The sequence below is a fragment of the Bacillus sp. ok061 genome (assembly GCF_900108285.1).
Lineage (GTDB): Bacteria > Bacillota > Bacilli > Bacillales > Bacillaceae_G > Bacillus_A > Bacillus_A thuringiensis_S.
Map to the genome: position 1 here is coordinate 173014 of NZ_FNUW01000007.1, position 56954 is coordinate 229967.

The window sequence follows — 56954 nt, forward strand, 5'->3', positions numbered from 1 at the left end:
GAGGATTTTAATTGATTAAAGGAATATACGAAGCGCATTTACCAGTGAGTAATTTACAACAATCTATCGAATTTTATGAAAAACTAGGATTGAAGTTAGCCTGGAGCGATGAATCAACAGCATTCTTTTGGATTGAGGAAGGGAAAAGTTGGCTAGGATTATGGGCGGGCTCTGAATACGAAACAAAATATCATCCTTCTTTACGTCATATTGCATTTAGAGTTTCATATGAGGATTTAAAAGAATCATTACATTGGTTACACTCACTTCAAATTAAAGCTGTTCCGTTTGGGAGTAATGAATCTATTGAACCCTTTGTCCGTCCACATCAAGGTAATGCATCTGTTTATTTTATTGATCCAGATGGTAATAGCTTAGAACTTATTTGTCATATTGTTGTACCTAACGCACTAAAACATATAACTGATAACTTATCCTTTAAAAATTGGGAGACACTATTAGCTGAAACATTTGAATGAATATTAGTTATAAATCATAATGGCTCGCCTTTATTTTTATAACATGTATAACAATCTTGAATAATAATGTCCTATCAATTTATCATTAAATAAATGTAAAAAATGACCCTATTTATTCATTTTTAATGCGTATGTATGTACATTTGTTAATTTATTCGATATATTATGGGTATTGAATGATTACGTAAAGTGTATAGGTCGCTTATATAACACCTTATATTTTTATATCCGTGAAAACTACAAAGTGTATGAAAATCCATTTGTCAAATGAATTTAGTGCGGAAGGAGGTTTGTGGTTACTTCATAGGGTATAATAATCAGTTTTTTACTGATAAAAATATAGGAGGCGACATAATGTTTCGTACGATTTCAAATTTCATGAGAGTAGCTGAGATAAGAAGGAAAATCCTTTTTACACTAGCGATGTTAATCGTTTTTCGAATTGGCACGTTTATTCCAGTTCCTCATACTAACGCAGAGGTATTAAAAGTACAAGATCAAGCTAACGTTCTAGGTATGTTAAACGTATTTGGTGGAGGAGCACTGCAACACTTCTCAATCTTTGCTGTAGGTATTACACCATATATTACAGCTTCCATCATAGTACAATTACTACAAATGGATGTTATACCTAAGTTTTCGGAATGGGCAAAGCAAGGAGAAATGGGCCGTAAGAAATCAGCTCAATTCACTCGATACTTTACAATCATTCTCGCATTCATACAGGCCATCGGAATGTCTTATGGCTTTAATAATATAGCAGGTGGACAATTAATAACAGATCAAAGCTGGACTACATACTTATTTATTGCGACAGTTTTAACTGCAGGTACTGCATTTTTACTCTGGTTAGGCGAACAAATTACCGCTAACGGAGTTGGTAATGGTATTTCGATGATTATCTTCGCAGGTCTCGTTGCTGCGATTCCAAATGTTGCAAATCAAATTTATTTACAACAATTCCAAAATGCAGGCGATCAGCTATTCATGCACATAATAAAAATTGTTTTAATTGGACTCGTAATTTTAGCGATAGTTGTTGGTGTTATTTACATTCAACAAGCTGTACGTAAAATACCGATCCAATATGCAAAAGCTGTTTCAGGAAACAATCAATATCAAGGAGCAAAAAACACTCATTTACCGCTTAAAGTAAATAGTGCTGGTGTTATACCAGTTATCTTTGCTTCTGCATTTTTAATGACGCCGCGTACAATTGCGCAGCTCTTCCCTGATTCAAGCGTATCAAAATGGGTAGTTGCAAATCTTGATTTCGCACATCCAGTTGGAATGACACTTTATGTCGGTCTTATCGTTGCTTTCACATACTTCTACGCATTTATTCAAGTAAATCCTGAACAAATGGCTGAGAATTTGAAAAAGCAAAATGGATATGTTCCTGGTATTCGTCCTGGTAAAGCAACTGAACAATATGTAACTAAAATTCTATACCGTTTAACATTTATCGGTGCAATTTTCTTAGGTGCTATTTCTATATTACCGCTCGTATTCACGAAAATTGCTACGTTACCACCTTCTGCTCAAATTGGTGGTACAAGCTTACTTATCATTGTTGGTGTAGCACTAGAAACTATGAAGACGTTAGAAAGCCAGCTTGTAAAACGTCATTATAAAGGCTTTATTAAAAAAGTGAATTAATTATAAAAAACACAGTTGGTTATTTTTCCAACTGTGTTTTTTATTTTATCAGTCCTGTAATATACAGGGCTGTTGCTTTATTAAACTACATCTCCTTCTCTAATAACCGCCCTTTTTTGAAATAAGTCCGTAGTGTTGAACGATTGGCCAAAAATACACCAATCAATATAAGACAAGCCCCCATTCCCATTGTAGGATTTAAAGGTTCTCCTAAAATGATATATCCCACAATTATTGCAATTAATGGTGATACATATAACCACGTCGATGGAAATACTGGATTTGTTTTTGATAAGAGCCAGTAATATAATCCGTGTCCACCAATCGATCCGATAAATATGAGATATAAAATAGGCCATTGTACACTCCATGAAGTTAATACAGTTACATTTGGTTGTTCTACAATAATAGATGCGATTAGTAGTAAAATCCCTCCATAAAACATTTGAATACCGTTAATAAGAAATGGTGATACATTTGATAAATCTGAAAGTATTTCTTTTGAGCGAATAGAGCCTATTCCGTAAAACAACTCTCCTATAACTAAAACAATACAAGCAATACTCCATATGAAACTTACTTGTTGATGCATTCCTGGTAAAGAAACAAATATAACACCTATTAGTGCAATAACTAAAGCAACGAGTTGTTCCTTTTGTAGTTTCTCCCTATTCCTCTTTGCTTGTATTAATAAAATCATCATTGGTCCCGTAGCAGAAAGAACAGCAGCTAATCCTGAAGAAATATATTGTTCTGACCAATATAAACTTGCGAATGTCATAAATGTTAAACAAAATCCAGCATACATAATGCGTTTTGAAAATATATGTGGCATAATTTCTTTTCGCTTTAATTTAAAAATAATCATAAGGATTATGCCCGCTAAAAAGAAGCGAATTCCTGCTGAAAACAACGGTGGCGCCCCTGCTTCAATTCCCATTTTTATCGTTAAAAATGTTGTCCCGAAAATAATACATACTAAAATGTAATTAAAAATGACCATTTTTCTTCCTCCTTTTTACTCTTAAAATGAGTATAGAGGGTATGGTGTATAACAGTGTATCGGTACATATAACAGTTACTTCAAGTTGTAGTTGATTCCCTATATATTTTTCGCTTTAATTAAATTAAAAAGAAAAATAGGTGAAACTATGAAGATTGTATTGCGTAAAGAATCAAACATACCGTATTACAAGCAAATATATATGCAAATTGTTGAAAGAGTACAAAGTGGTATGCTTTCACATGGTGAATCCCTTCCTTCTTTACGTTGTATGGCCACAGATTTACAAATCAATGTATTAACTGTTCGTAAAGCTTATAAACAGTTAGAAACGAAAGGGTATATACGCATCGAACAAGGAAAAGGTGCTTACATATATAAACGTGTAAAGAAAGATTTTAAACCTATACCGTATAAATGGCAACAATCAAGATCTATTAATGTTATGCGTTCTCAATATGCAATGAATAAACATCGTAAATATTATGATTTTTCACAAGCAATTCTGTATCCTCGTCTGTTACCAAATCCATTTTTGGCAGACGAAATGCATAAATTGCTGGATAAAAATCCGATGTTGTTAGCAACTTATGGGCCAGTTCAAGGCGATTATGAACTGCGAGTTGAAATAGCAAATTACTTAAATGAACACCAGAAATTAGTGACGGACCCATCTCAATTATTAATTACAAGCGGAGCACAACAAGGAATTGATTTAATTGCTCAAACATTATTAAAACCTGGAGATATCGTATTAGTAGAAAGTCCATGTTACAGTGCTGCGCTTGACGTTTTCATCAATAAAGGTGTTCAAATCATTACTATTTCTCTTGATAATCATGGAGTTCGTTCCGACTTAATTGATGATATTTGTCAAAGTAAAAATCCCGTTTTATTGTATACAAATCCCACCTTCCAGAACCCGACTGGTACAGTAATGAGTAAAGAACGAAGAATGGAACTTATAGAACTAGCGGAGCTATATCAATTTTTTATCATTGAAGATGATTCTTTCGGAGAAATATATTTTGAAGGTGCTATAGTCCCACCACCAATCAAAAGTTTTGATAAGGATGGCCACGTGATATATATAAAAGGATTTAGTAAAACGTTAGCACCAGGACTGCGTATCGCAGCACTTATTGCCGATGGTCCTATTTTTGAATGGCTATATGCAGTGAAAGGTTCCATGGATATCGGTAGTCCTTTATTAACACAGAAGGCACTTCTACCTTTCTTACGTGCGGAACGTATGAAAAATCATTTAGAAAAATTACGTACAGCTTTACAAATGAGACGTGATTTAACAATTGATATATTATCGCCATTAAAAGGACTAAACTTTGAGATACCAAATGGCGGTTTTAATTTATGGGTGACACTGCCTGATTCGATAGATCCCTTTACCTTATTACAAAAAGCAAATGAAGTAGATGTCTCTTTTTTACCAGGAACAGCTTGTCTATTAAACTACGAAACAAATGATAACCAATTAAGAATTAGCTATTCAATGTTAAACGAAAAAGATATGGCAATTGGATTAGAGAAATTACATGATACAATACGAAACAATATTTGCTAGAAGTAATAACACAATAGCCAACAATAAATAATGCCCGAAAATGACAAAGTGTAGTATGGGATATTATTTATTGTTGAGCTTTTTCGTTATTCAAATCTAGTTACTCTATAAGCTGTAATCTTCATTATCATTCCACTTTAATTACAATCTTTCCTCTAACATGTTGTCCTTCACTCAAAATATGAGCTTCTCGAACTCCTGCTTCATTAAATGGCACCACTTTACTTATGATTGGTTTGATTTTTCCGTGTACAATTAAAGCTGATAATTCTTCTAATTGTTTTCCGTTTGGTTTTAGCCATAAAAATCCTGATTTTATTCCTTCTACTTTTTGTAGTGGTTCATGAACAATGGAAACTAGAACACCACCAGGTTTAATAATTCGAAAACTTTTTTCTTGCACTTCGCCACCTATTGTATCTAACACAATATCAAAATCTGATACTAGTTCTTCAAATTTATCTTTTTTATAATCAATAACGAGATCGGCTCCTAAAGACTGTAAAAATTCTTTATTTTTACTACTAGCAGTCGTTGCAACAAAAGCTCCAAATGATTTTGCGATTTGGATTGCCAAACTTCCAACTCCACCAGCTCCAGCATGAATGAATACACGGTCATTTTCTTTTATTTTTGCGTAATCTATAAGACTTTGCCACGCTGTAAGTCCTGCAAGAGGAATAGAAGCCGCTTCTTCGTAACTAATATTATTAGGCATATGTGATACTAAATCTGATTGTACTGCAATGAATTCAGCATAAGAGCCCTTTCCTATATTTTCAGGTTTTGTAAACACTTTATCTCCTATATTGAAACACTCTACATCTTTTCCAACTTCTTCAATAACTCCAGCTACATCTAATCCTAAAGTGATTGGAAATGAAAAGCGTAACTGTTCTTGTAAGTCACCTTTTCTTATTTTCCAATCAACTGGATTAACAGATGTTGCGTGAATGCGTATTAATACCTCGTTATTCTGAACAACCGGTTTTAAAACTTGTCTTTCTTTTAATTCTTCAACAATACCATATTGATCAATAACAATTGCTTTCATTTCCTCTCCTCCTTGCTATTTATTTTAATAACATACAATTATTTCTCAAAATTTTTTGTCTTGAATTACCATATAATTATTTTTGGGGGTAATTATGCAAGAAGCATTATAAAGTGAAACTTTAATCAGCCCTCACCAATCGTGATTTTTCGGGCAGTTGATCCCCCTCCCAACTTCTTTGCTTTCCCTGAATTTTGAGATGGGACTCCTACTGCCCGTGAATGCGGGATGAATTCCAAAACGAATCTTACACACATCTTAGAATCATTCAAAACTGTATTATTAATTAAATTCAAAAGAAATGAGGCTAACTATATGAGTGAAAAGATATTTAAAATAAACGGAATTGATATATGTACAGAAAGCTTTGGGAACCCTAAGAACCCAGCTGTTTTATTAATTATGGGCGCTACATGTTCCATGGTTTATTGGGACGAAGAGTTTTGTGAACTGTTGGCTAGTACGGGGAAATTTGTTATTCGCTTTGATAACCGTGATGTTGGACGCTCTGTTGCCTATGAACCTAGAACTTCCAATTATACAGTAACAGATATGGCTGAAGATGCAATTGGAGTACTAGATGCTTATCATATTGATAAAGCTCACCTATTTGGTATGTCATTAGGTGGTATGATTGCTCAAATTGCCGCTGTAAAACATCCTGAAAGAATTTTGACGCTAACTTTACTAGCGACTAGTGTAATAGGATCTGATGACAATACTCGCAATTTACCTCCAATGGATGAAAGGATTTTAACACATCATGTAAATGGCACAAGTATAGATTGGACAAATAAAAATGATGTGGCAGAGTATTTAGTTTCAGGATCTAGTCTATTATGTGGATCAGAACGAAAATTTGATGAAAATAGAGTTTATAAACAAGTAAAACAAGAAATAGAACGCGCAAACAATTTATTAAGTATGTTTAATCATGCTTTACTTCAAGGTGATGATGCATATGAAGGTTTACTTCACTCCATACAAGCACCTACATTGGTTATTCACGGAACAGATGATACAGCACTCCCATTCGAACATGGCCTCGCACTAATTGATGAAATTCCAAACTCAGTACTAGTAACTCTTAAAGGGGCAGGCCATGAAAACCATCCAGATGACTGGGAAAGCATAATTAATGCTGTTTCTAAACATACATCTAAAATTTAGATAAAGTGAAACTTTAATTAGCCCTCACCAATCGGGCCTTTACGGGCAATTGATCCCCCACCTAACTTCTTTACTTTCGCTGAATTTTGAGGTGGAGGTCTTACTGCCCGGCAAATAGCGGGATAAATAACTAATGGAAGGGGCACAAATTGTATTGTGCCCCTTCCATTTACAAACAAAACCCCATCACTGTATTCGTATGTATAGTGATGGGACTTCTTATATTTTTCTATGTTTAAAAAAATGGACAATCTAATTGATCAACAGATTCCCATAATTTTTTTTTTGCATTTTCGGTGGGTGTATTTGTTTCTAGTGGCATGTTTTTAAAAGGGTTTACTTCGACTTTTAATAAGGATGAAGGCTCCACATATAACGAGAAAACATGGCTGCTTGGTAAAGCTTTTGAAACGTCAATATCTCCTACTTGTTTAAATAGTTGCTGCGCAGCAAAGAAGAAGAAATTAGTTGGATTGGATTGTTTATTCAGCCATGCAAGCATTTCAGGTGATACCGATTTATGAATATTGATTTTTACTCGATCACCACGTTTATATCGCCTAGATCGCATACTTCCACCAACTAACTTATCGTTAAGTTTGTAAATCCTAACTCTTTTTGCTTATGCTCTCTATATTTTGGCGAACAAGTATAAACTAATAATCCTCGTGCATTTGTAAATAACGGATTATCTACAAAGATTACATTTTTGAGTCGTCCTTTTTGCTTTAAAATCATTTTTAAACTGTTTTTAATAATTACTGCACCCCCGCCATAAATAAACACGTATGGATCATCTTTCATATCATCAATTTTATTTATAATATCTGTTGCAACACGGGCCGCTAAACCTAATAGTGCTGGCTGTGATTCCTCAACTAATAAGGTATTTCTCGGATGCTTATCATTTAAATAAATTTGATTGAATTCTGTAATACTATCAATCGTCTTAGTTGGATACTTCCGGTTCCATCTCGTAATGATTTGTAGTAACGTCTCTTTTACACCATAAGATAAACCTTTACTTAGTTGCGGACGGAAATTCACCCCTAATGAAACAACTTCTTCTGTCGTCCCTGCGCCAATATCAAAAGAGAGTAGAGTTTTATCTACAAAATCAATTTCAGAAACTTGATTTTGCTCACATTCTATTTTATGTTTCACAACATTTCCTTCTTCATCGTATACAATGCCCCACGTCCCAGAAGCACCCTCAGGCAGGCATTTACAATACTCAATTGAAACATTAATTGTCACATCGCGTCCGTTCGGATAATGGAAAATAACCTTATGATTTCCCATATAACGTTTTGCATTTTCAGCAGCTATTTCTTGTGTAATAAGCTGCATAGGAAGAGCGACAGATAAATCATAACGAATATTAATATGGCTAGAAGTTGGACTTTGACGCATAGCGCTTACCGCCAAACCTGATAGTATTGTAATAACCATTAACTCATCCGTTGACTTATTTGATTTCTTCTCTACCTCAGTACCTTTTAATTGATCTTGAATGACTTTTTCTCCAACGATGTATCGTACATTATTTAGCATTAACGATGGCGAACTTATAGTCACATCAATGTGGTTTTCTAATTCAGATAATGAAACATCTACCTCATCTAAGAGTCCTGTAGGCTCACCTATATATAAAGAATAAATACTCGGAATAAAAATAGGGTCTTGCCCTTTCACCATTAACTTCAAACCGTTGTTTCCTGCATCTGCACCAGCTTTTAAAAGTATAGACATAACTACCCCCTAAATTAATCTGACATCCCTTCCAAATATATGCGAGCCCATTCTTTTACATTCAAATGTATTGTAATTTTTTATTTATCATAAAACCAAAATATTGCATACTTATATATTTCGTGTAAAAAGTATTTGACATGATACTTTTCCAATTTTATACTTATATTTGTAAAGAGTTTTTTACAATCGAGGGGGCAATTATTTATTGAATACTAAAAAAACTATTTTTATAATCATTGTTTTAGCATTAATTGCAATACTAGTACATGGCACATATAAATACATAACTGAAGGTTCTATTTTGGGTGGTACGATTTTTGCTATTTCGTTAATACTTAGTAATTTAATTAATTACATTACTTGGGGAGATCCCCACGGTGTATCAGAAGAAAGTCAAGATGAAATGGGACAACAAATTACATATAAAAGCTTTAAAATTGCATATTTTGTGCTTGTAGTTGTAATGTTCCTTATATTAATCTTCTCTGAAGGATTTTCTATGGGGGCTAATTTAGATGGAGTAAAAAACCTCCCTCTGTTCATCGCAATTTGCTCTTCATTCTTTATTTATCCTATTGTCGAACTCGTAGTTGCAAAACAATATAAATAAAAAGATGAGGTTTTCTATATGTAGAAAACCTCATCTTTTTATATTTACATACTCTCTACAATTGCTTTTAATTTATTCACAGTCCGCCAATTCCTAACTGTAGCTGGTGTATGTAACTTCTGAAACTGGTTCATTAATTTAGAATTTCGAATGCTATTTTTGAAAAACAAATAAACGACCTTCTCATCTATATAGCAATCTTCAAGTTCACTTTTAAATGTAAGCAATTGACTACTCTCTTCTTCAGAAAGTACATTAGCTAAAAAAGCAACATGAACACTTTCTCCTTCTAACAATGAATGAACTTCATACGGACATTGTTTAATAATATTTATAAATTCATCATGTGTTCTTAGCATGACTGGAACATCGAAATCAAATTCTTTTTTTATTTCAGATTGTATTCGGTCCTTTAGAAAGTTTATACCTTCCTCAGATTCGAACACAATATTACCACTTTGTATATATGTTTTCACTTGTTTTAAGCCTATTGATTCAAACACTCGTTTTAAATCAGCCATTTTGATTACTTTATGGCCACCGACATTGATTCCTCTTAGTAATGCAATATAAAGTGTCATATTATTCCCCCCACAGTAAAATGAACTTATCAATTGAATCGATTTTCCCACTCATATTTCTCGGATATTTGTTTTAATTCTTCTAACATATCATGAATAGATAATACCTCAAATAAAATAATAGATTCACTTGAAAAATGATGATGATAATGATTTGGTTTATAATCTTTCAAATCATTTTTATAACTCCAAAATTGCTTGTCTAATTCAGCAATAAGTTTAAAATGTTCCTCATCAATTTCATTACAACGGTTTCTTAATATAGCAATTATAGAATGAATTGTCCGTTGTAATATTTCTCTTTCACTTTGTGACCAGTCACAAGTCTCAATTGACACTCGAGCTAAATTATCTATATGGTAAATGATTTGCTGTAATATATGAAGTCGCTTCTGCATCGTTAAAAAGCTTCTCATTTCCTTTTTTGTATGTTGATGATATTTCCAATCTTTCTGCTCATATTGAACAAATTGTATTGCCTTATGCAATAATAAAGTCAATTTAGATAGATCCTGAGCTGTCTCCTTTTTCATACCTTTTCCTGTAAGTAATGCAGTAATCCATTCTTCCATAATATTTGCTGTTTTAGCAAATAGATCCTCTGTACATCCAAAAATCGTTTTAGTGTAGTGTGGTGGGAAAATGAAAAAATTCACTAAAGTAGATACTATAATACCAGTAGATGTAGTAGCTAAACGAATTAAAAATGCAGTAAAATAATGATCTGCCGTAATTGGAATCATAGCTACAGCAGTTAAAGTTGCTACTAATGTTCCCGCATGTAACCTTAGTTTTTGACATGTAACAATCGTAAACATCGCAGCTAATGCATAAGAAATTGCTTGATGGCCTAGGAAAAATGTGAAAGTCATGGCATATGCCGATCCAATTGTTGAGGCCGGAAAGCGAATAAGCCCTTTTTTTATTGAGTCTGTTGCAGTTGGTTCAATTGTAACAATTGCTGTTATTACAGCAAAAATAGTTGGGATGTTAAAAAATTCACAAACTAACACTGTAAGAAAAACTGCAATCCCAGTTTTAATCACTCTTCCCCCAACAATATTCCATTGTCTATCTTGATTCATTTTTTATATCCTTCATTTCTGTTTCATTTTATATACATATATTATATATTGTTAAAATAAAAAAACCTACTACATGAATATTCAAGAGTAAGTTTTCTATCTCATTATTTCATTATAGGTAAATGCATTATTATTTGTTGGCCCATTGGTCCCATTCTTCTAAAACCTTTATCTTGGAAGCTGACTTTTGCATACAAATTTTGTGCAGGAATATTTCTTTCATTCACAGCAAGTACAACTTCATTTTTTATTGGAAAATAACATTTTACAAACTCTTCTAATAATAACAATAACTTTTTAGCGTATCCCCTTTTTTGTCTATTGTGATTAATAGAAAATGATGTTAAAAGTAAAGCATTCTCATTATCCGTGAACTCCTTTACTCTATCTCCCGTTTGCAATGCGAAAAGACCCACCGGTACCCCATTGTAATCTAAAATAACAATCACATTTTTTGTACGATCACTTTTTGCTTTCTCCAGTAATGCGCTTGGATCTGATGTAAACTGAACTTGTTCACTTGGTAAAGTAAATGTTTGTATAACTTCTTTATATTTCTCCTTATACGGAACTAATTGAATTTCCCCTGTGTGTATGTTCATGCTAAACTCTCCCATTTTTTTACTTATTAACTTATACCTTGCTGTGCTTTTGAATGCACTCTTCCATCTAAAAAGGTAATTTCAACAAATGAATTTGGAGCGTTTCCTTTCCAAGCAAAAATTTGTTTAATTTGTGTAGAATGCTCTACCCCTTCTTCTATAAGTAAATCCCCTTCAAAACCAATTAAATCTTTTACTTCTGTATAAGTCATTCCTTCATTTATGTTCGAGAAATGATTTATATTGATAGACGCTTTCTGTTGCTTTTCCATCACAGTAGAAGAAGTTGCTGTTTGATTTTTCACTTCTTTTCTTTGTTCACACGCTGTCATACTGAAACCTAAGCAAAAACTAAACAATATACATGCGCTTTTTTTCATCATAACAGTTGTCCCTCCCATCATAATTAAACCATATATTCCCTTGAAAATAAACTGAATATTTAATATTATATTCAAAAACCTCGTACAATTAAGTACGAGGCTAATTTCATTTATTCAAATGATTATTTGATTGATCATCCTGTTCTTTTCTTAGCTTTTGTTCTTCATCTTTTGGTAATTGTTTATCATTATCTTTAATTGGATTCGTTTCTCTATTTTCAATCATATCATTTGGAACTTGTGGCATTACTCGGCCCACAATAGCCGCTAATTCATCTAGTATACCTTCACCTGTTTTTCCTTTTTTAATTTGCTTTCCAATTTGTTTGAGGCGTTCATACGTATCAACATCTGCTACAACGACTGCATTAGCACCGTAAGGATCATTTTTTAAACTTTCTGCAACAGAGTATTTAATTGATTCAACTCGAGTTCGATCAAGTTTTGCTTTTACGTCTATACCTACAATTGCATATTTGCCGACTACTACGGCTGTCGCATCATTCACACCTGGCACACTTGCAGCTAAAGATGCTAAATGATCTGCTGCTTTTTCATTTGGCTTATTTGATTTATTCGTATAATTAACATTTTTCATTGAAACATTTTTTTGTTCCGGCTTTTCGTTTGGATTGTCTTTTTTTCCAATACTGCATCCAGTTATAACGAAGCAAAGCATCAATATATATATTAGAGTTTTCATCATTTTCACCACTTCACTATTAAGGTTTAATCATAAATTTTTTCAACAGCTTGCATTTTCTTTACCTTTTCCTCGGCCCCGCTATTAGCATTAATGAATATTTGGTACGTATCTTTTCCTAAAGTGCCTACAAATTCATAGCAAAGTACTTCATTATGCAAATCATTGACTACTACAGCTTTACGTTCTTCCATGACTTTTACATCCGGATTGATTTTCTTTCTTGCTTCTGCTGCAGTTAGCTTTGCCGATGGAACTGTTCGCTTTTGATGTGACGCTAAATATTCTTTTGCGGAGAACCCAACGATAGAACCATCATCTAAAGCAATTTTCATTTGAATTGCTTCTGGATAAATTCGTACTCCATTTTCATTTACTACATACGTAAATACACCAACATTATCATATTGAGAACTATCATAAAGCTCCATATTATTAAACTTATGGTCCTTTAAAAATTTCAAACCTTTACTACCTGCATCGTTTAAACTAACTTTCTGTTCTTTAATTTCGCGGTTATTCATAACCCAAATCGGATATCCGCCTTTTCCGGTAATATCCATATAGAACTCATTGTTCGTTGCTTCATCTTTAATTTTCACACTATAGAAGGATTCTTTCGCACCTTTTCCGCTTTTCTCAACATCTACTTTTTCATTTCCTTTTAAATTCAAAAACGATTTTGCAATTTTCGCCGCTTCATCTTTAGAAATTGCCTTTCCTTTCGCTTCAAATCCACCTTTTTTATTTTTTTGCGCACTTGTAAAGGTCGGTCCGAAGTTTGTAGAAGAATATGATGTTACGTTTTTCTCTACAGTTTTCAATCCATCAATAATTGTGTTATCTGCTGGATCGCGATTTGATGCAAGTGCCATTTCTACATCCATCCAGCGTAAATTATTTTTCAAAACAAGATGTTGTACTTTTCTTAGTTCATCTTGTATATTTCCTGCATTTGAATATAAAGTTTGCAACGTTTTATATTCTTGCTCATTTAACGGCTCTTTTTCTAAATCACGAATGGCTGCACGGTAACTAAAATCACCGATATTCGCTAAAAATTCTTCCGTTTTATTAAATGGCATTAATGTTAAAGGAAGTTGCCCTACATCTGAGCGAGCTTCAGATGTTAAACGCCATACATCCGCTAATGCAGGTGATAAAGATGATCGTGAATTCATCGCAAGTGTTGTGCCAATTTTATCGTGTAATAAATCGACTTCGTATGCTAAATCATGGAATGCACGTTGATAGCTATTTTCCGCTCGAATTAAAACCGCATTTTTCTCTTGGTGCTCTTTATAGCCCCAGTATCCTGTTCCTACTACGCCAACTGTTAATAATACAATGATAATACCTCGTAACATTGTCCCACCTCCGCTCTATTTACAGAAAATATGTTTACCGATTTTTTTAATTTGTGGACGAGTCCATATCCATTTACTAGTCGCAGTATCTGGATTGAAATAATATAAAGCATTTCCTGTTGGATCCCATCCGTTAATCGCATCTAAAACTGCTTTTTTTGCTGTTTCATTTGGCGTTAAATATATTTGTCCATCGGCTACCGCTGTAAATGCTCTAGGCTCAAAGATTACACCTGAAACGGTATTTGGAAATGATGCACTTGTAACACGATTTAAAATAACAGCAGCTACTGCAACTTGTCCTAAATACGGTTCACCACGTGATTCCCCGTATACTGCGTTTGCCATGAGTTGAATGTCATTTTGCGAATAACCATTCGGAACATTTGTCCCTTTATTTTGAGATGGTTTATTTTTTTGTGCAGTACTACCACTATTTCCTTTATTGGCAGTGGACTTGTCATACTTCGTTGCCTTCACGAGCATTTGCTTCGTTTTAGCTCCAGCTAAACCATCAACGGGTAATCCGAATTTCTCTTGAAAATTCCGAAGTGCCCAATATGTACCCCATCCGAAAACACCATCCACTTTTCCCGTATAAAATCCGTTATATTTCAAACGAGATTGCAGTTCAATGACATCTTCGCCAGATGCTCCTCTTTGAATGACTTGATTAGAAAAAGCTTCTACATTCTTTAGTTGTATACTACTGACCATTAAAGACAGTCCTATGAACGCAAGTAAAACTGCTATTTTAAAAATAGCTTTTTGGCGCATAATTTTCCCTCCTTAATTACGGAAATGATTTCTTGGTTATGTTTTGTAAAAGCCTCGCTTTTATGTAAAGAAGACAAAAAAATCCAAACTAATATCGTTGAAAAAATATGTAAACAATATAAAAAAAGGATAAAAGGAGTTCATCATGAAGAAATTGTTAAAACGTGTCGCACTCGTCATTCTGTTCCTAACAACATGTTCAAATATATATACAGGCTCATCAATTGTTCATGCGCAGCCGCCGTATGCCAAATGGGGTAAACTTGCCGTAGAAAAGACGAAAGAACAATACCCAAAAGCAGAAATTATTGACTATCTACATATAGGTAGAAAACCCAAAACAGTTCAAATAACTGTTGAAAAATTTAAATTGTGGTTACGTGAAGATGGAAAAGAATATGGTGTTTTTGTTGATGTAGAATTTGAAACGAAGACGGAGAAATTTATAAAGTTGTCGTTTCAGAAGACGAGTAGATAAAGTGAAACTTTAATCAGTGGGGGTTTTGTTCATCTCCCACTGATTATTAGTCCTCACCAATCGGACTTTTACGGGATAAAGTGAACCCCCACTGTTAAAAACAGAAACAGTGGGGGTTCTTGCATTTCTAAAATTCTTTCCTAAAATTTCGATTCCCTAAAAATCTTACCAATATACAAATAGCGCCAATTACAACAGCTATCCCTATACTATATAAAAGGACTCTACCATATCCTCCTATTCTCGGATCTAAAAAAGGATATGGATACCAATTTACGATTGGACCACGTAATAAGCTATATACAACGTAAAAAAACGGGAATAAGAGCCAACTTGCAGCTTGTTTCCAGGTGATTTTCTTATTTGGTGGATTTAAAATCCAATCTAAAAGCATGGTAATTGGCATGATATAATGCAGCACCGTATTTACCCATGGTATTGCAGTTTGAAGTGATTCTTCTAATCCTCTTAATAGTAAAAAATAAATCAGTCCTGTCGTAAGTATATATACCGTTGCCGCACCACGAAGTATACTAAACTGCTCTGATCGACCAAATGTAGCTGTTCCGATACTGCTTAAAAGGAGAATACATGCAACTAAAATGTTACTTTCGATCGTAAAGAAACTAAAAAAGTTAACTGGATTGAACGGTTTCGCTTGTGCCCTGATTATGAATTGCGTAATAATGGCGCTACATGCTAGAAGACTTAAACATAATCTAAATAAAGATAAAGTTTTTTCATCCCTCATACATTCCCTCCTTTTCTTATATATAATTGGAATTTCCCTGTACATGCTCAATAAATAATTTTAATGGAACGAGCCCACGTTTTGGCATATGACTACTTATAACAGCTATTACTTCTAACTGAGGAATGATAACGATGTATTGCCCGCCGTATCCCATAGCGAAATATATACAATACGGTATGTGAAATCTTTCGTTATGTAATACCCACCAGTGATATCCATATGCGCCGACATGTTCATATGTTTCAAATTGCACCCTGCTTGACTCTTCTAACCATTTCGCTGATACAATTTCTTCCCCATTCCAATATCCATTTTGTAAACATAATTTTCCTAATTTTAATAAATCGGTAGATTTCATTTTCATACCGAAGCCACCGACATATACACCCTGCGGATCTTGTTGCCATTCGTATTCGTTAATTTCTAATGGATCAAATAAATATTTCTTTGCAAACCGCTCTGTCGACATTCCAGTAGCTTCTTGAATAATATAGCTCAGTAAATGAGAAGAACCTGAATTATAATTCATTTTTGTAGCAGGTTTTTCAATTATTGGCTTTTCTAATATGTACTGTACCCAGTTCTCTGATTCTACAAATACATTTGGGAATACTACTCCATTCCCAAACTCTTTCCAATCCTCACCAGTAGTCATTGTTAATAAGTGATAAAGCGTCAAATCATGTTTTTCCCCAGGTACATTTTCAATCCACTCTGTAATCGGTGTATGTATATCATTTATATAGCCCTTATCAATTGCAATACCAATTAATAAAGATACGATACTTTTTGTAATCGAATTTATTTTATATAAGTTATTTGCACATTTAGGTGTTTTATAATACTCAGTTGTTAATTCCCCTTTTTGATAAACAAGAAATGTATTCACTTTTTTCTTTTCGAATTTATTTTCTAGTTGCTTGAAATCCAAAAACTTTACCTCCATTTAAATAGTTACTCCATTTATTATATCTTGTTACTTCATTTTAAACATAATTGTGCTCAAATAAAAATAAACCTGTCAGCCATAATGAACTGACAGGTTTATTTTTATAATTTCGTACGAATATTCCAAAGCTCTGGGAAGAATTGTTGATCAAGTACTCGTTTTAAATAAGAAACACCGGAGGATCCACCTGTCCCCATTTTATGTCCAATAATTCTTTCTACTGTTTTCATATGACGGAAACGCCATTGTTGTAGCCAGTCTTCAATATCAATCAATTTTTCAGCAAGCTGATATAAATTCCAATATTTTTTCACATCCGCATACACTTCTAACCACGCCGCTTCTACTGTTGCATCTTCTTCATAAGGCTGCGTAATATCACGGTTTAACACATCTTTATGAATAGGGAATCCTTCTTTTACTAATGCTTGAATCGCGACATCATATAGACTTGGTGCATGTAGCGCTTTATGAAGCCGTGCATGTAATTCTGGATCCTTTTCATAAATTTTTAATGCGTGCGGCGTTTTATAGCCAAGTGCATACTCAATCATACGATATTGATACGATTGAAAACCTGAAGCTTGACCGAGTGAATCACGAAACTCAATATATTCTGATGGTGTTAATGTCGCAAGAATATCCCAAGATTGAATAATTTGAGACTGAATTTTTGATACACGTGCTAACATTTTAAAAGCTGGTTGTAATTTATCTTGTTTAATAGATTCAATCGCCGCATTTAGCTCATGTAAAATGAGCTTCATCCAAAGCTCACTTGCTTGGTGGATAACGATAAATAACATTTCATCATGATGGTCCGATAATCTTTTTTGAGAAGACAGTAAACTATCTAATTGTAAATACTCCCCATACGTCATATTCTCTTTAAAATCCGTATGAATCCCTTTTTCCATAATTACTTTTTCATTTTCTTTCATATTAGCCAAACGCCCCTTTTATATAATTCTACTTATATTGGTCTAATAACGGCTCGAACTGGACTTCCATCTGCATCAGTTAATGCAAGTGGTAATGCAATAAGTTCATAATCACCGTCTGCTACATGATCTAGTACGACATTTTCTAAAATATGAATTCCATGTTTAAATAATTGATGATGCGCTGCTAATTCTTTATCATCTAGCGGATCAACTGATGGTACATCTACTCCGATTAAACAAATACCTTTCTCTGAAAGAAACGACGCTATGTCTGCACGTAAATGAGGGATCACCTCTGGAAATTCTTCAGCTTTTCCATGTGAAGATGTACGTAATAATAATCGTTCTACACCTTCTAAATGAAAGCTTTCTAATTCCTTTTTCCCGATGCTTTCAAGATTAGAAACGTCAATAATCCGTGCTGGGCCAACATAAACTTGAACATCTAAATCCAATACTTTCTTTCCATCATTATCAAAATGAAATGGTGCATCAATATGAGTGCCTGTATGAATACTCATCGTTAACTTTCCGACATTTACTGAGCCACTTTCTTCTTTTGACCATGAAACTTCATACGAGAACGGTGTGTCTCCTGGCCACGTTGCAATATTATTATTTAGCGGTTGTGAAATATCAATCCACTCTGATGTTTTCATATCTATGCCACAACCTCTCGCTTATTTTCAAACTGCTTATACTCTTCATTTTTCATAATTTTCTTTAATATTTGTACAGATTTCCACACTTCTTCGTATGTGTTATATAAAGCGACCGGCGCAAGTCTCACCCCATTTGGCGCTCTAAAATCTGGAATTACTCCATTTGCTTTTAGTGCTTTACATATACGTGCTGCTTCTGCATGCTCTAAATAAATGTGCCCGCCTCGTTTTTCATCCTCTAATGGATTTCCAATTGTAAATTCGAAATCTTTTAATTCATGTCCAATTAAATTCAGCATGTATCTCGTAATATGTAAAGATTTCTCACGTAAACGTTCAATACCAGCATCTTTGAAAATTTCAAGTGAACCAATTAATGGTGCTGTACTTAATACGTGCGGTGTACCAATTTGATAAGCACCTGCATGATCAGCAGCTGTTAATGTATGCTCCATATCAAACTGTTTATCTTTTCTAGAACTAAACCATCCAGACAATCCTGGCAGTCTATTAAAATGTTTACTATTTACATAAAGGCCTGCAACACTACCCGGTCCTGCATTTAAATATTTATAATTGCACCAAACAGCAAAATCGACATCCCAATCTTTGAAATGATGCGGAATAGATCCTATTGAATGGCATAAATCAAATCCAATGTGAATGCCGCGTTTATGAGCTTCCGTTGTTAAAAGTTTCATATCAAGAATTTGACCACTTCTATATAAAACAGAAGGTAATAAAATTAAAGCAATATCATCTTCCATCGCATAAATAATATCTTCTTCAGAAAGTGTTCTACCATCTCGGCTTTTCACTCTTACTAAATGCTCCTCTGGATCTAATCCTTTTAAACGAATTTGACTTTGAAGTGCATAAATATCTGACGGGAAAGTTAATTCATCCGCAAGTATTTTTGTACGTATTCCTTTTGGTTCGTAAAACGTCGCAATAACTTGGTGTATATTTGTAGTTGTAGAACCGGTTACAATAGTTTCTTCCGGTAAAGCACCAATAAGAGGGGCTGTAAGTTTACCTAATTTCTCTGAAAGGAAAAACCACGGGTGCTCACCTTCTGTCCAGCCGTCAATGCCATACTCTTTCCACGAATCTAGCAACGTAAGTAATGATTTCTCTGCTCTTTTTGAAAGTAGTCCTAATGAGTTTCCATCTAAATATATCGTTCCTTCTTTTTTATAGAATTCAGTTTGAAAATCTTTCAGTTCATCATGTTTATCACATTCAAGCGCATATTCATAATTCGGTTGAAATGGTTCTTTATACATGGTGTCACCTTCTCTTAATTTTCTTTTTATTCTAACTAATTGAAATATATCACCTCAATTGATACGACGTCAATGATATTATGTCAGTTGACTTTATATATGAATTTCTTTTACAATACAGTTATATTTTCAGATATTTCAGTATAAAGAGGTGATTCTTTGAAAAACAGTACCCTTTCATCAAGAAAACACCGCTCCTTAGAAACGAAGAAAAAACTATTACACTCTGGTTACACTATTTTTATAAATAACGGATTTCAAAAAACGACAATTACACAAATTATTAAACATGCAGAAACCGGTTACGGAACAGCATATGTATACTTTAAAAACAAAGATGATCTCCTCACCGTTTTAATGGAAGATGTTATGAATCAATTTTATGATATTGCCAAGCGCTCCTTTTTGCCTCAAACGAAGGAAGAAGCACATAAAATGATTCAAAATCAAGTTAGAGCATTTCTACAACTAGCAAAGAAAGAACGAGCTATTTTACAAGTTGTAGAAGAAGCAACCGGATTATCAAAAGAGATACGTCAAAAATGGGACGAGATACGGGAACGCTTCATAAACAATATTACGCAGGATATTACATACTCTCAAGAAAGTGGATTAGCACAGCCTGAATTAAATAAAGAAATTGTAGCACGTGCTTGGTTCGCAATGAATGAGATGTTTCTTTGGGCAATTGTGAAAAATGATAAAAAATTTGAGTTAGAAGAGATAGTACATACATTGACGGAGATGTATACGACGGGGTTATATAAATAGCACACCTGCAATAAATACGGTGTGCTATTTTACAACTATAAAAATATTTTATCTGGGTATGGCAATGCTAAAAGAGGCTTTTCAGATAAAGGGAAATATTTTAGTTTTAACGATTCATCATCTATCGATTTCAACTCGCCACCGCTAATTTCACACTCAAATACAATAACAATATATTCTACTTTATCGCCATTTGCATATGTATAACGAAACTCTTCCCCTCCAAATACGCCTTTTTGTTTTTTCACTTGTACTTTCAATCCTGTTTCTTCCCATACTTCCCGAATTACTGCTTCTTCTGGAGTTTCCCCAAGTTCAATTGCTCCAGCTGGCAAACTCCAGTATTCTCCACCAGGATATTGAAATAAGATTTTCCCTTGCTCATTTTTAATAACAGCAGCTACACTCGGTATTAGAATTAGTTCATGGCCTAATTGCTCACGGATTTTTTTATAATATAGCGACATCGACATATAATTCTCTCCCACTCCAATAATAAACAACTGTATTTTCTGACACCTATTGTATAATAATACCAATAACAATTTCTATATAGAAAGGATAAGAAAATGACCCAAGTACAACTAGTAAATAGCTTTCTATCATTTTTAGGTACGACAAAACAGCCTACTAGCTTAAAGTTTTTAAATGAGCTTATTAAAGCTCATCAAGAAAAAATAAAATGGGAAACCCTTACTAAAATAATTGACTGGGAAAAGGGTAATGAAACAGGTAATTATTTTCCTTCCATTGAGACATACATAAACCGTATTACAACAAAAGGTCTCGGGGGTACTTGTTGGACGCACTCAATTGGATTTCATTGGTTATTATCAAATCTTGGTTTTAATGTTCATTATATGTATATGGATCCCGGACATTTATGCTTACGAGTTAACTTAGACCAACCTTATTATGTTGATGTTGGTTATTGTGCACCTTTATTTCAAGTTTATCCACTTTACGAATCATTTCAAGTAAGTAACGTAAGAGAAACTTTTACTTATCAAGTATCAAATAAGGAAATTCATATTACTAGAGATCCTGGTCCAACAAAAACCTTAATTACAGAACCGATACAATTAACAAGTATGAAAAAACAAATTATAAAATCTAATGATTGGCGTACATCTCCTGTATTAAAAAAGATTCAGATTTTCGGTTATGTTGACAGTGTCCCAACTTCCATTAATGGGAATGTATTAAAGCAATATTTCGCAGATGAGAAAATGGAACATATCCTTAGCACTTCTGAACTTACTTATTGGATAACAAAAAAGTTTTGTATTGATAAAGAAATATATGAAAGAGCTATTGAGATTTTCACTAAAAAATCTTCAAATATTGAAAGTGGTACCCAATAGATTGAGTACCACTTTTACTTTACATGCTTTTCATTAGCGTACTTTTTCTTCAGTCATCCTACTCACAATTCCAACAATAAATTTATATTCAACCCTTCTCTTCTTATCTTTCTTAAAACCCTCTTTCGTATCAAAAATAAAACAAGTTTTCCGAAACCAAATACGTACGTATAAAGACTCAAAATAAATAGGTTTTATAATACCTCGTTCTTCAAATTCAGTCCCATCTTTATTTTCAGTTTCCGTTCGAACAAACCACCTATTCCCGATTCCAATTTCAATGTACTTCACACACTAACCTCCATTAGGAAATTTCCCTTCTAACAATTCTATTATTTCCCCGGTAAGCGCACATTCCGACAGAACATGAGCCCACAAAGAAAAAGTAGATTGCAAAAATCTACTTTATAACTTATATTTTTGCATTCGTTTATAAAATGTACTACGGGGTACATTTAATAGTTTTGCAGCTAACGAAACATTTCCATTTGTCTTTTGTAATGCTTCAATCATGCTATCACGCTGTATTTTTTTACGAAAATTCAATGTATGTTCTGTTTTATTTTCAACTTGTAACTCAAGTTGTTGTTGATTTCCCCTCATTGTTTGCAGCAAAAAAGCGACTTGTTTTTCGCATATTTCCCGTCCTTGCGACAAAATGTAAATGCGTTCTAATACATTTACTAGTTCCCGAATATTTCCGGGCCATGTATGTTGTAAAAATTGATTGTATATACTCTTTGGAAATACAACATTCCAATTCTTCCGTTCGTAAAAGTGTTGTATAAAATATGGGATATCCTCTTTTCTTTCTATTAACGATGGAACATATAACGGATAAACGTGCAAACGATAATATAAATCTTGACGGAATTTCCCTTCTTCTACTAACCGTAGTAAATCTTTATGTGTGGCAGTAATAATACGAATATTTACTGGTACCAATTTTGAACTCCCAATTGGAGTTATTGTGCGTTCTTGTAAAACACGCAATAATGCTACTTGCATCTCTGGTGGTACTTCACCAATTTCATCTAAAAATAATGTTCCTCCGTTTGCTTGTTCAAATTTCCCTTTATATCCTTGACGTCGCGCACCTGTAAATGCACCTTCAGCATAACCGAACAATTCACTTTCCATTAATTCTTTAGGCAAAGAACCGCAGTTAACAGCTATAAAGGGCCCGTCTTTTCTTGGACTATTTTCATGAATCGCTCTCGCGACATATTCCTTTCCTACTCCTGTCTCACCACATACATACACACTAGCATCAGTCGGTGAAACAATCTTAATTTCTTCTAGTGTGTGTTGAAATGCTCTGCTTGTCCCGGTAACTCCTGGAAAAGTAATCCCTTTTATAAATGTGAGAGCAGAATATGTATTCATTTGTTTGTTTTCCTTTAAATACATACATTTCCCGATCATTCTTTCATTACTATATACTGGTATTTCTAATTTAGTTTCCAATCCATGGTGCATTAACTCTTCAAGTTTCATTCTTGACCAATTATTTATTCGTTCACGAACGCTCTTACTCGCAGAAACGATAACATCACGATGATTACAAATAACTACTTGTTCATCACTATCAATGACATCTAAAAAACGATGGATTAAGTGTAATTCATTTTGATGAACTCTTATGCTACATTCACGTTCAATCGCATGTGCCATTGAAGTTACCATACCGAGCATATATGGATGCGAAAATTCAATTGGACATGAGAAATTTAGAACACCAATTAATTTCCCGTCATCGTTATGAATGGGAGCGGCCGCACAACTCCAGCTATGAGATACCACGGAATAATGTTCAGTACCACTTATCATAATAGCTTCTTCAATTTCTAGCGCTGTTCCAATTGCATTTGTGCCAACAGCTGATTCCGTCCATTTTACACCTTCAATAAAATTAATATGTTTCGCTCGCTTTAACGTTTGTTTATTTCCACTTAACGATAGAACATAACCATCTGGATCGATTAATAATGCCATCATTTGTAGTTCATCAATGGTTTTTCTCATATTTTGTATTTGAGGTAATGCTATATCAAGAAAAATTTCACTCTTTTTCTTTTGTTCTTGAAAAACATTAGAAGACAAAATTTTCTGACCTTTATTCATATAAGGATTCACATTTGCTTGTCTACATCGATGCCATGACTCTGAAATTCTTTCGTTTATACGGTTCGAATCAAAGACTCCTTCATCAATAAACTTTTTCCATGTATGTAAGTAAAACAGTGAAGCTAACATTGTATCATCTCCCTTTTAATTGTTTTGGAGATTTATAAAACATACTTCTATTATAAAACTGAATAAAAGCGTTTTCAATACAACTAGAAAGATGACACAAATATGTTAATAATTTGAATATATTAATGCGCGTCTTTATTCTTTTTTAGTAGCACCATATTTTGTATAATGGACGCAAAGAAAATACATAACCAAAACCACTTTTGTGGATTACCATTTATAAAGAAAACAATCACGGCTATTGCAAATAAAATAGCCGCTGATAAACTAATATATAATTTCGTTCTGACCTGCATTAGTCTTCGCTCCTATTATTTTACAGTACATACTAACTCTTCATTTTTCATCTCTACTATGTACTTCTGTAAAACATATTCTCTTCCGCCATGTTTTTCATACCAATCATGTATTCTTTTTACATGAATCTCGTCACTTCTAATTTTCGATTCAATTTCTTTATACCGTTCAAAACTATCATATTCCCATATGGCGAATACTTCAGACGTACCATTCTTATTACCTTTCATCCAGCGTCCTATTAGCCTAGAGCCATACTTTAATTGATTAGGTAAGTTCGTGTTATTGAAATGATCATTAAATACTTCTATGAATTCATTTCTCACTACATAGTACTTCCTTCTGTAAAACATTCCTCTTCACCTCTTTTATGAAAAGTATCAGTAGATCTTCCCATCACTACTGTATTATAATACTTTCCATCCGATAGTCTTTTGTCATTTTTCAAAATGCCTTCTACTTCAAAACCTAATTTTTTATAAAGATGAATAGCTTTCTCGTTTGTCTCTAATACTTGTAATGATATCTTTTTTACCTCATTTTCGTCAGCCCATTTAATAGATTGTTGTAATAGGCTCTTACCCATTCTATATCCCCAAAACTCTTTTAAAATACAAACGCCAAACTCCACTTTATGAGATAATCTCTTGAAATTTGATCCTTCACACCTTGAAAATCCAACGATTCGATTGTGCACTTCTACAACTAAAAAGAGATTTTTCGTCTCTTCACTATCTGTTTTTATTATTTTTTGAAATCCTATATCATCTATAAATCCCTCTCCAGCATCTCTATCCATATTTTCAGTTTCTCCATCAATCTGAACTCTAATTTTCGATAACTGCTCAGCATCTTTCTCAGCTGCAGAACGAATTGTATAAGTTAATCCATTTATATGAAACTCTTGCTCTTTTACAATCATGTCAAACTCCTTTCAAATGAATATAATGGCGCTATTACAACTTGTTTACCTTGTTTCTCAAAGTCCTGAACAGTTTCTTTACTAGCCTCTTCGTCAGTTATAATAATTTCAATTTCTTTTAGAGACTCTCCTCTTATAAAACAATCTATTCCAAGTTTATTATGCGGAACTAAACAAATATTTCTTCTAGCAATTTCACTTACTCTTTTACTAAAATAAGCAACTTCAGGTGTTGCAGTACTAATACCTTGTAATGAAATGCCTCCACCTGTAGAGAAATAAAGATCAATAGAAAATCTACTTATCAATTCAGAGGCAAGTGTATCAGTAATATTTCCTGAAGGTTTTACTTTTCCGCCAATTAAATACGTATCAATATTCTTATATTCTCGTAGATAACCAGCTATTTCTATAGAATTCGTAATAACCGTAAATGATACTTCCGGTAAATATTTCAGCATCGCATTATGAACGGAAGCCCCACCAATAAAAATTGAATTACCTTCTTGTATATAAGATACCGCAACTCTTGCAATTGTGTCCTCATATATTGAGCTATCACTATAACATTTAGCTGGTTCCGCAGCTAAGTTTCTCACTCGCGTAAGTTCAATTGCACCTCCGTGTGTTCTTTGTAATAAACCATCCTTTTCCATAATAGACAAATCTCTTCTTATAGAATCAATAGACATATCAAATCTTTCCGCAAGATCCTTTGCGATTACTCTTCCATCTGTACTAAGTAGTTCTAAAATTTTCTCTCGACGTTCTTCAGTAAACATGTTATCACCACCGTTATTGAAGATTCAGAAATTTGAACTTTATGTTAATTATATGCACGTTTCTTCCGTTTCACAATATTTTCAATCCTTTTTCTTCCGTCTTTATGCAGGTTTTCTCTCTTTTTCTATTTTGTTAACTTTACATAAAATAAATGCACATTTGCATATTCTACTAAAAGACTTCTATTTATTTCCTTATTCATGTAAAATTATTCCTATGTTTTACTTTTTAATACAGAAAGGGATTACTATGAAATCATTAATCAAAACGACATGTACAGCATTATTATTTACAGGAATATTAACAGGATGTAATAGCAATACTACACCAAAACAAGAAAAGAGCGCTCTCGAAAAGAATGCAATGCACTATGGAGAAATAGTTAAAAACGAATACTATAGAGCGACAGTTGAAAATGCAAAGTTCGAAAAAATAGACGAAGAGCGGCGCCTTACTACTCGTGTTATGATTAATAATGTTCGAGACGATGGACAAACTATTGATCTTTCGGAAATAAAATATTTCATACAAGATGAAAAAACTGGTCAGAAATATGAAGGTGAAGCCCATCCGATAGGTGACGAGCACTATAAAAATGTTCCACACGAATTCTCTTTAACTACTGACGTTGTATTTGAACTGAAAACTTCACCAAAAGATTTAAATAATATGTATTTATACATAGATAGCAAAGCTGCGCCGTTAACAAATACATATTGGAAGCTTGATAATTTAGTATCTAAATAGAAAGACCAGTCTTATACGACTGGTCTTTTTACATTCATACATTTAACTTTCATTAACACTTATATTAATTTTCTAATAACAACTTGAATAACATCAGCTAAACCAGTGTGCCCTTTCCCTTCAACTCGCTCTTGTTCTCCATTAAAGAAATGAATTACCTTATGTTCTTCACACCAAGTAAGGATATCAATTGGATCATACAGCATATCAACATCTTTTGGTCCACCAGTACCATAGTTTATTTGTTTTTTTGAGTAAACTTCAAACATAATTAATCCACCAGGCTTTATCGTTTGTATCATTTTATCTAATATCATTTTTTTATGATCATCATGAAAATGTCCAAATACCATAATTGCTGCATCATATTCATTTTCTGGCAAACTATCAGCTAATAAATCTACTTTTTTTGTATGCACGTTTACGTTATGCTTCTCTGCCAATTTTTTTGTCTTTTCTAATCCATCTTCTGAATAATCAATAGCTGTTACTTCGTTCCCTTGTCTTGCTAGAAATACAGCATTTCTACCTTCTCCCTCTGCGAAAGCTATTACTTTATTGTGATTTACTAAACGAAATCCTTGTTCTTTAATAAATGTATTAGGTTCTTCCCCGTAAAAATATTCATCTAATTTATATCGATCATTCCAAAAGTTATTCATCATCTTCTCTCCTTCTTCATATTATTTTCTAACTACAATTAAAGACATTAAAGAGTCTTTTTATCCTTAATTAATTTAAAAATAAAAGCAGATTAAAAATCCACTTTTATTTTTTTCGCAAGATCTACGATTTTTTGATTTCTTAACTCTTCTTCCATTTTCTCTTCTGCTGCGAGCATTGCCTCATTAATTAAACATCCAGGTTTGTCATGTAAACAACAGTCAAACAATGATGTTTTACCTTCAATTGCATGTATAATATTTAAAAATGAAATATCTTCCCAATTCTTACTAAGCGAGTAACCGCCCTTTGGACCAGATGATGAATGTATCATCCCTTCCTTCGTCAACTTAGTTAGTATTTTAGACAAGTACGTTGGTGAAACATTTTGCATTTCTGCTAATTGGTGAACACTAACTAACTTATTTGGTGTAGCCTTTGCCAGAAAAAGCATTGTATGAAGAGCATAATTTGTAGCTTTAGAATATTTCATAGTACAGCCCCTATTGTAGACTTCATGTATCTACAATAACTTTATTTTTTTATTATGTCAAACGTTTATAATACTCCATACAACATTATTTCTTCACAAATAATACATCTGCTGCGCAAATCGTCACTTCTCTAAATGGACAGTCAAATAAAACACCTAGTTCAAAACCATCTTCAGTAAGAGCTATTTCATGATATAGCCACCAAGCACTTTCAAAGTTTTCCGGCATAGAACACTTTGTTACTCCTATAAAGTGAAACTTTAATCAGTGGGGGTTTTGTTCATCTCCCACTGATTATTAGTTGAACCAATCGGGCTTTTACGGGCAGTTGATCCCCACCTAACTTCTTTGCTTTCGCTGCATTTTGAGGTGGGTGTCTTACTGCCCGTTAATGCGGGATAAAAGTTACTTCAAGTTTATCAAATTCACTAAAAGTACCACTGCAATCTAATACAATAGACAAAGTATCTTCTGATTTTCTCTTTACTACTTTAATCACACTATCATGTAGTGATGTCTCATGTAGCTGAGCGACATTTGACGGAAGTTTTTTCTCAATGGAATTAAAATATTCTACGTATGATTGATCTAATTGTGCCATTCTTTTCTCATAATCTATTGTCCACTCTTGCATAAGTTTTTTCAGTTCACCTGAGGGGTATTCTGAATTAATTGTGATGTTTTGTATAATTGAGTATATCGATTCAGGAAGGAATTTTAATAAATCTATTTTCCTTTCCTCTATTTCTTCCCTTAAACTTTGTATATCTATTTCCGACCATTCTTTTATAGACCCTATAAAACTTACAAATTCTAAAACTTGCATTTTTTTATACCAATCTCTTGTGAAATATTCCAATAACACCTCTCCTAAAATATCTTTACATCCAGTAAAAACAATACATCCACTTATTATATCATTCCAATAACCATTTTTTCTAAAGAAATAATGTAAAACTATAAATATTCTGCCTATTTTTTCTAAAACTTCATAATATTTACAAAAATATAAAATTAGAATACATTTTAGCTGTACAAGATTCACCTGTACAAAAATTCAAACAAAAAGGGATGGTTATATGTTGAAGAAATTAGTAGCAGGGACATTAGTAGCGGGTTTTGCATTAACTGGAGGACTAGGTGCGGTAAGTGCTGAGGAAAAAAGTAACACAATTAAGTCATTTGATTATTTAAAAGTGGATGAACAAAATGTTAATTCATTTGCAAAATTAAGTGATCATGATAAGAAAGATATCCAAATTACTATGGTATTACCTAAGCAAAATGAAAATGGAGATTGGCTAGCTTATGGTTTTACTAGCCGCGAAACATTGGATGCGTATATTGCAAAGGATAAAAAAGCAATTAAAAATAATATTAATCCTTTAGGTAGCGGTGCTGGTAGTACTGATTTTTATGAACATAAAGATAAAGGTGGTCAATATATTTACTGGAGCAGTGGCTTTAAAAACTTACCATCTAGCTGGAATGACAGAATTTCTTCTGTAAGTACAGCGTCGCCTTCTGCAAGTTATTCAACAACACTTTGGGAACACACTTCAACATAAGGATATGGAAAAGGCGTTTTATTTAAACACGCTGATTGGTACGGTAAAACTGCTAATTTAGCTGCTGATTGGAACGATATTACTTCAGCGATTGAAGTTAAAAAATAACAATATATTCCATTGCTAATAAAAAATCAAACCACTATTCTCTTATTTATTTAGAGAATAGTGGTTTATTATATTTCCATCTAAGCATGTACAGCATATCCTACCGCTTGCATTAACGCTTCATGAATAGCCTCAGATAAAGTTGGATGCGCCGCAATATAATCTCTCATTATATCCGCGGTAACTTCTGTATGAATCATTACGGTTCCTTGACCAATAAGTTCAGTTGCATGAGGACCGATAATAGAAATCCCTACAATTTCTTGGTATTTAGGTTCCACAATGACTTTTACTTTACCCGCTTGTTCTCCTAAAATAAGAGCTTTTCCATTCGCTGTAAAAGGGAATTCTCCGATGAGAATATCACCATATTGTTCTCTTGCACCTTTTTCACTTAACCCGACACTAGCTATTTCTGGAGTTGTGTATATACAATGGGGCACAGCATGATAATTTACTTTCACGTCTTCTCCGCTTGCGTGTAATGCTGCTGTCGTTCCTTCATGGAAGGCAACGTGAGCAAGCTGAATTCCACCTATCACATCACCAGCTGCGTAAATATGCGATACGTTCGTTTGCATATGTTCATTCACAGCGATCCCTTTATTTGAAAACTGAACTCCTGCCTTTTCTAATCCTAATTGTTGTACTCGTGGTTTTCTTCCTACAGAAACAAGAACAAATTCTGGAGTTACTTCGTGAGTAATTCCCTCGTATTCAAATGAAGCTTGCTTCTTATAGTTATTTAATCCTTTTAAAACTGCTCCCGTAAAAATTTCCACACCATCTTTTTCTAATTTTCCTCTTAAAATATTCGCGATATCTTCATCTTCACCAGGTAGTAATTGCGGTGCCATCTCAACTATCGATACTTTTGTGCCAAGTCTACTATAAATACTTGCAAACTCGCATCCTATTACACCACCGCCAACGATTAACAATGAAGATGGTACACTCTCAAGAGACATTGCATGGCTACTATTTAAAATCCATTTTCCATCGAACGGAGCGAATGGTAATTCTGTAGGCTCGGAACCAGCTGCGATAATAAAGCTCTCTCCATCGATTACTTCTTCTTTATTTCCTTGTACAACTCGCACACGATGATCCGTTTCGAATTTCGCTTTTCCTTTTACAACTTTAATTTTATTTTTCTTCATTAAATATTGTATTCCTTGGACGAGTTGCATTACAATTTGTGATTTCCTCGCCTGTATTTGACCCCAATCAATTGAGATATTTTCTGTATTAATCGTAACTCCATAATCATTCGCTTTTCTCACAATGTCATGTACTTCAGCACTTTCTAACAGTGATTTCGTAGGCATACACCCAACATTTAAACATGTTCCGCCAAGGTCAGCTTCATCAATAAGAGTGACATCTTTGCCATTTTGAGCCGCGGTAATTGCTGCTACATAGCCAGCAGGTCCGCCCCCAATAACAACTAATTTACCCATTCTCTCACCTTCTCTTTATAAAAGAATTGTTATAGGTTCTTCTAAATAATGTTTAATTGTGCGTAAAAATGCAGCTGCTGGTGCACCATCTAATACACGATGATCAAATGTTAAACTTAAAGGTAGCATACTACCTTTTTTAAATTTTTTCCCTTTATATACAGGAACATGTTCAATTGCACCTACACCTAAAATACCAGTTTCAGGTGTATTTAATACCGGTGTAAAATATTCAATACCAAAGTTACCTAAATTACTAATTGTAAATGTCGTTCCGTGCATATCATCACTACTTAAGCTACCTGCTCGTGCCTTTTGTGCCACATTCTTAATCTCTTTAGACAACTCTACTAAAGATAAATTATTTGCAAAGCGAATAGCTGGAACGACTAATCCTTTTTCTAATGCGACTGCCATGCCTAAATGAACATGTTCAAATTGATGAATTGCATCATCTATATAAGCGCTATTCATTTCTTTATGCTCTCCAAGTGCTAATACAACAGCACGAGAGACGAAATCCGTAATGGTTAGTTTGTTATCATATCTTTTTTGTACAACTTCTGCTATTTCTTTATGTAAAGCAACTAAATCTGTTACATCTACTTTCATCGTTAACGTTAATTGTGCGCTATTTTGTAAGCTTGCGTGCATACGATTTGCGATTGCTTTACGCATACCAGTAACAGGAACCGCGTTATTTTCTTCTCGTTCGGATACTTCTGGAACGTTTTCTCTTACCTCAAGTGCTTTTAATACATCTGCCTTTGTAATCCTTCCCCCAGGACCTGTACCAACTACCACCTTGATATCCAGATTTTCAGACTTTGCAATTTTCTTCGCTACAGGTGAAATTTTGATTCGTTGCTTCGCCATTTCTTTCGCATAAGGTTCTGGATGTTGTACATTTTGCGCTTCTATATTAGATGTTTTTTCTTCTATAGCAGGTGTACTTTCCTTCATCTCTACTTTTTCATTCGGTTTACCGATGTAGCAAATTACAGTACCAGGCGGCACTCCTTCATCTTCACTTACAGCTATATCAAGTACCGTACCATCAGCTGGCGCTTCAATTTCCGTTTCAATTTTTTCTGAATTAATACTAGCGATCAGTTCTCCTTTTGCTACATTATCGCCTGCTTTAATATTCCAGCTCGTAATAATACCTTCTTTCATCGCCATACCTAACTTCGGCATTACAACTTCTACAGCCATGTGTCTCTCTCCCTTCTCATCGTTTTATTACACATGTAATAAAGATTGGTCTCCGATCATTTCTGATACAGTTTCAATTACTTTTTCTGGCGTTGGCAAATACAACTTTTCAAGTGGTGGTGAGAACGGAACAGGTGTATGTGGTGCTGTAATTCGTTTAATAGGTGCATCTAACAAATCAAAACCTTTATCCGCTACAATTGCCGCAATATCTGTTGCAATACTACATCTAGGATTCGCTTCGTCAATGACGATAAGACGATTTGTTTTTTCAACAGATGATAAAATAGTATCTTCATCAAGTGGTGATAAAGATCGCGGATCGATTACTTCTACTTCAAGCCCCTTTTTCGATAATTGCTTTGCAGCTGCAAGTGCTGTATGAACTTGCTTTCCGATTGCGACGATTGTTACATCAGAACCTTCACGTTTAATATCTGCTTTACCTAAAGGAATTGTATAATACCCTTCTGGCACTTCGCCTTTCATATTGTAAAGTGTTTTATCCTCAAAGAAGATTACTGGATCATCATCTTCAATTGCTGCTAATAATAAGCCTTTTGCATCATACGGTGTGGAAGGAACAACAACTTTAATACCTGGTATGCTCGTAAATAATGCGTACAAACTTTGTGAATGCTGAGCTGCTGCGCTAAAACCAGCGCCATGCATCGTACGTACTGTAACGGGTACTTTTGCTTTACCTCCAAACATATAACGGAATTTCGCACCTTGGTTTAATACTTGATCAAGACAACTACCGATAAAATCATTAAACATTAACTCAGCTATCGGACGTAATCCAGTTGCAGCAGCGGCCATCGCAGCTCCCATATAACCCGCTTCAGAAATTGGTGTATCCAATATACGATTTCGGCCAAACTCTTGTACAAGTCCTTTCGTAACGCCAAGCACACCGCCCCAAGCTTCATCATCTTGCAGGTGATCAACTTGTGCACCGCCTGCAACGTCTTCACCTATTAAAATTACATTTTCATCACGACGCATTGAGATTTTCATTGCTTCATTAATTGCGGTTGACATACTTACTGTTCTAGTCATAATTTTTCACCCTCCTCTTATTTGTAAGAAACGTATACATCTTTTAATAATTCTTCATCCTCTGGGTATGGACTATTTTCACTAAATTCAATGGATCTTTGTACTGCATCATCTACTGCTTTTTCCATATCAACAAGTTCAGATTCCGTTAATAAACCTTCATGAATTAAATGCTTACGAAAATTCACAATTGCATCTTTTTCATTTAAATGTTCTTCTTTTTCTTCTGATGTTTTATATGTTTGCGCTTCACCTTCGAAATGACCGTAATTACGATATGTCATACATTCAATAATTGTTGGACCATCACCATTACGCGCACGTTCCACTGCTTCTGCAGCAGCTTTATATACAGCTATAAGATTTTTCCCATCTACTTGAACACCTGGAATATTATAAGCTTTTGCACGATCGGCAATAGAATCACAACTTGAAGCATATTCAAATGTAGTTGCTTCACCATAACCGTTATTTTCTGCGATAAAAATAACCGGTAACTTCCAAATCGCCGCTAAATTAACCCCTTCATGAAATGTCCCTTCATTATTTGCTCCGTCACCGAAGAAGCAAACACTTACATCCTTTGTTCCTTTATATTTAGCTGTTAATGCTGAACCGCAAGCAAGTGGGAAACCGCCACCTACAATGCCATTTGCACCAAGCATTCCTTTATCTAAATCGGCAATATGCATGGAACCACCTTTGCCTTTACATAACCCTGTCGCTTTCCCGAAAAGCTCAGCCATCATACCATTTAAATCACAACCTTTTGCGATACAATGTCCATGACCCCTATGTGTACTTGTAATACTGTCACTATCCGTTAAGTGGGCACATACACCAACTGCTACCGCTTCTTCACCTGCGTATAAATGAACGAAACCTGGCAGAACGCCTTGCGCGAACAATTCATGCACCTTATCTTCAAATTTACGAATCTCTAACATTTTTTTATACATCCAACGAGCTTGTTCTTTCGTAATTTCATTCCCTTTACTTTCAGTTGTTTTTAACATGTTCAGCCCTCCTATTTTCTTGTTCGTCTGTTATATTGCAAGTACTATGCCAAATTCTAATCCTTGATTTAATAGGTTTTCTCTTTTCTTTCATAATAAAAAAGTGGACAAAATGAGACAGATGTCTCGTTTTGTCCACTTTTGTTCACCTAATTTGAGAACTATTATCTTATTCATTATCAAAGCTCTGCTGTAATTTTCGGATGTAAATAATTTGCCCAATATGATATGCATTATGAGTTGTTACATTCGCTAACACTTCCCACCACTTTGCAGAAACAGGAAATCCCACTACATCACTTTCAACCTTTTCTTCATTGATGAGATTTTGCCATTGTAACAGTTTTTCTAGTAGTTTTTCCCGTAATTCATCGAAAGTTTGATTATCTGAAAGCATAAAACTTTTGTTATTATCTCCTATAGCGGGTACTGCATTCACATTTGATTCTTTATACCTAGTTTGCCACGTAGAGTTCCAATACAGTAAATGTTGTACGATTTCAGCTATACTATTACTCTCTTCATTCGGTTTCCAGCAAGCTTCCCTCTCAGATAAATCCTTAACTGCATCGGAAAATGGCATATACCAACTAGGATCATTTGCATTCGCTAATAGCTGATCTGCTAATACATCTTTCACATGGACCATTTTTCTCCCTCCTGTTAAAAAGATTCATTTCATGACAAGACTCACTTCTCTAAATACGCTGAGTTTGTAAGATTTCCTCTTTTTAAACGCAATTCCAAACATATGCACATAAAAAAACCAAAAGCACCTAATCCATAAGCTGCTGTATAACCACTTTCTCCAATAATCAAGCCCGCAAGTCCTGGTCCAATCATTTGACCAACTGCATAGAAAACAGAAATAAAACTAATTGCCATTGATACATATTTCGGAGATACTTGCTTGGAAGCTGCAACTTGAATTAATAAAAGTATACCTCCGAGGCTAGAACCCCAAATCATTGCCGATACGATAAAACCAGTTATATTTCCAAATATAATTGGAACCATATCTCCTATAACAGCTAATAAAAGCGCAATACATAAACTCTTCTTTATACCAATCCGATCCGAAATAAATCCCCAGCCAGGTGCTCCTGCTATTGAACAAATACCAGCAATCGCATAAACAGTTCCCGAAATTGATGCTGAAATACCACTATCAATCATAAAACTAGTTTGATATAAATTTGGAATTAAATATACAACACCAACAATAAAATACATCCATGCAATGATATATAGTTCTTTCGTTTTCCATAAAAGCGATTTATTACTCCTTTTCCTCTCATCTTCAGTAACTTCTGGATTTTTCAAAACAACTGAAGCGGCGAATACAACGATACATGCAATAACGCCAAACAAAAACCATGCACCACGCCAACTATACTCAGGAAAGGTGCGCACGACATAAGGAACAATTATTCCACTAAATAGCATACCTATACCTGCACCGCTTAATAACAGCCCCATTACAGTTCCTCTTTTGTTTGGAAACCACCCTACCGTTATGGACATGAGTGGTGTATATACAAGAGCACTACCAGCTCCAGCACATAGCATACAAAAAGCAACTATCCAAAATGAAGAAACAAGCGCTAATCCCATTAAGCTTATCACGACCAGCCAACTGCCTATTAATAAAACGGATTTTGCACCAAAACGGATAGTAAATATTCCAGATGTTCCTACAGTTAATAAATAACCTAAAAAAAGTATAGTTCCTAGCATACCTGATTGAGCCGTAGACAAATGAAGTCCTTCCTGCATAAATGGCAGTATAACTCCATATGCCATACGGGCGAAACCAGTTGTTGTTATAATAAGAAAGATTCCTATTAATACAAATATCCAAAAATGACTTTCATTCCGCTCTTTCATTTAAATTCCTCCATAAAAAGTTATTTCCAATTGGATGTTGATTGTAATTATAATGATTATGACAAAATACAACTACCAAATGGCGGAGGAGTTTACGGTATAACGGATTTTTAATACATACGCAAAATTTCAGAAGGTTTCATTCCATATTTCTTTTTAAATGACTCTGAAAAATGACTAATATTATTGTATCCAACAGCAACTGCCGTTTCGGTCACATTACTAGTTCCCGAACGCAATAAAAGCATTGCTCTTTCCATTCGCTGTTCTCTTAAATAGGAAAATGTGGACGTGCCAAATAATTCTTTAAAACCAATTTTTAATTTATAATCATTTAATCCTACTATTTTAGCCAATTCTAATAATGATGGGGGTGACTCCATTCTTTGAAGTAAAATTTCTTCAGCTTGTTTTATTTTATTCAAATCCTTTTTGGATAATTGACTCCTTTTATTTGCGTCACGATCATTAAGTAATACTTTCCCAAAGTATATAGAAAGCAATTCGAGCGCTTTACTTTCTATTTCGAGTTGATTAATACGATCCTTTTGGGGATTCTCTAACATTCTCTTAATAAGATTAGATGTTAGGGCATCAATAGGGGTTTGAAACTTTTTAAAAGATTGATTTCCTATTATAGTATGAAACTCATGACTTTTTTCAATAGCACAATTTAGCATAAAATGATTAAACAACTGTACAGGAATTCCAATTGCTAATGAATATAGTGGCGTTTCTTTTTCATATTCAAATAGAACTTCAAAGTCATTCATAAAATATAAATAGCTATTTCCAGCCATTAATTTATTTGTAGAGTGACCAACTTGTACTTCCCCGGATCCTTGTAAACAAAAATTAAGTTCCACCATTGCTGCATCCGATGCAAATTGAATACGATGTTTTTTATGAAACTGATAATTTGATAGCACTATTTCCATTCCAGAAAACGAGCTCCACCTTCGCACTTCACCCTTACCGATTGTTTTTGGCACATACATATATCTTTCTTCTACAACTTGTAACCCATGAAAATATTTATTAAAAATATCATGAAAACTGTTAGTCTCCATGAAATCCACACCCCTTTTATATACAAATTAAATTAATTGATAATCATTTTCAATTATAACAAATATCTTTATACAATAAATAGCTTTTACCTTTATATCTCGTTATGATAAAAGAAAAAGAAAGCGAGCCAACAATGAATAAAAAAATTGCAATTATTACTGGGGCTTCAAGTGGATTCGGCCTATTAACATCGCTTGAACTTGCGAAAAAAGACTATTTAGTCATCGCTACAATGCGAAACCTAGAAAAACAAGGAACCTTACTATCTCAAGTTACTAAACTCAACTTACAGCAAAATATAAAAGTTCAACAATTAGATGTAACAGATCAAAATTCTATACATAGTTTCCAATTGTTTTTAAAAGAAATTAATAGAATAGATCTCCTTATAAATAATGCAGGATATGCAAATGGGGGCTTTGTAGAAGAAATCCCAGTAGACGAATATCGAAAGCAATTTGAAACAAACCTTTTTGGAGCTATATCAATCACTCAGCTTGTTTTACCATATATGAGAGAACAAAGAAGCGGAAAAATCATTAATATAAGCAGCATTAGCGGCCAAATTGGATTCCCTGGTTTATCTCCTTATGTATCTTCAAAATATGCATTAGAAGGCTGGAGTGAATCGCTTCGGTTAGAAGTAAAACTTTTCGGAATAGACGTCGCTTTAATTGAACCTGGTTCTTACAACACAAATATATGGGCGGTTGGTAAACAACTAGCTGAAAACCAATCTGATACAACATCTCCTTACAAAGAATATATGGATAAAATACAAAAACATATTAATAGCGGTAGTGATACATTTGATAATCCGATAGATGTTGCTAATAAAATTGTAGAAATTGCTGAATCTAAGCGTACAAATTTACGATATCCAATCGGTAAAGGTGTAAAATTTATGATCTTTATGAAGAAGATTCTTCCTTGGAGATTGTGGGAACACCTTGTTTTGAGAAGCTTTAAGAAAATGTAATAAACTTTTTGAAAGAGGTGCTAATTAAATGTTAGGTTTACCGTATGGGAAAGTGTTTTTAGTGCCGTGGACTGAAGAATGGGAAATTGAGTTTATGAAAGAGAAACAAATCATTGAGGAACAAATTGGCGAACATATTTTGGCGATACACCATATTGGTAGTACTTCTATTCCACATTTAAGTGCAAAACCTATTATTGATATTGCAATTGAACTAGTAGATTATAAAGATGGTTTAAAGTGTATCAAAAAGTTAGAACTACTAAACTATAAATATAGAAAAGATGTACTGCCTGAACGATACTATTTTAATAAAGGAGAGCCACGAACTCATCAAATTCATATGTATGAACAAGGAAATAAATATTTAATAGAACAATTACAATTTCGAGATTACTTAATAGACAATAAAGCATCTCGTATACAGTATGAACAATTAAAAATTCAACTTTCACAAGCTAATCCTACTGATAAACATAAGTATGCAGAGGATAAAACAAATTTCATTACATTCATACTAGCTAAAATAAATGATTGAATGAAGAAGACAGAATTTCATACACAGAATAAGAAACCATTTATTCCTAAGTAAATGGTTTCTTATTCGTTAGTCATCTCGTTATTTATACTATCAATTTTTTTATTATATAGCAGGTGGAAAGAAGTAAAATAGTATCGAAGTCATAAAAATAAACGTAAATACCCCAATTACCGAAAATATATATTCTTTCGATTCTTTATCATACTTCCATTCCATCAATGCTCTTAAAATTAACGTCCCACCTAAATAAGTAAAAATGACATAAGCAATATTAACACTTTCAAATTTAAAGATAAATATAAAGCTAGTTATTAAATAAATAAAAAGTAGTCCTATTTCCAATTTTTTATGTAGACTATTTACATGTTTCTTATATCCCCAAAAACCACCCTTGGGCATATTCAATTTTTTTCTTAAAAACTTATCGAGAAAATAGACAGCTATACAAAAAACAATAGTTATAATCCAAAAAGTAGAAGCTCCCATTTTCACTCCTCCTATTATTTCATTTAATTATTTGAAATAAATTGGACTATATTACGGTTATCCTCTTCTAAATAACTTATAATTCCTTCAGGATATGTCGGCTTCTCCTGTAATTCCTCTAGACTTTTCCAAATTAATATAATATCCTCATGCTCTTTATGCCTTATTTCATTTGTAATGATTTTTTCAACAGTCCCCCAATGTATCCATGTACAATGATGACCTTTTTCGTTGTCCCACTCAAAAATGTGTTCATTTACAATTGCTAACTCTTGAACATCAACTTTCAAATCGTATTCTTCTATTAACTCTCGAATTATTGCTTCTTTTGACGTTTCACCAAATTCAATAGAGCCACCTGGAAAACGATAAAATGATTCATTTTCATCGCATTGTACAAGTACTTTAGAATGATCTTCATTTAAAATCATTACTTCAGCCCGTAAACGTGGTCTTATCATTTTCTCACCCTTTATTTGTATGACCATTCATCACCAATACGTATTATAGAATGTATTCAAAATAATACCTGTAATTATTAATAACGGAACAATTCCAAACGAAATAATATATTCTTTTGCTTTCCTATCATATTTCCACTGCATATATCCTTGAAAAATGTACAACGTCATAAAAAAGAAAATTGGTATATAAGTCATGTATATTGGATTCCACATTGAACCTATCATCATAAGTACTACATAAGAAATAATGATAATCCATTGTCCCCATTTATGTGATTGGCTGACATATTTACTATTCCATCCTGTTTGTCTCGGTATATTTAACTTCTTCCTCACGATTTTTTCTAAAAAAATTAAAATTATAATCCATAACAATAAGACAATTAGTTTCAAAAGAAACAGAAAGGCCTCCTCCTTTACCTTTTATCAGGTTGATCACTAGGATACGTGGCATTCTCTTTATTTTCAACGTCCCAACTAATTATAGTCGCACTATCACGTCCGAATTGATGATGAACGTGCTCTAATACATGATGAACACTTTCTTCAAGCTTTTTATTATTTCTGTTCATATTATTATATAGATTTAATGGTGTTTCATATCGGCGTTCCCCGCATTCTAATACTCCATCTGTCACCATTACAATTTGGTTCTTTCCAGTACGTAATTCACGAATACCTGATGAATAGCAAGGAACAGGTAAATCAAATGTGTTTACATTTCCAATCCATTCGTAAAAATGACGTTGATTTAATGCATATTGTCCTAGCTTATGTAACTCTTCATGAAATACATACACTAAACAATCACCAATAGAAAGCCACCATATATAATTTTCTTTCCTTACACATAGTAAGCAAGCTGTTTCACCTTTAATTTTTTTGCACTTTTCCTTAAATGAAGATGACTGAAAAATTGTCAGTATATGATTTTCAACAGATTGGAACACTGTATTAATTGGTTCATTCAAAATTACTTTTATATTTTCATATTCTTTTTCGATTGTATTTACTACTAAATCAACACTTTCTGCACTATTATGTCCATCTAATATAGCTGCAAATTCCCATTCTCCATTTGACCAAACTAATGCACCATCTTCATTCTTTTTAGCTCCAGCACTTATATTCCCGCCATATTTACCAAGTACAATATCACCATATTGCTTAACTGAAATTTTTCCTAAGCACATTTCTGTATTTCCAATCCATGAATAATGTGTATTATTTGTTGTATGCATACTCATTTACCATATACTTACGTATTCTTTCGCATAGTTTTTTTATTTTCTCTTCGTCACCATATGGTGCATCAGTCCATTTCGCTATCTCGGTTGGTGACCAAAACTCTTTTGGTGTATTCGGATAACGCGGAATAATGTGCATATGCATATGTGGTACACCATTTCCTGAAACAAAAGTGTAAATATGCTCTGCACCTTCGCTTTCTTTTAGCGCTTTACTTACTCTACTTGTTATAAGTCCGAACGCTTTCGCTTCTTCATCTGTTAGTTCAGCGAGGCCAGGTACATGTCTTTTTATATCTATCATTACATAACCTAGGTATGATTCTTCACTATCCCAGTAGACATGTCCAACGTAAACGAGTTCATCTTCGTAAATAGCTCCACCTGGAACTATAATATTTCCTTTATGTTTTTCGCAAATGAAGCAGTTTTGTTCTACTTGATTGTTTGTTGACATATCCATCACCATCCTTTTCATATATAATATCACAAAAAAAGAAAAAACAGGTTTAACATTCCGAATATTCATTCTTTTGATACTGCAATTTTGAAATGAATTTACACCTCATTATTTCTTCAAAAACGCAATCCCAATTATAATCCCAATCACAATTCCGATTACTAAATTATTTGTAAAGTGCCCTTGAAATACACCGATTACAACCCCTATACCGACACCTATTGCCAAAGCATCATTTCTTTTTTTATTTTTAGCCAAAATTGCATCTCCTCCCATCATTTCTCCCTAAACAACATGCACTCACTTAAATGTATTAATATACGCACTATCTCGCTTGAATCTTTTCAAAAAATGCACTTTAACTTCACATATAATATTTTCCATTTTCTGTACATACTCCTTTTATAATGAAAAAATTTCAAGTAACCATTAAATATATATAGGCATTTACTATAAGAAAGATCCGTAATTTATTGAAGGAGGAAAGATTCAAATGCATCCTCATTGGAATCCAAATATAAATCAACAGTATGTTTATTCCCCCATCCTGTAAGGACTACATTGCATCATGATTCACAATATATGATGCAGCGCATCGCTAGCCTTGAAAGTCAGTTAGCTAAATTAATCTCATTAATCGAAGAAAATAATCAATTAATTAAATCCATGGAACAACAGCAAAATCAAGTTTGTGCACCAGCTGGAGGTTTTGTTATCGTTCGTAAGTAAACTGGATGCAATAAAAAACACACTTTGTATTATAAAAGTGTGTTTTTTGGTCATTATTTTCTTTTCGTATGGAACCCTTGTGTAATTCGGTCTAATATAATTGCGATTACTACGATAGCTAATCCAGCTTCAAATCCCATTCCGATATTAACTTGTGTTACCGAGCGATATACATCAACTCCAAGCCCAGGAGCTCCTACAAGTGACGCTGTTACAACCATTGATAACGAAAGCATAATGCTTTGGTTCACACCAGCCATAATCGTTCCGGTTGCAAGTGGTAATTGTACTTTAAATAGTTTTTGTGATGCTGTGGATCCAAATGCATTCGCTGCTTCAATTAAATCTTCTGGAACTTGTCTAATTCCTAAGTCAGTAAAACGAATTGTAGGTGGCATTGCAAAGATTACCGATGCAATAATTCCAGGTACTACACCAACTCCGAAAAATGTAATCGCTGGAATGAGGTATACGAATGCCGGCATTGTTTGCATAAAATCTAATGTTGGTTTTAAAAATTTTGAAAAACGTTCATTTTGAGATGCTAATATTCCAATTGGAATTCCGACAATAATTGAAATAATAACAGACGTAAGTACGAGTGCTAATGTTTGCATCGTTTGTGCCCAGTAGTTAATATTTAAAATAAACAATAAGCCGATTAGTGTAAAAATAATTAATGATACTTTTCTCGTTGTGTACCAAATGAGGAAACAAAGGATAATAATCATCAATATGGCCGGTATTATTGTTAAAAAATTAGTGAGTAAATCAACGAATCCGCCGATAATATAAGAGAACCCTCGGAATATGCCTTCAAGGTGCTCATATAAACTTGCAACAAATGAGTCGACCCATTCTCCTAAAGGAATACGTGGTATATTATTCATCGTCTTTCACCTCTTCCTCAATGTTTCCTGCAAGAGCTTGAATGACACTTTCACGTTTAATAATTCCTCTTAGCCTTTTCTTCTCATCGATTACTGGTAACGGATATTTCATCTCCGCCATTTTTGCATATGTCTCTTCCAGTAAAGTATCTAAATACACATGCGGAATATCATTAAGTAATAAATCAGCAATCGGCCATTGTTTTTGAACTGCTTTACTCGCATCATCCGCGGTTAATATACCTAAAAACTCATACTTTTTATTGACAACATATACAGTTGAAACACCTGCATTCCTCATAATTTGAAGGGCTACACGTGGTCCACGATCAATTAATAAAGTTTCTGGTCGTTTTAATATAGATTCCGCTGTAATTACTTTTCCTAAATTCACATCCGCAACAAACTTTTCTACGAATTCATTAGCGGGGCTCATCATAATTTCTTCTGGCGTTCCAATTTGGACAATTTCTCCATCTTTCATTAATGCGATACGATCCCCAATTCGAAGCGCTTCATCTAAATCATGTGTAATAAATATAATCGTTTTTTCCATTTTATCTTGTAACTCTAACAATTCATCTTGCATTTCTTTTCGAATAAGTGGATCTAATGCACTGAATGACTCGTCCATTAGTAATACATCTGGATTATTCGTTAGTGCTCTTGCGATTCCAACGCGCTGCTGCATACCACCACTAAGTTGACTTGGATAATTATCTTTATGATGATCGAGTCCTACTAACTGTAGCGATTCTAACGCTTTTTTCTCTCGCTCTTCTACCGAAACCCCTTGTATTTCTAAACCATATGCAACATTTTGTATAACCGTACGATGCGGAAATAGAGCGAACTTCTGAAATACCATACTCATTTTCGTTCTTCTTACTCTCCGTAACTCTTCTTTTCCCATCGTTGCGATGTCTTCACCATCTATGTATATATGACCTGCAGTTGGTTTAATCAATTGATTTAACATACGAACTAGCGTAGATTTCCCGCTACCAGACAAACCCATAATAACGAAAATTTCTCCAGAGTATACCTCAAACGTTGCTTTTTTTACACCAACGTTCATTCCTGTCTCTTTTAAAATTTCCGATTTGCTTTTCCCCTCTTTTAATAAAGAAAGGGCTCTTTGCGGATGTTTCCCGAATACTTTTGTTACGTTTTCAACACGCACCTTTGTATTATCCATGTCACTACTCCTTTTCTACCCATCTATTCACATAGTGTTGCGATTTTGCAAAGAAATATTACATAAAAATGACATTCATAAGATTTCTTTAAAATTCTCGTTTCCGTTCATAATAAGAATGCTTACTTATACATTTATTTAATAAGGCAAACACTACTTAGGAGGTTTTCGATGCGAAAGAAAATTTGGTTTATATGCCTTGCATTATTTATTACTATGATTTTCACTTCATGTAATGCAACAAATGCAAATTCGAAAGGAAAAATTAAACTTGGTGTAACAAGTTGGAAAGAAAATATTGCAACTGCAAACATGTGGAAAGTTTTATTAGAAGAAAAAGGCTACAAAGTTGAGCTCATGTATTTAGAAAAAGCCGCAATTTGGACTGGTGTCGCTCGTGGTGATGTTGATGCGAATTTAGAAGTATGGCTACCCGTTACGGATAAGCCGCTAAACGATCGTTATAAAGATGATATTGTCTTAAAATCAAAATGGTACGAAGGTACTGGACTTGGTCTAGTCGTACCTTCCTATGTGAAAAATATTAACAGTATTGAAGACTTAAATGCTCATAAAGATGAATTAGATAATAAAATTGTCGGTATCGAACCTGGTAGTAGTCTTATGAATTTAACGAATAAAGCAATGAAAGAATATGATATAAAACTAAAACTTGTCCAATCCTCAGAAGCTGCGATGATGAGTGAATTAAAGAAAGCATATACGAAAAAGAAACCAATCGCTGTTACGCTTTGGAATCCGCATTGGGGTTTTTCAGAATTTGACTTAAAATATTTAAAAGACCCTAAGAAAGTATATGGTGAAAAAGATGACATTTATTACTCCGTTCGTAAAGGTTTTGAAAAAGATCACCCAGATGTTATAAAATACTTTGATAAATGGAAAATGACCGATGAACAACTTGGAACGTTAATGGTCACGTTAAATAAAACAAAAGATCCTGAAGAAGCTGCGCGAAAATGGATTAAAAAAAATCAAGCATTAGTTGATGAATGGGTAAAAGATTAATAAAAAGGCTAGAGAATTAACATATCCTCTAGCCTTTTTCATCTTATTTTTTCGTAACAACATCATCTACAATTCCATATTCCTTAGCTTCTTCTGCGGTCATAAAATAATCTCTTTCTGTATCATGCGCTACTCTTTCAATCGGTTGGCCTGTTTTTTCTGCAATCATTTTATTAATATCATGCTTTAACTTTAATATCCTTTTTGCTGTTATTTCAATTTCTGTTGCTTGCCCCTGTGCACCACCAAGCGGCTGATGAATCATAATTTCACTGTTAGGGAGCGCAAACCGTTTTCCTTTTGCTCCTGATAATAATAACAATGCACCAAATGATGCCGCAAAGCCCATGCATAGCGTTTGTACATCTGGTTTAATTAAATTCATCGTATCTAATATTGCAAAACCTGCTGTCGTTGAACCTCCTGGGCTATTGATGTATAAATATATATCTTTTTCTGCATCTTCTGCTTCTAAAAATAATAGTTGAGCTACGACACTACTCGCTACTTGATCATTAATTTCTGAACCGATAATAATAATGCGGTCTTTTAATAGCCTTGAATATATATCATAGGAACGTTCTCCTAATTTTGTTTGTTCTACTACATATGGAATTGCATTCATTTTAAATCCCTCCAATACTTGTTATGCAACGCAAAGCATACAACTGTAGGAAGAAGGTTCTTTCACACTAAATAATAAGACTGGCTGTTTAGATGGTAACTTAGTAAAATCTATTGTCGGAAGAAGTTTCGTTAACAATTCCGGTCTTTCCTCACGAATAGACGTTACAACAACTTCAATATCCTCTGTGAATTCGACTATCTCGATCCCTTCTTCACTTACAGTTTTCAGCCTATTTCTACTCCGAAATAAAGAAGCTTTCACTGCACCTTCTGATACAGAACACAATTTAGCAATATCAGCGATACTATATTGAAAAACATCTTTTAATAATAAAATTGCGGATTGCTGTACATTTAATGAAGACAATACTTTCCCTACCATTTCATGCAAATCTGCAATGTTCTCATGTGGTTCTTCAAAAGTGATTTGTTCTCTTATTTTTTCATGAACAGACTTAGACTTCATCTGATCTAACCAACGATTTCTAGCTATTTTATAGACGAGTGTCATACAAATATCTTTATTTCTATATTTTTGAAGCACTTTACACACTGTTTCTTGGGCGAGATCTTCTCCATCCCATTTGTTTTTCGTTAAAAAAGTACAGTATCTTTTTAGCTCTCCATATTGTTCAATTAAAAAATTTATATTTGAATGATTCATATCGATATGGTTCTTTAAAACATGAGTTACTTTTGTGCACAAAATAACCACTCCTTTTCAGCGCTTACTTAATAAACGATTCTACATTTAAAAAAGTTACGGGGATATAAAAAAATAATGTTTATGTTCAAGAATTCGCGGTCATAAATATGTTATGTACAATTTTACGTGAGGAGGAACAAATTTGCCAAAATTAACAATTGAAGGTGCGGGAACTTTTGATGTGAAAGAAGGAACAAAGTTAGTACTAGCAATTGAAGATAGCGGTGTCAACATTCTCCATCGTTGCGGCGGGAATGCACGTTGCACAACTTGTAGAGTAGAAATACTAGCAGGTGATTTCTGTGAAGCGAGTGCGAATGAGAAACATGCAATGACGGAAAAAGGGATTGAAGATCATTTACGATTATCTTGTCAAATGCGTGTACATAAAGATATAGTCGTTCGTCCGGTACTTACAGTTGAAAATTCAAGTCTTGATGCTGGGCCACGTCCGGCGGAGTAAAGCGATGAATTTAAAACAACTCGCTGGCGAATATGCTGCTAACTTTGTAAATGATGGCATGAAGATTGGGCTTGGTACAGGTTCTACTGTATATTGGACAATACAAAAATTAGGTGAGCGTGTAAAAGAAGGATTATCATTTCAAGCTGTACCGACATCAAAGGAAACTGAAGCATTAGCACAGCAACTAAATATCCCCCTAATTTCGTTAAACGACGTACAAAGTCTTGATCTTACAATTGATGGAGCGGATGAAATTGGTTCAAATTTACAACTTATAAAAGGCGGTGGTGGTGCATTACTTCGTGAAAAAATCGTTGCCTCTTCCTCTAAAGAACTAATTATCATTGCTGATGAATCGAAACTTGTAACACATTTAGGTAATTTTCCATTACCTGTTGAAATCATCCCTTTTTCATGGAAACAAACCGAAAATAAAATTCAGTCTTTAGGGTGTCAAACAACATTACGTTTGAAAAATAATGAAACCTATATAACCGATAACAATAACATGATTATCGATTGTATATTCTCTAATCATATTTCTAATCCTGCCCATTTACACACCCAATTAAAAATGATTACTGGTGTAGTTGAAACAGGATTGTTTATAAGTATGACGAGTAAAGCAATTATCGGCACTAAAAATGGGATAAAGGAATTGTAATAAAAGCTGACTTTTTAAAGTTGGCTTTTTAGTATGTTCATCTTCTCTTAATAGCACTTTATTATGATATACTATGAAAACACAAGCTGATTACACTAGAAAGGACTGAACATTTTGCAATCCAAACTTATAACAGAACTTACTGATTTAGAAACTGCCTTTCACATTCGAAAAGAAGTATTTGTAAAAGAACAAGGTGTCCCTCTTGCAGATGAATTCGATATATTCGATGAAATCGGAGAGCAATGTAAACATATTTTAGTTTATTATCATGAGTTTCCTGTAGGCACAGGGCGTATACGATTTGTTGAGGGCGCAGGAAAATTAGAACGTATTTGTATTTTAAAAGATTATCGTACATACGGATTAGGTAAAGTCATCATTCAAACCTTAGAAGAAATTGCTCGTAACGAACAAGTTACAAAAGTGAAGCTACACGGTCAAACACAAGCTGAAGGATTTTATAAAAAATTAGACTATGAAACTTCTTCTGATATATTTATGGAAGATGGCATTCCGCACATACTTATGACGAAAGTGTTATCATAATAAAAAGGGTAGTATATGAATCTTATGTATTCATACACTACCCTTTTTTATTAATAGAAAAGTGAATTCTCAAGATTCCCTTTTGCATCAAAGCCCATCATCTCTTAGTTCATACCTAGGTAAAGCTTACACTGTTTTCCATAATGATAATGCATAAATCCAGTTTGGATCACCATTTCCTTGATAACTCTGGACTGCTTCATATACTTTTCCTTCGTGTAGAACTCTATCTCCCTTTTTATATGCTTTTTTTGCATCCCACGCTTCATGTGAAGCGCTTTCAGTTTTTGTAGTAATTGTGAATATATCACTCTGTACGGATTCATTTCCAGCTACATCAACAGCTTTCACTACATATTTATAAGTAGTATTAGCAATCAGATTTTTATCCATATAAGAAGTTGTATTGGATGTTGCAATCTTTTTCATTGATCCTTCTATTTCTCTATAAATATCATAATGGTCTACACCAATGTTATCGTCAGATGGACTCCACATTAAATCCACACTTGACGCTGTCGTTCCCATACTATGTAATCCTTTTGGTTGTGTTGGTCCTTCTGTATCAGGAGTCTCAACTGTTGTTTTTACTGTAAGCGCTGTACTTTCTTTCGATACATTTCCAGCTGCGTCAATTGCTTTTACAGTATAAGAGTATTTTGTGCTTGGTTGTAATTTCTTATCAATAAAATGAGTGCCTAGTACTGTATCGATCATCTCTCCGTTACGGAAGATTTGATATCCTTTTACCCCTACATTATCCGTAGAAGAGTTCCATGTTAGTTCTACACTATTCGCTGTTACTTTTTTCGTCTGAAGTCCATTTGGAATACTTGGCGCTTCTATGTCTGGTTTCACATCATTAATAAGATTAACATCAATTACATTATAGAATGCATTTGCTGTATCAGCTACATCCCATACTGCTAAAATCACATGATATCCACTACGATCAGTAGGTACATTGATTTTATGAGTTAAATTATTTGAAGCTGCAGAACCATCATGTTGTACAGTTCCAATTGGTTCAAAATCTGCTCTTGTTAGCGCTTTATTTGAATTCCATCCTTTTTTAGTAATATAGTAATGCCACTTGCTCGTTAAGTGAGGCGCAGTATACTTCCAAGTAAATGTATTCTCCCCACCAGTGATTGTATTTTTAAACCAACGATTTGCTGTTTGTTGATCTAAAATACCGCCAAATTTTCCGCCTGCAGAAGCGATTTGTCCATCAACTGGACCACCTTGTGGGAACCCTTTTGGAGCTTCTAAGCTTTGCGGTTCATACATAACACTTCCGCAGTTTACATTTAGTGCACCATAAGTTGGACTACATAAAGCGGATCGACTACCAGGCTTTTCAACAAAACCGTGCGCATAAGCATTTTGCGGAATAAGGGTCGTACTAATAATTCCAGCTGTTAATGCTACAGCTCCTAGACTTTTTTTGTTCATTTTCATGTTTTGTAGTTGTTTTAAAAATCGATTATTCATATTCATGTCTCCTTCTTGTTATACTTTGTAGTAGAATGTGGGCTTTGATGTAAAAGAATAACAAGAGACAAACTTGTACCGATGTATGTGTTAATTATGCATACACCGCAGTGAAAATATATTTTTTCTTGTGAAATATTTCACTTTATGAATATATCATGACATAGAAATCACCTAAGCATGTGCAGAAGTTGTGCAGAAACAGTGAAATTATTACTAACACGTAAAACTAAGTCATAACATTTTAAAATAAAAACTGAATATATTTATCTATCATCTTTACTTCATAATTGACAATACATTTAACTGGTTAACTTTTATTCTTGCACTTATATCTCTCAGTGCCTTAGTTTTAACCATACTAGATATTAAAAATAAGAATTATACAGTTAAATAAAAATTTTGCCCCCACTTGAAAAAATGGTGTAGCTGTCATATCTTCAAAATTCACATTTAGTATTTTCATTCTTTCCATATTATCAATTCCTCGCTTCATATAACAGAAAAGTATCTATATAATCTAATATAGATACTTTTCTAATGTATAATTTCATTTTTTATTGAACCACAAATGTAAAAATTTCATCAACAGCTTGCTTATATCCACCTGATTTTCGGAATGATTCCTTCAAATTCAAAGCAGCTTCTTTATATGAAGGGCTATTTAATACTAGTTCCACATTTTCACGTAGTTGATCCTCGGTTATATCTTTCATATGTAACTGAACTCCTATTCCAAGACTCTCCACTGGTTTTGCGATTACTGGCTGATCTGCACTTTGCGGTATTACAACGAGCGGAACCCCGTTACACAGTCCTTCATGCGTACTGTTCATCCCGCCGTGTGTAATAAATAGTTTCGTATATGTAAGCAGTTCAGTTTGAGGCACATAATTTTTCACAATGAAGTTTTTAGGAATTTCACCTAGATCACTTATTTTCGTTTTATTACCAATAGACATGACAATTGTATGCTCACTATTCTCAAAGGCCTTCATACAAAGTTTATAAAAATCAAGCGCTTCATTAAAAACAGTACCTAATGAAATATAAATCGGGCTTTTTTCTTCAATTGAAATAAAATCAACGTCTTTGTTTTTTACTTCTGCAGAGATAGATGGTCCTACAAATTTATATGTTTCATCAAACGTATCACCAAAAGGCTGGAACTCCTTAATTGTATACACAATAGTAAGGGGTGCAGGATTACAGAAAACTTCATACGGTGATTTTATTTCAACACCATATTTTTCAGCAATCCCTTTTGCTAAGCTTTGAAAATCATTATGGATTCTATCCTGAGCTTCCAGCGGGATATTTTTCGAAAGATAACTTAACGTTTGTTCAAAAGATTTTTCATCCTGCGCAAAAGACGTACATGAATTTATGGCTGGCAGTTTAAGAATTTGAGCAATTAAGTGCCCACAGCCAAACATAGAATCATGAATTATGTAATCAAAATGCTCACCTTCAATTTGTTCTAGAACACTAGGTATAACAACATCCGCTGTATGTAGAAGGCCGTTTATTCTTTCCTGTAAATAATTTCTGCCTCCAGATAGAAACGCTTTTATAAATTTTTGATCATCAATCGTTCGTACAGTAGCACCTGTCTTCTCGATCCGCTCCCTGAAAGCTTCTATTGAAAAATAAACAACCTCTTCACCGCGAGAAATCAATTCTTCTACAACTGGCAAAGTTGGATTTATATGTCCTTCTGATCCAGCGTTAATAAATAAAACACGCGCCATTATAAACACTCCTTACGTTAAATCATTCCTATGTTGGCAAGAGTATGGATCCCCTTCGTATCATATTCCTGCTAAATTGACCTAGCAAGTCTAAAACCGAGATCATCTATATGAAATGTAGGATGGCTTCGACGACGACAAGTAGCGCCGCAACCTCTCGCTGCCTCCGCCCAACTACCTCCACGAAAAATGCGGTATGATCCGTACACTTTTTCATCATACAAATCATAGCACCATTCCCAAACGTTCCCTAGCATATCATAAAGTCCCCATGCATTCGGTTCCTTTTGGCCAACGTCATGAATTTGTCCATTTGAATTTTCATTATACCACGCTATATCATGAAGTTTCCCGTATGTATATCCGGTTGTACCTGCTTTACATGCATATTGCCACTCTGCCTCAAATGGTAATCGGTAGCCATTTGAGTCTAAATTATATCTAACAGTTTGACCACCATCACTAATAGAATAATATTCTTTTAATCCCGCTTTTTTTGAAAGTACATTACAAAAAGCAATTGCATCGTTCCATGATATATTTACAACTGGTTTATAATTATTTTCAATATTATTTGAGGTACTATTTGTAATAGCATCATATAGTTCCGTTGTTACAGCATACTTTGCAAGAAGAAATGGTTGAATTTGTACTAGCCATTCTTTTTTTAGTCGATCATCTCTTAATACTACCTCTCCAGCTGGAATATTGACCATTAATGAATCGATTATTTGAATTAAATCATTAGTCATTTTCTATTCCTCCAAACGTTCATTTTATATGAACTTATAGTCATATACTCATTACAAAATACAATTTTCAAAAAGCGTTAAATTTTTCATAATAAAAAACGATTAGTTTTATTAAACTAATCGGTAAGATCCACAAAGAATTGTTGTGTCACATTCTATTATTATATGTGCTCTAAAAATTTCCGAACCTCATTTGGAGATTTTAAAACAATAACCTTTTTCTCTTCGGACAATTGCTCTAACCCTTTTAAAATTGTAGGTCGTTTAGCATTAGGATATTCCCATATCCATTTAAAAAATTGCAAATCAAATCTTTCTTCACATCCCACGCCCATATCCGGTCTAGTTTTATTTCGATATTTTACAATTCTTTTAAAAGCCCTATAAACACAAATTGTTCTATGAATATCAAGGAAGATAATTGTATCAGCTGCATTCAGTCTTATACCCATCGTCCCGCCGTAATTCCCATCAATAATCCATTTCTCATCTTTAATTAAGTTATTTTGAACTGTTATTTGTTCTTCTCTCGGAACACCTTCCCAATTCGGTTTCCAAAATAATGCATCAAGATGATGCACCTTAATATTTAATTTATTCCCTAACTGCCTTGCTAATGTAGATTTTCCTGAACCACCAGAACCAATTAATATTATTTTTTTCATACCTTTACGATACCTTCTATAACTTCTTCAATATCTTCCTTATTAGCAAAAATCCAGAAGAACATTTCTTCATTTAACTTTAATAAATCTGGTAACTGTACAAAATAAGCAATAAAGATAATTTGAATTGAAAGCATAACATACCAAATGGCTTTTAGTTCTTCTTTCGTTGAATCATTTTGTTTATAATAACCTTCAAAGACTTTGCTAACGATATGTAACCATTTCCCTCTTAATCTTTCATCACTAAATAGCCCGCTTAATATACTTGTACAGCAATAACATAAATCAAATGTTTTTACATTATTTTCTAAATTTTCGAAATCTATAAACCCTTCCAGTTTATCATCTTTAAAGATTACATTTGATAGATGCATATCACGATGAATAATTTGTCTCGGTAATGGATGGACCGTTTCCTTAAAAGCTGTGTGCATTCGCTCCATCTTTTGAATTACCTCTCGATGAACATGCTCATTCTTTTCTAAAATCGGTATAGCCCATTCAAATACCGTCTTATATAAATCTCTTTTTATTAACTCATGGTCACTATTCACCGAATGTAATGCTTTGTGCAGATTAGCTATTTCTTCTCCAATTGTACTTGCTAGCCCTTCCAGCTTATTCGTATCTTTTATTTCTAAAACACTTCCGGCAATATACTCATATAAGCAATAATATTTTTCTTTATATAATACATATCGTTCATCATTTTCTATCTTTACTACTCTCTGTACTTTAATTCCCTTTTCATACAGTTGCTCCAAAACATCGAATTCAACTAGAAGTTGCTTTATCGATCCCGTTCTCTTTAAAATATACTCTTTATTCTTGCATATAACCTTCGCTGCTTTTGGTTGAATTACAGTAACTGTGACATGTTCATTTTGAAACCAAAACTTTGCAATTTCCAGTGTTTGTTCCATTTACAAATACCCCTTTTACCATTCTTATTTCTTCCGAAAAATAACCTCACACAGTATCCCCACTCCAACACCAATTGTATAAGCCACTAAATCACTCCACAAAAAACCGTATCCCAACACGAGTCCGCCCAAAGTCGTTGCACGAATGTTATCTATCCATTCCGCATGATACAATTGGCTCACTTCAATCCCGTAGCAAAACATTAAACTAATAAAAGCCAACTTCTTCGTTTCTGTTTTAGGAAACAAAAATCCAAAGCCAGTGAAAATCATTAATGCCCATAAAGCATCACCTAAGTAATCATTTAATAGATGTGGTAGTGCAAAAGCAAACTTTCTTGAGCTAAGACCTAAAATAATAACAACTATAGTAAATAGTGCATATAATACTCTATTTCGTTTCTTATTCATTTTAAAGTCTCCTAATATATAATGTAAAACTGTAAATAGCTAGTAAAACAAAGTTATTTTACTAGCTATTTATTAATTGCTTTTATGATAAGAAAATGTGGATTCATATTTAAATAATGATATGATTTTTCGCTTACTTCTTTCATTTTTTCAATTGCCTTCGGTTCCACTATCTCTTCTAATACAAAATAATTTGTAGTTTCATTTATTATGTCTTGTAATGACCTTCTGAAAAACTTGACTTCAATAGTAATATTCGGTTTAACCCAAGTATCTATTAATAACTGTTTTTCAAAATAATTTTCACATGGAAACTTTGTGAAATCCATAAAAGGATGATGAGTAGAATAAATAAGTTCTCCACCTGGCTTCAATACACGACGAAATTCTTGAAATACTTGATTCCAATTTTCTAAGTAATGAAGAGTTAACGAACTTACAATCACATCATACGTACTATCTTCAAATGGCAATGTTTCTTGCAGATCATGACAAAGGAACGTTGCTTTGTCCCCTATACTTTCTTTCGCGGCTTTTACCATTTCAGGACTTACATCAATTGCTGTAACATTTGCTCCTCTTCCTATGAATTGAGAAGTATACCATCCAGCTGCACATCCAGCATCTAGTATCTTTTTTCCTTCTAGTTCCTTTGGAATAAGCTCCATCATCGCCGGTCTTTCATAATAACTGTTATATGGATTTGCGAAATCTAGATTTTCTTTATATGTACTCGCTAATTTATCATACGTATCTTTAATCGAATCTTTCATTACACACACTCCTAATACATATTAATCCATTAACTCCTGCTGCTTTTTCTTTGAAAATGATTGTAGTACTAAATCATACGACCAATCAATCATTTTATTTATTTGCTCCTGTTCTATACCCTTATGAATATAAACGGTATTCCAATGTTTTTTATTCATATGATACCCTGGAATAATTGTTTCTGGATAATCTTCTCTTATTCTTAATGCGACTTCTGGATTACACTTCAATGTAATCGCAGCTTTTTCACCTTCTTCATGATTTACTATCGCAAATATTTTATTATTAAGCCTCATACATGTTGCACTCCAACCATCTGGAGAATCTTCTGTCGCTTTTCTTTTCGATAAACAGTACGCTCTTGTTGCATTCATTTTAATTGGCACCTCTTTATTCTTTCCCTATTTGATTACGGTGCATCACAATTTGCTTCGTCGCTTCAAATTGCTGCTCACCGTAAAACTTTATTAGCTTCTCTCCGCAAAATAGACTAACAATATCAATATGAGATATTTCTCGAAGTAATATTGTAAGCACCTTCTCTCCAATACCTTTACTTCTTACACTCTCATGTACGACAACATCTTCAATGTACGCTCGAAAAACACCATCAGAAACGACTCTAGCAAATCCAACTAATTCATTTTCTTCCCATACTCCAATGGCTATGCTATTCATTAACATTTTTTCAATATCGACTTCTTTTCTTTCTGGCCACCAACCGACAGAATCATAAAGTTTTTTTATTTTTTCTGCACAGATTGGTTGTTCTTGTTGCAATTTATACGTGTACATATGCTTTCTCCCATCAACCAGTATACATAATATTATTATCCCGCTATTTGCCGGGCAGTAAGACCCCACCTCAAAATCCAGCGAAAGTAAAGAAGTTAGATGGGGGATCGGGCTGTCCGTAAAACCCCCACTGATTAAAGTTTCACTTTATAATCTCTTTTCAAAAAAGTACTGACTATGACCTTTCGGGTGATCTTCAACGATACCATACTCCCTATAACCGTGCTTTTTATAGAATTCTGGTGCTTGGAAACTAAATGAATCTAGCAATATTAATCTACACCCTTTTTCCTTCGCAATACCTTCAATTTTATGTAACAGTTGACTGCCATAACCGTCATAACGAACTGATTCATCAACCCATAAAAAGTCGATATGAAGGTGATAAAAATACATCGTACCTGTTACGCCACCAAAAATTTTTCCTTCTTCATTTTTTACTACAAGACTTACTTCTTCCATCGTCTGTCTTGCCTCACCTGTTAAGATGGACATATTATATTGAATAACTTTATTTTTAATATATTCTCCTTCAGTACGTGTACCGTTCTCTATATGTTTCATATACATTGCTTCCTTTCAGCTTAGTAAGCTACATTTTATTCTTTCTCTTTAAAATACTAATACATACGAATCCACCATATGTAACAAAGCATGAAAAGCCAATTATCCCTGGTACAGAGACATAGCCTATCCTTATGTAACTTATAACTGCAAAACAAGCGATAGACAATAAAATAGATGACCAAAATATAAGAGTTGCTTTTCTTCGTCCTTGTTTTGA

The 56954-nt window shown here is 33.8% G+C and carries 69 protein-coding genes and 5 pseudogenes (1 of these 74 running past the window's edge); 17 read left to right on the forward strand and 57 right to left on the reverse strand.

Translation table 11 applies throughout. The features are described from left to right. Positions 1-11: 11 nt before the first annotated feature. Positions 12-479, forward strand: coding sequence for a VOC family protein (locus tag C4S65_RS12395; RefSeq protein ID WP_000589641.1), 468 nt, complete (start codon positions 12-14; stop codon positions 477-479). A gap of 354 nt (positions 480-833) precedes the next feature. After that, positions 834-2138, forward strand: a complete 1305-nt coding sequence (gene secY, locus C4S65_RS12400; protein ID WP_000490137.1) for a preprotein translocase subunit SecY — start codon at positions 834-836, stop codon at positions 2136-2138. A gap of 85 nt (positions 2139-2223) precedes the next feature. Here the strand turns inward: secY and C4S65_RS12405 are convergent, their stop codons facing one another. Beyond that, on the reverse strand, positions 2224-3141 hold the full coding sequence (locus C4S65_RS12405) for an EamA family transporter (RefSeq protein ID WP_000234369.1): 918 nt from the start codon (positions 3139-3141) through the stop codon (positions 2224-2226). 148 nt (positions 3142-3289) lie between these two features. Here C4S65_RS12405 and C4S65_RS12410 point away from each other — a divergent pair, with 148 nt between their 5' ends. Next, entirely contained in the window at positions 3290-4723 is a 1434-nt protein-coding gene (locus C4S65_RS12410) for a PLP-dependent aminotransferase family protein (RefSeq protein WP_103945247.1), read from the forward strand. A gap of 127 nt (positions 4724-4850) precedes the next feature. Here C4S65_RS12410 and C4S65_RS12415 read toward each other — a convergent pair whose 3' ends face one another. Beyond that, the gene (locus tag C4S65_RS12415; protein WP_061666110.1) at positions 4851-5777 is read right to left on the reverse strand and encodes an NADP-dependent oxidoreductase; all 927 of its coding nucleotides are present in this window, start codon (positions 5775-5777) and stop codon (positions 4851-4853) included. 315 nt (positions 5778-6092) lie between these two features. On the opposite strand from C4S65_RS12415, the gene C4S65_RS12425 reads away from it, so the two are divergent. After that, positions 6093-6947, forward strand: coding sequence for an alpha/beta hydrolase (locus C4S65_RS12425; RefSeq protein WP_098838500.1), 855 nt, complete (start codon positions 6093-6095; stop codon positions 6945-6947). A gap of 17 nt (positions 6948-6964) precedes the next feature. Here C4S65_RS12425 and C4S65_RS35175 read toward each other — a convergent pair whose 3' ends face one another. The 3 genes from C4S65_RS35175 to C4S65_RS12435 all read right to left on the reverse strand — a co-directional run bounded on the left by C4S65_RS35175 (position 6965) and on the right by C4S65_RS12435 (position 8699). Beyond that, positions 6965-7093, reverse strand: coding sequence for a hypothetical protein (locus tag C4S65_RS35175; protein WP_254905279.1), 129 nt, complete (start codon positions 7091-7093; stop codon positions 6965-6967). Between the two features lie 89 nt (positions 7094-7182). Next, entirely contained in the window at positions 7183-7518 is a 336-nt protein-coding gene (locus C4S65_RS12430; RefSeq protein ID WP_061666108.1) for a hypothetical protein, read from the reverse strand. Between the two features lie 11 nt (positions 7519-7529). After that, a complete protein-coding gene (locus C4S65_RS12435; RefSeq protein ID WP_000025622.1) occupies positions 7530-8699 on the reverse strand; it encodes a ParM/StbA family protein in 1170 nt (389 codons plus the stop codon). 208 nt (positions 8700-8907) lie between these two features. Here C4S65_RS12435 and C4S65_RS12440 point away from each other — a divergent pair, with 208 nt between their 5' ends. Beyond that, positions 8908-9312, forward strand: coding sequence for a hypothetical protein (locus tag C4S65_RS12440; RefSeq protein ID WP_001093144.1), 405 nt, complete (start codon positions 8908-8910; stop codon positions 9310-9312). 44 nt (positions 9313-9356) lie between these two features. On the opposite strand, the gene C4S65_RS12445 is transcribed toward C4S65_RS12440, so the two are convergent. The 7 genes from C4S65_RS12445 to sleB form a co-directional block, all read right to left on the reverse strand. Further along, positions 9357-9893 carry a DUF1697 domain-containing protein gene (locus tag C4S65_RS12445; RefSeq protein WP_061666107.1) on the reverse strand — a complete coding sequence of 179 codons (537 nt, stop codon included), beginning with the start codon at positions 9891-9893 and terminating at the stop codon, positions 9357-9359. Between the two features lie 29 nt (positions 9894-9922). Further along, positions 9923-10978, reverse strand: coding sequence for an aromatic acid exporter family protein (locus C4S65_RS12450; protein ID WP_086406262.1), 1056 nt, complete (start codon positions 10976-10978; stop codon positions 9923-9925). Positions 10979-11082: 104 nt separating this feature from the next. After that, positions 11083-11595 carry a GNAT family N-acetyltransferase gene (locus C4S65_RS12455; protein ID WP_141551095.1) on the reverse strand — a complete coding sequence of 171 codons (513 nt, stop codon included), beginning with the start codon at positions 11593-11595 and terminating at the stop codon, positions 11083-11085. 11 nt (positions 11596-11606) lie between these two features. Next, positions 11607-11963, reverse strand: coding sequence for a hypothetical protein (locus C4S65_RS12460; RefSeq protein WP_061666104.1), 357 nt, complete (start codon positions 11961-11963; stop codon positions 11607-11609). Between the two features lie 106 nt (positions 11964-12069). Next, positions 12070-12666: a YhcN/YlaJ family sporulation lipoprotein gene (locus C4S65_RS12465; RefSeq protein ID WP_103945248.1), complete on the reverse strand. Its 597-nt coding sequence runs from the start codon at positions 12664-12666 to the stop codon at positions 12070-12072. 26 nt (positions 12667-12692) lie between these two features. Next, entirely contained in the window at positions 12693-14033 is a 1341-nt protein-coding gene (gene ypeB, locus C4S65_RS12470) for a germination protein YpeB (RefSeq protein WP_000943735.1), read from the reverse strand. Between the two features lie 15 nt (positions 14034-14048). Next, complete coding sequence (gene sleB, locus C4S65_RS12475; protein ID WP_001249046.1) at positions 14049-14810, reverse strand: spore cortex-lytic enzyme; 762 nt, start codon at positions 14808-14810, stop codon at positions 14049-14051. A gap of 145 nt (positions 14811-14955) precedes the next feature. On the opposite strand from sleB, the gene C4S65_RS12480 reads away from it, so the two are divergent. Beyond that, the gene (locus tag C4S65_RS12480; protein WP_000734901.1) at positions 14956-15288 is read left to right on the forward strand and encodes a DUF3889 domain-containing protein; all 333 of its coding nucleotides are present in this window, start codon (positions 14956-14958) and stop codon (positions 15286-15288) included. 127 nt (positions 15289-15415) lie between these two features. On the opposite strand, the gene C4S65_RS12485 is transcribed toward C4S65_RS12480, so the two are convergent. From C4S65_RS12485 to kynU, 5 genes are all read right to left on the reverse strand, one after another. After that, positions 15416-16039, reverse strand: coding sequence for a Pr6Pr family membrane protein (locus tag C4S65_RS12485; protein ID WP_001204115.1), 624 nt, complete (start codon positions 16037-16039; stop codon positions 15416-15418). Between the two features lie 16 nt (positions 16040-16055). Then, positions 16056-16973: a serine hydrolase gene (locus C4S65_RS12490; RefSeq protein ID WP_061666103.1), complete on the reverse strand. Its 918-nt coding sequence runs from the start codon at positions 16971-16973 to the stop codon at positions 16056-16058. A gap of 119 nt (positions 16974-17092) precedes the next feature. Further along, a complete protein-coding gene (gene kynA / locus C4S65_RS12495) occupies positions 17093-17932 on the reverse strand; it encodes a tryptophan 2,3-dioxygenase (RefSeq protein ID WP_000661956.1) in 840 nt (279 codons plus the stop codon). Positions 17933-17964: 32 nt separating this feature from the next. Further along, positions 17965-18594 carry an arylformamidase gene (gene kynB, locus C4S65_RS12500; RefSeq protein WP_000858072.1) on the reverse strand — a complete coding sequence of 210 codons (630 nt, stop codon included), beginning with the start codon at positions 18592-18594 and terminating at the stop codon, positions 17965-17967. A 2-nt stretch (positions 18595-18596) separates the two neighbouring features. Then, a complete protein-coding gene (gene kynU, locus C4S65_RS12505; protein ID WP_061666101.1) occupies positions 18597-19883 on the reverse strand; it encodes a kynureninase in 1287 nt (428 codons plus the stop codon). Between the two features lie 159 nt (positions 19884-20042). Here kynU and C4S65_RS12510 point away from each other — a divergent pair, with 159 nt between their 5' ends. Continuing rightward, positions 20043-20654 (forward strand): TetR/AcrR family transcriptional regulator, encoded by a 612-nt coding sequence (locus C4S65_RS12510; RefSeq protein WP_098838498.1) that lies wholly within the window; start codon positions 20043-20045, stop codon positions 20652-20654. 35 nt (positions 20655-20689) lie between these two features. Here the strand turns inward: C4S65_RS12510 and C4S65_RS12515 are convergent, their stop codons facing one another. Continuing rightward, positions 20690-21127: an NUDIX domain-containing protein gene (locus tag C4S65_RS12515; RefSeq protein WP_086406266.1), complete on the reverse strand. Its 438-nt coding sequence runs from the start codon at positions 21125-21127 to the stop codon at positions 20690-20692. Positions 21128-21223: 96 nt separating this feature from the next. Here C4S65_RS12515 and C4S65_RS12525 point away from each other — a divergent pair, with 96 nt between their 5' ends. After that, positions 21224-22018 carry an arylamine N-acetyltransferase gene (locus C4S65_RS12525; RefSeq protein ID WP_098838497.1) on the forward strand — a complete coding sequence of 265 codons (795 nt, stop codon included), beginning with the start codon at positions 21224-21226 and terminating at the stop codon, positions 22016-22018. A 33-nt stretch (positions 22019-22051) separates the two neighbouring features. On the opposite strand, the gene C4S65_RS12530 is transcribed toward C4S65_RS12525, so the two are convergent. From C4S65_RS12530 to C4S65_RS12555, 6 genes are all read right to left on the reverse strand, one after another. Next, positions 22052-22309, reverse strand: a complete 258-nt coding sequence (locus tag C4S65_RS12530; RefSeq protein WP_061666099.1) for a DUF3977 family protein — start codon at positions 22307-22309, stop codon at positions 22052-22054. A 114-nt stretch (positions 22310-22423) separates the two neighbouring features. After that, the gene (locus tag C4S65_RS12535) at positions 22424-24274 is read right to left on the reverse strand and encodes a sigma-54-dependent Fis family transcriptional regulator (protein ID WP_103945249.1); all 1851 of its coding nucleotides are present in this window, start codon (positions 24272-24274) and stop codon (positions 22424-22426) included. Positions 24275-24396: 122 nt separating this feature from the next. After that, the gene (locus C4S65_RS34355; RefSeq protein WP_001198098.1) at positions 24397-24570 is read right to left on the reverse strand and encodes a hypothetical protein; all 174 of its coding nucleotides are present in this window, start codon (positions 24568-24570) and stop codon (positions 24397-24399) included. 15 nt (positions 24571-24585) lie between these two features. After that, a complete protein-coding gene (locus tag C4S65_RS12545) occupies positions 24586-24924 on the reverse strand; it encodes an NIPSNAP family protein (RefSeq protein WP_086406267.1) in 339 nt (112 codons plus the stop codon). Then, positions 24897-25493: a GNAT family N-acetyltransferase gene (locus tag C4S65_RS12550; protein ID WP_061666096.1), complete on the reverse strand. Its 597-nt coding sequence runs from the start codon at positions 25491-25493 to the stop codon at positions 24897-24899. The genes C4S65_RS12545 and C4S65_RS12550 overlap by 28 nt, the downstream gene beginning before the upstream one ends. Next, the gene (locus tag C4S65_RS12555; protein ID WP_086406269.1) at positions 25490-26275 is read right to left on the reverse strand and encodes a DeoR/GlpR family DNA-binding transcription regulator; all 786 of its coding nucleotides are present in this window, start codon (positions 26273-26275) and stop codon (positions 25490-25492) included. The genes C4S65_RS12550 and C4S65_RS12555 overlap by 4 nt, the downstream gene beginning before the upstream one ends. 250 nt (positions 26276-26525) lie before the next feature. Between C4S65_RS12555 and C4S65_RS12560 the strand changes: the two genes are divergently transcribed. Continuing rightward, complete coding sequence (locus C4S65_RS12560) at positions 26526-27023, forward strand: hypothetical protein (protein ID WP_000838461.1); 498 nt, start codon at positions 26526-26528, stop codon at positions 27021-27023. A gap of 59 nt (positions 27024-27082) precedes the next feature. Here the strand turns inward: C4S65_RS12560 and C4S65_RS12565 are convergent, their stop codons facing one another. The 4 genes and pseudogenes from C4S65_RS12565 to C4S65_RS12580 all read right to left on the reverse strand — a co-directional run. Beyond that, positions 27083-27688, reverse strand: coding sequence for a class I SAM-dependent methyltransferase (locus C4S65_RS12565; protein ID WP_061666094.1), 606 nt, complete (start codon positions 27686-27688; stop codon positions 27083-27085). Positions 27689-27777: 89 nt separating this feature from the next. Continuing rightward, a complete protein-coding gene (locus tag C4S65_RS12570) occupies positions 27778-28179 on the reverse strand; it encodes an Rrf2 family transcriptional regulator (protein ID WP_098838495.1) in 402 nt (133 codons plus the stop codon). Positions 28180-28264: 85 nt separating this feature from the next. After that, positions 28265-28432 (reverse strand): annotated as a pseudogene (locus C4S65_RS12575) (DUF4085 family protein); the annotation flags it as partial. A 145-nt stretch (positions 28433-28577) separates the two neighbouring features. Then, positions 28578-29039 (reverse strand): annotated as a pseudogene (locus C4S65_RS12580) (DUF4085 family protein); the annotation flags it as partial. A gap of 220 nt (positions 29040-29259) precedes the next feature. Between C4S65_RS12580 and C4S65_RS12585 the strand changes: the two are divergent. Beyond that, positions 29260-29856, forward strand: a pseudogene (locus C4S65_RS12585) (hypothetical protein). A gap of 80 nt (positions 29857-29936) precedes the next feature. Here C4S65_RS12585 and lpdA read toward each other — a convergent pair. The 7 genes from lpdA to C4S65_RS12620 all read right to left on the reverse strand — a co-directional run bounded on the left by lpdA (position 29937) and on the right by C4S65_RS12620 (position 37566). Continuing rightward, positions 29937-31316 carry a dihydrolipoyl dehydrogenase gene (gene lpdA / locus C4S65_RS12590; RefSeq protein ID WP_061666093.1) on the reverse strand — a complete coding sequence of 460 codons (1380 nt, stop codon included), beginning with the start codon at positions 31314-31316 and terminating at the stop codon, positions 29937-29939. A 15-nt stretch (positions 31317-31331) separates the two neighbouring features. Continuing rightward, complete coding sequence (locus C4S65_RS12595) at positions 31332-32531, reverse strand: dihydrolipoamide acetyltransferase family protein (RefSeq protein ID WP_000257759.1); 1200 nt, start codon at positions 32529-32531, stop codon at positions 31332-31334. 27 nt (positions 32532-32558) lie between these two features. Beyond that, positions 32559-33593, reverse strand: coding sequence for an acetoin:2,6-dichlorophenolindophenol oxidoreductase subunit beta (gene acoB / locus C4S65_RS12600; RefSeq protein WP_000198898.1), 1035 nt, complete (start codon positions 33591-33593; stop codon positions 32559-32561). A gap of 17 nt (positions 33594-33610) precedes the next feature. Then, positions 33611-34609, reverse strand: a complete 999-nt coding sequence (gene acoA / locus C4S65_RS12605; RefSeq protein WP_098838572.1) for an acetoin:2,6-dichlorophenolindophenol oxidoreductase subunit alpha — start codon at positions 34607-34609, stop codon at positions 33611-33613. A gap of 169 nt (positions 34610-34778) precedes the next feature. Continuing rightward, on the reverse strand, positions 34779-35258 hold the full coding sequence (locus tag C4S65_RS12610; protein ID WP_000233788.1) for a DinB family protein: 480 nt from the start codon (positions 35256-35258) through the stop codon (positions 34779-34781). 41 nt (positions 35259-35299) lie between these two features. Next, entirely contained in the window at positions 35300-36496 is a 1197-nt protein-coding gene (locus C4S65_RS12615) for an MFS transporter (RefSeq protein WP_098838573.1), read from the reverse strand. A gap of 110 nt (positions 36497-36606) precedes the next feature. Then, positions 36607-37566, reverse strand: coding sequence for an AraC family transcriptional regulator (locus C4S65_RS12620; RefSeq protein WP_098316795.1), 960 nt, complete (start codon positions 37564-37566; stop codon positions 36607-36609). Between the two features lie 134 nt (positions 37567-37700). On the opposite strand from C4S65_RS12620, the gene C4S65_RS12625 reads away from it, so the two are divergent. Together C4S65_RS12625 and C4S65_RS12630 are read left to right on the forward strand one after the other, a co-directional pair. Beyond that, complete coding sequence (locus C4S65_RS12625) at positions 37701-38546, forward strand: oxidoreductase (RefSeq protein ID WP_061666090.1); 846 nt, start codon at positions 37701-37703, stop codon at positions 38544-38546. 28 nt (positions 38547-38574) lie between these two features. Continuing rightward, complete coding sequence (locus C4S65_RS12630) at positions 38575-39084, forward strand: GrpB family protein (RefSeq protein WP_098838574.1); 510 nt, start codon at positions 38575-38577, stop codon at positions 39082-39084. 105 nt (positions 39085-39189) lie between these two features. On the opposite strand, the gene C4S65_RS12635 is transcribed toward C4S65_RS12630, so the two are convergent. The 6 genes from C4S65_RS12635 to C4S65_RS12660 all read right to left on the reverse strand — a co-directional run bounded on the left by C4S65_RS12635 (position 39190) and on the right by C4S65_RS12660 (position 42020). Continuing rightward, positions 39190-39573: a DUF4181 domain-containing protein gene (locus tag C4S65_RS12635; protein ID WP_061666089.1), complete on the reverse strand. Its 384-nt coding sequence runs from the start codon at positions 39571-39573 to the stop codon at positions 39190-39192. 23 nt (positions 39574-39596) lie between these two features. Continuing rightward, complete coding sequence (locus tag C4S65_RS12640) at positions 39597-40034, reverse strand: NUDIX domain-containing protein (protein ID WP_061666088.1); 438 nt, start codon at positions 40032-40034, stop codon at positions 39597-39599. Between the two features lie 30 nt (positions 40035-40064). Next, on the reverse strand, positions 40065-40430 hold the full coding sequence (locus C4S65_RS12645) for a DUF4181 domain-containing protein (protein ID WP_042972512.1): 366 nt from the start codon (positions 40428-40430) through the stop codon (positions 40065-40067). A gap of 23 nt (positions 40431-40453) precedes the next feature. Then, on the reverse strand, positions 40454-41278 hold the full coding sequence (locus tag C4S65_RS12650; RefSeq protein WP_000557594.1) for a PP2C family serine/threonine-protein phosphatase: 825 nt from the start codon (positions 41276-41278) through the stop codon (positions 40454-40456). Beyond that, the gene (locus C4S65_RS12655; RefSeq protein ID WP_003307189.1) at positions 41262-41762 is read right to left on the reverse strand and encodes an HIT family protein; all 501 of its coding nucleotides are present in this window, start codon (positions 41760-41762) and stop codon (positions 41262-41264) included. The genes C4S65_RS12650 and C4S65_RS12655 overlap by 17 nt, the downstream gene beginning before the upstream one ends. Positions 41763-41852: 90 nt before the next feature. Next, positions 41853-42020 carry a hypothetical protein gene (locus C4S65_RS12660; protein ID WP_000508401.1) on the reverse strand — a complete coding sequence of 56 codons (168 nt, stop codon included), beginning with the start codon at positions 42018-42020 and terminating at the stop codon, positions 41853-41855. A gap of 217 nt (positions 42021-42237) precedes the next feature. Between C4S65_RS12660 and C4S65_RS34360 the strand changes: the two are divergent. Next, positions 42238-42473 (forward strand): annotated as a pseudogene (locus C4S65_RS34360) (hypothetical protein). Between the two features lie 53 nt (positions 42474-42526). Here the strand turns inward: C4S65_RS34360 and C4S65_RS12670 are convergent. Both C4S65_RS12670 and C4S65_RS12675 read right to left on the reverse strand, forming a co-directional pair. Then, entirely contained in the window at positions 42527-43363 is an 837-nt protein-coding gene (locus C4S65_RS12670) for a proline/glycine betaine ABC transporter permease (RefSeq protein ID WP_001059837.1), read from the reverse strand. Further along, entirely contained in the window at positions 43356-44561 is a 1206-nt protein-coding gene (locus C4S65_RS12675) for a glycine betaine/L-proline ABC transporter ATP-binding protein (RefSeq protein ID WP_000370608.1), read from the reverse strand. Before C4S65_RS12675 ends, C4S65_RS12670 begins: the two co-directional genes overlap by 8 nt. Positions 44562-44732: 171 nt before the next feature. On the opposite strand from C4S65_RS12675, the gene C4S65_RS12680 reads away from it, so the two are divergent. Next, a complete protein-coding gene (locus C4S65_RS12680; protein ID WP_001227627.1) occupies positions 44733-45590 on the forward strand; it encodes a glycine betaine ABC transporter substrate-binding protein in 858 nt (285 codons plus the stop codon). A gap of 43 nt (positions 45591-45633) precedes the next feature. On the opposite strand, the gene clpP is transcribed toward C4S65_RS12680, so the two are convergent. Both clpP and C4S65_RS12690 read right to left on the reverse strand, forming a co-directional pair. Then, positions 45634-46215 carry an ATP-dependent Clp endopeptidase proteolytic subunit ClpP gene (gene clpP, locus C4S65_RS12685; RefSeq protein ID WP_000991620.1) on the reverse strand — a complete coding sequence of 194 codons (582 nt, stop codon included), beginning with the start codon at positions 46213-46215 and terminating at the stop codon, positions 45634-45636. A gap of 21 nt (positions 46216-46236) precedes the next feature. Further along, entirely contained in the window at positions 46237-46923 is a 687-nt protein-coding gene (locus tag C4S65_RS12690) for an RNA polymerase subunit sigma-70 (protein ID WP_000337514.1), read from the reverse strand. Positions 46924-47065: 142 nt separating this feature from the next. Between C4S65_RS12690 and C4S65_RS12695 the strand changes: the two genes are divergently transcribed. The 3 genes from C4S65_RS12695 to C4S65_RS12705 all read left to right on the forward strand — a co-directional run bounded on the left by C4S65_RS12695 (position 47066) and on the right by C4S65_RS12705 (position 48602). Continuing rightward, positions 47066-47386: a 2Fe-2S iron-sulfur cluster-binding protein gene (locus C4S65_RS12695; protein ID WP_001125391.1), complete on the forward strand. Its 321-nt coding sequence runs from the start codon at positions 47066-47068 to the stop codon at positions 47384-47386. A gap of 4 nt (positions 47387-47390) precedes the next feature. Then, complete coding sequence (gene rpiA / locus C4S65_RS12700; RefSeq protein ID WP_001049993.1) at positions 47391-48053, forward strand: ribose 5-phosphate isomerase A; 663 nt, start codon at positions 47391-47393, stop codon at positions 48051-48053. A gap of 114 nt (positions 48054-48167) precedes the next feature. Beyond that, entirely contained in the window at positions 48168-48602 is a 435-nt protein-coding gene (locus C4S65_RS12705; protein ID WP_097960210.1) for a GNAT family N-acetyltransferase, read from the forward strand. Between the two features lie 126 nt (positions 48603-48728). Here the strand turns inward: C4S65_RS12705 and C4S65_RS12710 are convergent, their stop codons facing one another. The 12 genes and pseudogenes from C4S65_RS12710 to C4S65_RS12765 form a co-directional block, all read right to left on the reverse strand. Then, positions 48729-50096, reverse strand: a complete 1368-nt coding sequence (locus C4S65_RS12710; protein ID WP_086406283.1) for a lytic polysaccharide monooxygenase — start codon at positions 50094-50096, stop codon at positions 48729-48731. Between the two features lie 400 nt (positions 50097-50496). Continuing rightward, a pseudogene (locus C4S65_RS12715) lies at positions 50497-50571 on the reverse strand (phosphatase); the annotation flags it as partial. 82 nt (positions 50572-50653) lie between these two features. After that, complete coding sequence (locus C4S65_RS12720; protein ID WP_098838575.1) at positions 50654-51847, reverse strand: macrolide family glycosyltransferase; 1194 nt, start codon at positions 51845-51847, stop codon at positions 50654-50656. A gap of 71 nt (positions 51848-51918) precedes the next feature. Continuing rightward, positions 51919-52599 (reverse strand): SUMF1/EgtB/PvdO family nonheme iron enzyme, encoded by a 681-nt coding sequence (locus C4S65_RS12725; protein ID WP_086406284.1) that lies wholly within the window; start codon positions 52597-52599, stop codon positions 51919-51921. Positions 52600-52760: 161 nt separating this feature from the next. Next, positions 52761-53264, reverse strand: coding sequence for a DNA topology modulation protein (locus tag C4S65_RS12730; protein WP_000720564.1), 504 nt, complete (start codon positions 53262-53264; stop codon positions 52761-52763). Next, complete coding sequence (locus C4S65_RS12735; RefSeq protein WP_098838576.1) at positions 53261-54190, reverse strand: phosphotransferase; 930 nt, start codon at positions 54188-54190, stop codon at positions 53261-53263. Before C4S65_RS12735 ends, C4S65_RS12730 begins: the two co-directional genes overlap by 4 nt. Positions 54191-54214: 24 nt before the next feature. Then, positions 54215-54601, reverse strand: a complete 387-nt coding sequence (locus tag C4S65_RS12740) for a DUF2809 domain-containing protein (RefSeq protein WP_086406285.1) — start codon at positions 54599-54601, stop codon at positions 54215-54217. A gap of 65 nt (positions 54602-54666) precedes the next feature. After that, positions 54667-55374 (reverse strand): class I SAM-dependent methyltransferase, encoded by a 708-nt coding sequence (locus C4S65_RS12745; RefSeq protein ID WP_086406286.1) that lies wholly within the window; start codon positions 55372-55374, stop codon positions 54667-54669. A 21-nt stretch (positions 55375-55395) separates the two neighbouring features. Further along, positions 55396-55749, reverse strand: a complete 354-nt coding sequence (locus C4S65_RS12750) for an MmcQ/YjbR family DNA-binding protein (RefSeq protein WP_000994626.1) — start codon at positions 55747-55749, stop codon at positions 55396-55398. A 16-nt stretch (positions 55750-55765) separates the two neighbouring features. Beyond that, positions 55766-56170 carry a GNAT family N-acetyltransferase gene (locus C4S65_RS12755; protein ID WP_000288975.1) on the reverse strand — a complete coding sequence of 135 codons (405 nt, stop codon included), beginning with the start codon at positions 56168-56170 and terminating at the stop codon, positions 55766-55768. 147 nt (positions 56171-56317) lie between these two features. Beyond that, the gene (locus tag C4S65_RS12760; protein ID WP_098838577.1) at positions 56318-56734 is read right to left on the reverse strand and encodes a GNAT family N-acetyltransferase; all 417 of its coding nucleotides are present in this window, start codon (positions 56732-56734) and stop codon (positions 56318-56320) included. A gap of 28 nt (positions 56735-56762) precedes the next feature. Beyond that, on the reverse strand, positions 56763-56954 hold the 3' portion of the coding sequence (locus C4S65_RS12765; protein ID WP_098838578.1) for a hypothetical protein. The gene runs 180 nt beyond the window's last position; 192 of the gene's 372 nt are visible here — the last part of the coding sequence; the start codon falls outside the window, past its right edge; it ends in the stop codon at positions 56763-56765.

Bases quoted from the DNA above. Each gene is read 5' to 3' on its own strand.
- secY (WP_000490137.1), top strand. From the start codon at position 834: ATGTTTCGTACGATTTCAAATTTCATGAGAGTAGCTGAGATAAGAAGG.
- C4S65_RS12405 (WP_000234369.1), bottom strand. From the start codon at position 3,141: ATGGTCATTTTTAATTACATTTTAGTATGTATTATTTTCGGGACAACA.
- C4S65_RS12410 (WP_103945247.1), top strand. From the start codon at position 3,290: ATGAAGATTGTATTGCGTAAAGAATCAAACATACCGTATTACAAGCAA.
- C4S65_RS12415 (WP_061666110.1), bottom strand. From the start codon at position 5,777: ATGAAAGCAATTGTTATTGATCAATATGGTATTGTTGAAGAATTAAAA.
- C4S65_RS12425 (WP_098838500.1), top strand. From the start codon at position 6,093: ATGAGTGAAAAGATATTTAAAATAAACGGAATTGATATATGTACAGAA.
- C4S65_RS12430 (WP_061666108.1), bottom strand. From the start codon at position 7,518: ATGCGATCTAGGCGATATAAACGTGGTGATCGAGTAAAAATCAATATT.
- C4S65_RS12435 (WP_000025622.1), bottom strand. From the start codon at position 8,699: ATGTCTATACTTTTAAAAGCTGGTGCAGATGCAGGAAACAACGGTTTG.
- C4S65_RS12445 (WP_061666107.1), bottom strand. From the start codon at position 9,893: ATGACACTTTATATTGCATTACTAAGAGGAATCAATGTCGGTGGCCAT.
- C4S65_RS12450 (WP_086406262.1), bottom strand. From the start codon at position 10,978: ATGAATCAAGATAGACAATGGAATATTGTTGGGGGAAGAGTGATTAAA.
- C4S65_RS12455 (WP_141551095.1), bottom strand. From the start codon at position 11,595: ATGGGAGAGTTTAGCATGAACATACACACAGGGGAAATTCAATTAGTT.
- C4S65_RS12460 (WP_061666104.1), bottom strand. From the start codon at position 11,963: ATGATGAAAAAAAGCGCATGTATATTGTTTAGTTTTTGCTTAGGTTTC.
- C4S65_RS12465 (WP_103945248.1), bottom strand. From the start codon at position 12,666: ATGAAAACTCTAATATATATATTGATGCTTTGCTTCGTTATAACTGGA.
- ypeB (WP_000943735.1), bottom strand. From the start codon at position 14,033: ATGTTACGAGGTATTATCATTGTATTATTAACAGTTGGCGTAGTAGGA.
- sleB (WP_001249046.1), bottom strand. From the start codon at position 14,810: ATGCGCCAAAAAGCTATTTTTAAAATAGCAGTTTTACTTGCGTTCATA.
- C4S65_RS12480 (WP_000734901.1), top strand. From the start codon at position 14,956: ATGAAGAAATTGTTAAAACGTGTCGCACTCGTCATTCTGTTCCTAACA.
- C4S65_RS12485 (WP_001204115.1), bottom strand. From the start codon at position 16,039: ATGAGGGATGAAAAAACTTTATCTTTATTTAGATTATGTTTAAGTCTT.
- kynA (WP_000661956.1), bottom strand. From the start codon at position 17,932: ATGAAAGAAAATGAAAAAGTAATTATGGAAAAAGGGATTCATACGGAT.
- kynB (WP_000858072.1), bottom strand. From the start codon at position 18,594: ATGAAAACATCAGAGTGGATTGATATTTCACAACCGCTAAATAATAAT.
- kynU (WP_061666101.1), bottom strand. From the start codon at position 19,883: ATGTATAAAGAACCATTTCAACCGAATTATGAATATGCGCTTGAATGT.
- C4S65_RS12515 (WP_086406266.1), bottom strand. From the start codon at position 21,127: ATGTCGATGTCGCTATATTATAAAAAAATCCGTGAGCAATTAGGCCAT.
- C4S65_RS12525 (WP_098838497.1), top strand. From the start codon at position 21,224: ATGACCCAAGTACAACTAGTAAATAGCTTTCTATCATTTTTAGGTACG.
- C4S65_RS12535 (WP_103945249.1), bottom strand. From the start codon at position 24,274: ATGTTAGCTTCACTGTTTTACTTACATACATGGAAAAAGTTTATTGAT.
- C4S65_RS34355 (WP_001198098.1), bottom strand. From the start codon at position 24,570: ATGCAGGTCAGAACGAAATTATATATTAGTTTATCAGCGGCTATTTTA.
- C4S65_RS12545 (WP_086406267.1), bottom strand. From the start codon at position 24,924: ATGTTTTACAGAAGGAAGTACTATGTAGTGAGAAATGAATTCATAGAA.
- C4S65_RS12550 (WP_061666096.1), bottom strand. From the start codon at position 25,493: ATGATTGTAAAAGAGCAAGAGTTTCATATAAATGGATTAACTTATACA.
- C4S65_RS12555 (WP_086406269.1), bottom strand. From the start codon at position 26,275: ATGTTTACTGAAGAACGTCGAGAGAAAATTTTAGAACTACTTAGTACA.
- C4S65_RS12560 (WP_000838461.1), top strand. From the start codon at position 26,526: ATGAAATCATTAATCAAAACGACATGTACAGCATTATTATTTACAGGA.
- C4S65_RS12565 (WP_061666094.1), bottom strand. From the start codon at position 27,688: ATGATGAATAACTTTTGGAATGATCGATATAAATTAGATGAATATTTT.
- C4S65_RS12570 (WP_098838495.1), bottom strand. From the start codon at position 28,179: ATGAAATATTCTAAAGCTACAAATTATGCTCTTCATACAATGCTTTTT.
- lpdA (WP_061666093.1), bottom strand. From the start codon at position 31,316: ATGGGTAAATTAGTTGTTATTGGGGGCGGACCTGCTGGCTATGTAGCA.
- C4S65_RS12595 (WP_000257759.1), bottom strand. From the start codon at position 32,531: ATGGCTGTAGAAGTTGTAATGCCGAAGTTAGGTATGGCGATGAAAGAA.
- acoB (WP_000198898.1), bottom strand. From the start codon at position 33,593: ATGACTAGAACAGTAAGTATGTCAACCGCAATTAATGAAGCAATGAAA.
- acoA (WP_098838572.1), bottom strand. From the start codon at position 34,609: ATGTTAAAAACAACTGAAAGTAAAGGGAATGAAATTACGAAAGAACAA.
- C4S65_RS12610 (WP_000233788.1), bottom strand. From the start codon at position 35,258: ATGGTCCATGTGAAAGATGTATTAGCAGATCAGCTATTAGCGAATGCA.
- C4S65_RS12615 (WP_098838573.1), bottom strand. From the start codon at position 36,496: ATGAAAGAGCGGAATGAAAGTCATTTTTGGATATTTGTATTAATAGGA.
- C4S65_RS12620 (WP_098316795.1), bottom strand. From the start codon at position 37,566: ATGGAGACTAACAGTTTTCATGATATTTTTAATAAATATTTTCATGGG.
- C4S65_RS12625 (WP_061666090.1), top strand. From the start codon at position 37,701: ATGAATAAAAAAATTGCAATTATTACTGGGGCTTCAAGTGGATTCGGC.
- C4S65_RS12630 (WP_098838574.1), top strand. From the start codon at position 38,575: ATGTTAGGTTTACCGTATGGGAAAGTGTTTTTAGTGCCGTGGACTGAA.
- C4S65_RS12635 (WP_061666089.1), bottom strand. From the start codon at position 39,573: ATGGGAGCTTCTACTTTTTGGATTATAACTATTGTTTTTTGTATAGCT.
- C4S65_RS12640 (WP_061666088.1), bottom strand. From the start codon at position 40,034: ATGATAAGACCACGTTTACGGGCTGAAGTAATGATTTTAAATGAAGAT.
- C4S65_RS12650 (WP_000557594.1), bottom strand. From the start codon at position 41,278: ATGCATACAACAAATAATACACATTATTCATGGATTGGAAATACAGAA.
- C4S65_RS12655 (WP_003307189.1), bottom strand. From the start codon at position 41,762: ATGAAAAGGATGGTGATGGATATGTCAACAAACAATCAAGTAGAACAA.
- C4S65_RS12660 (WP_000508401.1), bottom strand. From the start codon at position 42,020: ATGGGAGGAGATGCAATTTTGGCTAAAAATAAAAAAAGAAATGATGCT.
- C4S65_RS12670 (WP_001059837.1), bottom strand. From the start codon at position 43,363: ATGAATAATATACCACGTATTCCTTTAGGAGAATGGGTCGACTCATTT.
- C4S65_RS12675 (WP_000370608.1), bottom strand. From the start codon at position 44,561: ATGGATAATACAAAGGTGCGTGTTGAAAACGTAACAAAAGTATTCGGG.
- C4S65_RS12680 (WP_001227627.1), top strand. From the start codon at position 44,733: ATGCGAAAGAAAATTTGGTTTATATGCCTTGCATTATTTATTACTATG.
- clpP (WP_000991620.1), bottom strand. From the start codon at position 46,215: ATGAATGCAATTCCATATGTAGTAGAACAAACAAAATTAGGAGAACGT.
- rpiA (WP_001049993.1), top strand. From the start codon at position 47,391: ATGAATTTAAAACAACTCGCTGGCGAATATGCTGCTAACTTTGTAAAT.
- C4S65_RS12710 (WP_086406283.1), bottom strand. From the start codon at position 50,096: ATGAATAATCGATTTTTAAAACAACTACAAAACATGAAAATGAACAAA.
- C4S65_RS12720 (WP_098838575.1), bottom strand. From the start codon at position 51,847: ATGGCGCGTGTTTTATTTATTAACGCTGGATCAGAAGGACATATAAAT.
- C4S65_RS12725 (WP_086406284.1), bottom strand. From the start codon at position 52,599: ATGACTAATGATTTAATTCAAATAATCGATTCATTAATGGTCAATATT.
- C4S65_RS12730 (WP_000720564.1), bottom strand. From the start codon at position 53,264: ATGAAAAAAATAATATTAATTGGTTCTGGTGGTTCAGGAAAATCTACA.
- C4S65_RS12735 (WP_098838576.1), bottom strand. From the start codon at position 54,190: ATGGAACAAACACTGGAAATTGCAAAGTTTTGGTTTCAAAATGAACAT.
- C4S65_RS12740 (WP_086406285.1), bottom strand. From the start codon at position 54,601: ATGAATAAGAAACGAAATAGAGTATTATATGCACTATTTACTATAGTT.
- C4S65_RS12745 (WP_086406286.1), bottom strand. From the start codon at position 55,374: ATGAAAGATTCGATTAAAGATACGTATGATAAATTAGCGAGTACATAT.
- C4S65_RS12750 (WP_000994626.1), bottom strand. From the start codon at position 55,749: ATGAATGCAACAAGAGCGTACTGTTTATCGAAAAGAAAAGCGACAGAA.
- C4S65_RS12755 (WP_000288975.1), bottom strand. From the start codon at position 56,170: ATGTACACGTATAAATTGCAACAAGAACAACCAATCTGTGCAGAAAAA.
- C4S65_RS12760 (WP_098838577.1), bottom strand. From the start codon at position 56,734: ATGAAACATATAGAGAACGGTACACGTACTGAAGGAGAATATATTAAA.